This is a genomic window from Pantoea sp. K16 (assembly GCF_048452805.1).
GTDB classification, from domain to species: Bacteria; Pseudomonadota; Gammaproteobacteria; order Enterobacterales; family Enterobacteriaceae; genus Pantoea; species Pantoea agglomerans.
In genome coordinates, this window is sequence record NZ_JBLWNV010000012.1 from 51,526 (window position 1) to 108,219 (window position 56,694).

Here is a 56,694-nt window from a genome sequence, read left to right on the forward strand (position 1 = left end):
AGAAGCTGGTCGAACAGAGCCACGCCGAAGCGGTGATCCGCTGGAATGCCAAAACCATCTCGGCCCGGTTGCGGGTGCTGGCGGATAACATTCTCTATCACCAGCTACCCGATCGCTTTGCGATGGATAAACAGCTCGGCGCGCTGGAGAAAATCGCCCATCAGCATCCCGACAATCCGGTGGGTAACTTCTGTCTTTACCACTTCAACCGCATCGCGCGGGTCCTGCGCACCCAGAAACCCCTTTATCAGCGCGATCTGATGGCTGACCGCCAGCGCCGTCTGCCGCTGTTACCGGCGCTGCGCAGTTATCTCTCTTTTCGTTCATCGGCCCTGCGCACTGCCGGCCGCTTTGCGGTAATGCTGATGCTGGGCAGCGCGCTGGCGCTGTTCTTCAACATCCCCAAACCCTACTGGATCCTGATGACCATCATGTTCGTCAGCCAGAACGGCTACAGCGCTACCCGTGTCCGCATTCAGCACCGGGCGCTGGGCACTTTTGCCGGTCTGGTGATCGCGGCCGCCACGCTGCGCATGGCGGTGCCGGAGTCGCTGGTGCTGCTGATCATGCTGGCAATTACTTTTATCAGCTATCGCTTTACCCGCCAGTTCTATGGCTGGTCGATGATTGGCTTTACGGTCACGGCGGTTTACTCGCTGCAATTGCTGTCGCTGAATGGCGCGCAGTTTCTGCTGCCGCGACTCATGGATACGCTGATGGGTTGTCTGATCGCCTTTGGCGGGATGCTGTGGCTGTGGCCGCAGTGGCAGAGCGGCTTACTGCGGCAGAACGCCCATGACGCACTGGAAACCTATCAGGATGCGCTGCGGCTGTTGCTGGGTGACGAACAGTCACCAGAGAAACTGGCTTATCAGCGGGTGAAGGTCAATCAGGCACACAATGCGCTGTTTAACTCACTGAATCAGGCGATGCAGGAACCCGCGTTCAACTCCCGCTATCTGAGTGATATGCGGCTTTGGGTCACGCACAGTCAGTTTATCGTCGAGCATATCAACGCCATGACGATTCTGGCGCGTGAGCACACCATGCTCACTGCCTCGCTGGCTGAGCGTTACCTGCAATCCTGTGAAATCGCGCTGCAGCGGTGTCAGCAGCGGCTGGAATATGATGGTGAAAGCTCACAGGTTAACCTGCTGGATGAGCTGGAGAACATCAGTGAGGGACCGATCACGGTGGTGGAGCAGCATGTGCGGCGCATTCTCGATCATCTGAGCGTGATGTACACCATTTCATCGCTGGCGTGGAACCAGCGGCCGCAACATGGCCGCTGGCTGATCAGACGCTTACGTAAAAACTAAGCTAGCCGTTGAGCACGTTGCCGACGGCCGTGGCGAAGCGGCTCATGCCCTCTTCGATGTCGGCAGGCTCAATGATCAGTGACGGGGCAAAACGCATCACGTCGGTGCCGGCAACCAGCACCATCACGCCTTCTGCGGCCGCGGCATTCAGGATATCGCGTGCTTTACCGGCATGCTGCGGTTTCAGCGCCGCGCCAATCAGCAGACCCTTGCCGCGAATATCGCTGAAGAGATCATACTTCGCATCGATGGCCTGCAGCGCCGTGACAAAGTGCTGACGACGTGTCTCAACGCCTGCCAGCACATCCGGCGTATTGATAATATCGAGCGCGGTTTCAGCGATGGCGCAGGCGAGTGGATTGCCGCCATAGGTGGTGCCATGCACGCCCGGCGTCATGGTCGAGGCGATCTCGTTAGTGGTCAGCATGGCGCTGACCGGGAAACCGCCGCCCAGCGCTTTGGCTGAGGTCAGAATATCGGGCTGGATGCCATAATGCTCATAGGCGAACAGCTTGCCGCTGCGCCCCATGCCGCTCTGCACTTCATCCAGCACCAGCAGCGCCTGATGCTGATCGCAAAGCTCACGCAGTCCCTGCATAAACTCCTGCGTTGCGGGCACGACGCCGCCCTCACCCTGAATCGGTTCAACCACAATGGCGCAGGTATGATCGTCAATCACTGCTTTCACTGCGTTCAGATCATTGAACGGCACATGAACGATATCCGCCGGTTTAGGCCCGAACCCATCAGAATATTTTGGCTGTCCGCCGACCGTGACGGTAAACAGCGTCCGGCCATGAAAGGCGTTATGAAAGGCGATAATCTTACTTTTGAATGGGCTGTGACGTTTGCAGGCGTAGTAGCGCGCCAGCTTAAAGGCGGCCTCGTTGGCTTCGGCCCCGGAGTTAGCGAAGAAGACCCGCTCGGCAAAGGTCGCCTGAATTAACTTACTGGCAAGACGCAGCGCCGGTTCGTTGGTGAAGACGTTGCTGGTGTGCCACAGCGTCTCGCCCTGACTTTTCAGCGTCTCCACCAGCGCAGGATGGCAGTGTCCAAGTGCGGTGACGGCGATACCACCTGAGAAATCGATATACTCTTTGCCCTGCTGATCCCATACACGACTGCCCTTGCCTTTTACCGGCACGAACTGCGCAGGTGCATAAACAGGCAAAATAACGTTATCGAACGTCTCCCGCGTGACCGCAATTTTTTCGGCTGCCATTGATGACCCCATTTAGATGATTGATGTGCAACTTTGAAATAATAATCACAAAATATGCATAAAAAATCACTCAAAGGCAACTTATTGCTCAAGGAAATTGCGCAGCAGCTGATGTCCCTGCTCGCTGAGAATGCTTTCGGGATGGAACTGCACGCCTTCCAGCGCCAGGGTTTTATGGCGGAATCCCATAATTTCGTCAGGCTCGCCGTCACGCACCGTCCAGGCAGTCACCTCGAAGGCATCTGGCAGGGAGTCGCGCTGTACAATCAGCGAATGGTAGCGGGTCACGGTCAGTGGATTATTCAGAGTGCGGAACACGCCCTGTCCGGTGTGCTGAATCGCAGAGGTTTTGCCGTGCATCACCTGACGCGCACGCACGACCTGCGCGCCATACGCCTGCGCAATTGCCTGATGGCCCAGGCAGACGCCCAGCACCGGCAGCTGACCGGCGAAATGCCGGATCGCCGCCAGCGAAATGCCTGACTCCGACGGCGTGCAGGGACCAGGGGAGATCACCAGATGAGTCAGCGGTAACGCCGCCATCTGCTCCAGCGTGATGGCATCATTGCGCACCACCTGAACCTGCGCGCCCAGCTCGCAGAAATATTGATAAAGATTCCAGGTAAAGGAGTCGTAATTGTCGATAAGCAGCAGCATGGCCAGTCCAGAATAATTACCCGCGCCGCTATTCTACGCGGTTAAGCCGCCTCGCTCACCACTTTCGCAAATACCTGCTCCAGCAGAGTCAGGTCTCCGGCCACACCGGCCTGATTCGCCGCTTTCCAGCTTTCAGCGTCAGTCTCTTCCCAGGAGAGCAGATAACCGGCATGCAGCGCCAGCTGTTCAAAGAAAATCCGCTGCGCCCGACCGTTGCCGTGGCGGAAAGGATGCAACATATTGATTTCGCAGTAGTAGTGGGCAACACGCTCAATAAACGCGTCACGTGGCAGGTCAGCAAGGCCCTTCTCCTCCTCCAGCGCGGCCATCAGGGCGTTACCTTCCTTTTCGATATATTCGAAATGACAGAACGGCGTCTCATCGCGCCAGATATCGATAGTGCGCAGTTCACCAGCCCAGCTGTAGACGTCCTGAAACAGCGTACGGTGGATCTGGCGCAGGTAAGGCAGTCCAGGATTACGTGGGCCCAGCTCCAGCGTGGCGGCACGCGCCGCACTAAAACTCAGCTCCGCCTTACGCAGCTGCGCGGCATCGTGAATATCGGGCAGGTTTTTCAGCACATTGTCATGCTGCCACAGGTAGGGATCCTGGCTGACGGCGGTATTAGAGTCCATATTGCCTCCTCAGTGACGCCAGACGTGCGGCCGCATCATCGCTGTTTACGCTGGTTTCATTTGGCGAGAAGCCTTCCAGCCGACAGCTGGCCTGATAGCTGGCGCTACGCCGCTGTCGCCACAGGGTGACCTTCTGTTTTTCGGTGAGTTTGTTCGCCATGCCGCCTCCTGCTCAGGTTTTTGCCCTAAGTATAAGAGCAAATTCTGGCTTTGCCGGATGCGGCAGGCGGTCGCCATCCGCAGATGGCGACGAACGGACTTAAGGCAGGACTTTGGCGGAGAGGATAACTACCGGTTTGGATGGAACATTCTGGTAAGGACCCACATCTTTGGTCGGTACCTGAGAAATTTTTTCAACCACATCCTGACCTTTCACAATCTTACCAAATACGGCATAGCCAAAATCGCGCTGTCCGTGATCGAGGAATGCATTATCCGCGACGTTGAGGAAGAACTGGCTGGTCGCACTGTCTTTATCGGCGGTACGCGCCATGGAAATCGTGCCACGCAGGTTACGCAGGCCGTTATCCGCTTCATTCTTGATCGGCGCGTTAGTCTGCTTCTGCTGCATGTCCGTAGTGAAGCCCCCACCCTGCACCATAAAGCCCGGGATCACGCGGTGAAAAATGGTGTTGTTGTAAAAACCGTTGTTGACGTAATCAACGAAGTTTTTCACAGAAACCGGCGCTTTCTGGTTATTCAGTTCGAGTTCGATATTGCCGGCGGAGGTGGTGAGCAGAACGTGGGTGTCACCTTTTGCAGCCAGCGCCTGGGCGGAAACGGAAGAGAGCGCTAACAGGGTGATGGCCGCTGTTAAAGTACGTTTAAACATGAAAGATTCCTTACCTGGGAGAGCGGGCACAAAAACGTGATTGATTGTAAAGAGACTCTATTCCAGGAGCCAGCGTTTTACCTATATTTACGCTGTGGCAGCAAATGGGGGGAGCAAACGTTAAACCCCGGCAATTACGTGATTAAAATCACACAACACATGAAATATGGATCTCTGGTTTCACTGGTTGTTTATTAAGATCACGGTTCCGTTTACACTTTCTGACACTTTTTGGCACCCGGTTCTCAACAGGTTCAGAACATGACAAACCGTAATCGTATTGGCCTCACCTGGATAAGCTTCTTCTCCTACGCGCTTACCGGCGCGCTGGTGATTGTTACCGGCATGGTAATGGGCGATATCGCAAAAGATTTCCAGATCCCCATCTCCAGCATGAGTAATACCTTCACCTTCCTCAACAGCGGCATCCTGGCGGCGGTTTTCCTGAACGCCTGGCTGATGGTGATTGTGCCACTGAAGCGTCAGCTGATTTTCGGCTTCGTCCTGATGGTACTGGCGATAATCGGGTTGATGACCAGCCGCGATCTGACCGTCTTCTCGCTCTGTATGTTTGTGCTGGGCGTGGTCAGCGGCATTACTATGTCGATCGGCACCTTCCTGATCACCCATATGTATGAAGGCCGCCAGCGCGGTTCGCGCCTGCTGTTTACCGACTCCTTCTTCAGCATGGCGGGCACGCTGTTTCCGGTGCTGGCGGGGATTCTGCTGGCGCGTCAGCTGCCGTGGTACTGGGTCTACGTCTGCATCGGCTTTATCTACGTCGCGATCTTCATCATGACGCTGTTTGTCGAGTTCCCGGTGCTGCGTAAGCCCGAAAACAGCCCGACAGTTGAGAAAGAAAAATGGGGTGTGGGCGTGCTGCTGCTGGCAGTGGCGGCGCTCTGCTACATTCTGGGCCAGCTTGGCTTTATCTCCTGGGTGCCGGAATATGCCACCAAAGTCATGGGCATGAATATTAATGATGCCGGACAACTGGTGGGCAGCTTCTGGACCGCTTATATGGTGGGGATGTGGGCCTTCAGCTTCCTGCTGCGCTTCTTCGATCTGCAACGCATTCTGATGGTGCTGGCGGGACTGGCTACCGTGCTGATGTACTGGTTCGTCAGCAGCCAGGATGCCAGCATGCTGAAGTGGATCATTATGGTGTTGGGCTTCAGCTCCAGCGCGATTTACACCACTATCATCACGCTCGGTTCGCTGCAGACCAAAGTGGCGTCACCGAAGCTGGTGAACTTCATTCTGACCTGCGGTACCGTCGGCACCATGCTGACCTTCGTGGTGACCGCGCCGATTGTTGAGAAGAGCGGCGTGCACACGGCGCTGGCCACCGCCAACGGCCTCTACGCGGTGGTGTTTGTGATGTGTGTCCTGCTGGGGCTGGTCACTAAACATCGCTCGCACGGTCACGTTACGCATTAATCATTCAGGGCGGCGATAGATCGCCGCCCTGCTGTTTAACGCCGGAAGTCTATCCGCTCCCGCTCCCGCCAGTAAATCTCGCTTTCTGCAGGCTTTGTCTCTGCCACCACAGTGCCGCGACGCAGCGAGTAGCGCACCGGAACCTGTCTTCTTACTGCATCAAAACCACTCTCTGCCGGCAGAATAATCAGGCTGGCATCGTTGCCGGTCTGAATGCCATAGCCTGACAGCTGCAGCGTCTTCGCGCTGTTATGCGTAATCAGATCCAGACCCGCATCAATCTGCTCATAGCCCATCAACTGACAGACGTGTAAGCCCATATGCAGCACCTGCAGCATGCTGGCGGTGCCCAGCGGATACCAGGGATCGAACACATCGTCGTGGCCGAAACAGACGTTAATCTCCGCCTCCAGCATCTCTTTCACCCGCGTAATGCCGCGCCGCTTAGGGTAGGTATCAAAGCGGCCCTGCAGGTGAATATTGACCAGCGGATTCGCGACAAAATTAATGCCCGACAGCTTAAGCAGTCGAAACAGTCGTGAGGTATACGCGCCATTGTAAGAGTGCATCGCGGTGGTATGACTGGCCGTCACGCGCGCGCCGTTGCCATCGCGATGCGCCAGCGCCGCCACGGTTTCCACAAAGCGCGACTGTTCATCATCGATCTCATCGCAGTGAACATCGATCAGCCGATCGTAGCGGTTAGCCAGCGCAAAGGTTTTATGCAGCGACTCAACGCCATATTCACGGGTGAATTCGTAATGCGGGATCGCGCCGACCACATCCGCGCCCAGCCGCAATGCCTCCTCCAGCAGCGCTTCACCGTTGGGATAAGAGAGAATACCCTCCTGGGGAAAAGCAACAATCTGGATAGTGATCCACGGCGCCATCTCCGCCTTCAACTCCAGCATCGCTTTAAGCGCCGTCAGTGACGGGTCAGAAACGTCAACATGAGTACGGACAAACTGAATGCCGTTGGCAATCTGCCACTTCAGCGTCTGCATCGCCCGCCGCTTAACATCTTCATGACTGAGCATGGCTTTGCGTTCAGCCCAGCGCTCAATGCCTTCAAACAGCGTACCGGACTGGTTCCAGGCGGGTTCGCCAGCGGTCTGAGTCGTATCCAGATGAATATGCGGCTCAATAAAAGGCGCGCAGGCTAAGCCACCCTCGCCGTCCAGCGATTCATCCGCCGGTGAAGCGTGCTGCGGCTGGGCTGAGAGCCGGGCAATTTTGCCATCGGCGATGGCGATCTGCCATAACCCATCCCGCCAGGGTAAACGCACGTTATTGATCCACTTAGGTGACATCATTGCCGACTCCTTTTCCGGTTTTGTGTTTTAAAACTAACACGATTCAGGTGACCCGCCGCAAGCCCGAATAATCAGCAGGTTATCCGCACCAGAAAAAATTATTTCAAATCAACCATATACCTCTTAATGGGTATATGGCGTCGTGGTTGATGTATATCAATAAGTGCCAGAAACGGCGCGCTATTGTAGCCGCAGATATCGCAAATTTGAGGCAAAAATGAGCAAGCACAATGTCGTCGTTATCGGTAACGGCATGGTCGGCCACCGCTTCATAGAAGAATTACTAGAGAAAGCGGAACCTGACCAGTTTTCGCTGACCGTCTTTTGTGAAGAACCCCGCGTCGCCTATGATCGTGTCCACCTGTCCGCCTACTTTTCCCATCACACCGCTGAAGAATTGTCGCTGGTTCGTGAAGGCTATTACGACAAACATCAGGTCAATCTGCTGCTGGGTGAACGCGCCATCACCATTAACCGTGATGAGAAGCTCATCCACTCCAGTACCGGTCGCGCGGTGCATTACGATACGCTGATTTTTGCCACCGGCTCTTATCCGTGGATCCCGCCAATTAACGGTGCCGAAGGCAGCGACTGCTTTGTCTATCGCACCATCGAAGATCTCAACGCCATCGAAGCCTGTTCGCGCCGCAGTAAATGCGGTGCGGTGATTGGCGGCGGCCTGCTGGGGCTGGAAGCGGCGGGCGCACTGAAAAATCTGGGCATTGAAACCCACGTTATTGAATTTGCGCCGGTGCTGATGGCGGAGCAGTTAGATCAGCAAGGCGGTGAGCAGCTACGTCGCAAGATTGAGCAGATGGGCGTGCGGGTCCACACCGGTAAAAACACCCAACAGATTGTGCATCACGAGCACGGCGGCAAAACGCTGCAGTTTGCTGATGGCAGCGCGCTGGAGGTCGATTTCATCGTCTTCTCCACCGGCATTCGCCCGCAGGACAAACTGGCGAAGCAGTGTGGATTAGCACTGGGGCCGCGCGGCGGCATCGCCATTGATGACCAGTGCCGGACCAGCGATCCCACTATCTACGCCATCGGTGAGTGCGCTGCCTGGCAGAATCGCGTCTATGGCCTGGTGGCGCCGGGATACAAAATGGCCCAGGTCGCCAGCGACCATCTGCTGGGCCGCGACAATGCGTTTACCGGCGCGGACATGAGCGCCAAACTGAAGCTGCTGGGTGTTGATGTTGGCGGCATTGGCGATGCGCGCGGCACCACGCCAGGCGCTCGCAGCGTGGTCTGGCTGGATGAGAGCAAATCGATCTACAAGCGCCTGATTATCAGCGAAGATCAGAAAACCCTGCTGGGTGCCGTCCTGGTGGGCGACACCAGCGACTATGGCAACCTGCTGCAGCTGGTGCTGAATGCTATTCCGCTGCCTGCTAATCCGGAAGCGCTGATTCTGCCAGCCGGCAGCGGGGATAAACCGGCCATCGGCGTCGATTCTCTGCCTGATACCGCACAAATCTGCTCCTGCTTTGACGTCAGTAAAGGCGACATCATTAAGGCGGTTCAGGGTGGCTGTCATACCGTGGCAGCACTGAAAAGCAGCACCCGTGCCGGCACCGGTTGCGGCGGCTGTATCCCACTGATCACCCAGGTTCTCAACAGTGAACTCAGCCGTCAGGGCATTGAGGTCAATAACCATCTTTGCGCCCACTTCGCCTGGTCACGTCAGGAGCTTTATCACCTGATTCAGGTAGAGGAGATTAAAACCTTTGACGAACTGCTGGCCCGCTATGGTCAGGGTTACGGCTGTGAAGTGTGCAAGCCGGTGGTTGGCTCACTGCTCGCCTCCTGCTGGAATGAGTATGTGCTCAAACCCCAGCACGCGCCGTTACAGGACAGCAACGACCTCTACCTTGGCAACATCCAGAAAGATGGCACCTACTCGGTGATCCCGCGCTCGCCCGGCGGTGAAATCACGCCCCAGGGACTGAAAGTAATTGGCGAGATCGCCGAGCGCTATCAGCTCTACACCAAAATTACCGGCTCTCAGCGCATCGGTCTGTTTGGCGCGCAGAAAGACGATCTGCCCGCTATCTGGTCACAGCTGATCGACGCCGGATTTGAAACCGGCCAGGCCTACGCCAAGGCGCTGCGGATGGCGAAAACCTGCGTTGGCAGCGCCTGGTGCCGTTATGGCGTGGGTGACAGCCTCGGCTTCGGCGTGATGCTGGAGAACCGCTACAAAGGCATCCGCACGCCGCACAAGATGAAGTTTGGTGTCTCTGGCTGCACCCGCGAATGTGCGGAAGCACAGGGCAAAGATGTCGGCATTATCGCGACCGAAAAAGGGTGGAACCTCTACGTCTGCGGCAACGGCGGCATGAAACCGCGCCATGGCGATCTGCTGGCGGCCGATCTCGATCAGCAGGCGCTGATCACCTATCTCGACCGTTTCATGATGTTCTATATCCGCACCGCCGACAAACTGCAGCGCACCTCGCTGTGGCTGGAGAGTCTGGAAGGCGGCATCGACTATCTGCGTAAGGTGATCGTGGATGACAAACTTGGCCTCAACAGCCAGATGGAGCAGCAGCTGGCCGCACTGCGCGGCAGCGTCAGCTGTGAATGGAAAGCGACGCTGGAAGATAAGGATCACCTGACGCGCTTTGCCCACTTTATCAACTCGCCGCAACGCGATCCTGGCGTGCAGCGGGTCGCGGAGCGCGACCAGCACCGCCCGGCACGCGCCGATGAACGCATTGCCGTGACCCTGATTGAGGAGACCGAATCATGAGCCAGTGGAATCCGGTGTGCCCGCTGACGCAGATCCTGCCCGCCACGGGCGTCTGCGCGCTGGTCAAAGGCCAGCAGGTTGCTATCTTCCGTCCCCGCAACGATGAGCAGCTCTATGCCATCAGCAATATCGACCCGTTTGCCGATGCCAGCGTGCTGTCACGCGGCATTATTGCTGAACATCAGGATGCGCTCTGGGTTGCCAGCCCGCTGAAAAAGCAGCGTTTCCGTCTTAGCGATGGCTACTGCATGGAGGATGAAACGCGCTCCGTAGCGGCCTGGCCGGTGCGGGTCAATGCCGGACAGGTTGAAGTCTGCCTGTAACTCCCGTCAACAGCCCGCCTCCGCGGGCTTTTTTAAGGACGTCTGATGGACTACTTCCCCTTGTTCTGCCGCCTGCAGGGCCGACGCTGCCTGCTGGTCGGCGCAGGTGACGTAGCTGAGCGGAAAGCCCGCCTGCTGCTGGAGGCCGGCGCCGAACTGCTGGTCGGTGCCCTTGATTTCTCCCCCGCCTTCCGGCAATGGGCGCAGCAGGAAACCATCACGCTGCTGCCAGGGGCGTTTGATCCGCACTGGCTCACCGGCTGCTGGCTGGTGGTCGCCGCGACCAGCGATGATGCGGTTAATCAGCAGGTGGCTGAAGCCGCCGAAAAACAGCAGATCTTCTGCAATCTGGTGGATGCGCCGCAGCAGGCCAGCGCCATTATGCCGTCGATTATCGATCGTTCCCCGCTGATGGTCGCCGTCTCTTCCGGTGGACGCGCGCCGGTACTGGCGCGCCTGTTGCGGGAGAAGCTGGAGGCGATGCTGCCGCAACACCTTGGCCAGCTGGCTCAGCTGGCAGGCACTCTGCGCGCGCGGGTGAAACAGCAGTTCAGCGCTGTCAGTGCCCGCCGCCACTTCTGGGAACGCTTCTTTAACAGCGAGCGGCTGGCCCAGACGCTGGCCAACGGCGACAGTGAACGCGCGGAGCAGATTACCGACCAGCTCTTTAACGCTGACCTTCGCCAACAGGGTGAAGTGGCACTGGTTGGTGCCGGTCCGGGTGATGCCGGATTACTGACCCTGAAAGGCTTACAGCTGATCCAGCAGGCAGACGTCATCGTTTATGACCGGCTGGTCTCTGATGAGATCCTGAATCTGGTGCGCCGCGATGCCGAGCGCATTTTTGTCGGGAAACGCGCCGGACATCACTGCGTGCCGCAGGATGAGATCAACCAGCTGCTCTGCGAACAGGCGCAGCGGGGAAAACGGGTCGTGCGGCTGAAAGGCGGCGATCCCTTTATCTTTGGTCGCGGCGGTGAAGAGCTGGAAGCGCTGGCGCAGCGGCAGATTCCGTTCAGCGTGGTGCCGGGGATCACCGCCGCATCGGGCTGTGCGGCTTACAGCGGTATTCCCCTGACCCACCGCGATCATGCGCAGAGCGTCAGACTGGTTACCGGGCATCTGCAGAAAGAGGGCACGCTCGCCTGGCAGACGCTGGCGGCGGAACAGCAGACGCTGGTCTTTTATATGGGGCTCACGCAGGCCGGAGAAATTCAGCAGCAGCTGATAAAGCACGGTATGCGCAGCGATATGCCGGTAGCGCTGGTGGAAAACGGCACCACTACGCGTCAACGCGTGGTCACCGGGACACTGAGCGAGCTGGAAGCGTTAGCCGGTCAGGTGACCAGTCCCAGCCTGATGATCATCGGCAGCGTGGTAAGTCTGCGCGACAGTCTGCGCTGGTTCTGAGTCCGGCAAATAAAAACGGCGGGCACAATGCCCGCCGTCCTGGTTGTCTGCTCAGCCATTACGGCATCGCGACAAAGCCTACCGCCTGATACACCTTCTTCAGCGTTTCCTGCGCCTGTGCGCGTGCTTTGGCCGCGCCATCACGCATCACCTGCTCCAGCAGTGCTTCATCGTTGCGGAAGCTGTGATAACGCTCCTGCAGCTCAGAGAGCATACCCGACACAGCATCGGCTACTGCGCCCTTCAGGTGACCATACATCTTGCCTTCGAACTCCTGCTCCAGCTCGGCGATAGTTTTACCGGTCACGCCCGACAGAATATCCAGCAGGTTAGAGACGCCCGCTTTCTCTTTGATATCGTAGCGCACCACTGGCGGCTCTTCAGAATCGGTGACGGCGCGTTTAATCTTCTTCACGACCGCTTTCGGATCTTCCAGCAGGCCGATCACGTTATTGCGGTTATCGTCAGACTTGGACATCTTCTTCGTCGGTTCCAGCAGCGACATCACGCGCGCGCCAGACTTCGGAATCAACGGCTCTGGTACTTTGAAGATATCGCCGTAGATCGCATTGAAGCGATGCGCGATATCGCGGCTCAGCTCCAGATGCTGCTTCTGATCTTCACCCACCGGCACCTGATGGGTCTGATAGAGCAGAATGTCAGCCGCCATCAGCACCGGATAGTCGAACAGACCGGCGTTAATGTTCTCTTCGTAACGCGCTGATTTATCCTTAAACTGCGTCATGCGGCTCAGTTCACCGAAGTAGGCATAGCAATTCAGGATCCAGCTCAGCTGCGTGTGCTCTGGCACATGCGACTGAACGAAGATGGTGCTTTTTTGCGGGTCTATACCACAGGCCAGATAGAGCGCCAGCGTGTCCAGCGTCGCTTTACGCAGTGCAACAGGATCCTGACGCACGGTGATAGCGTGCAGATCAACGATGCAATAAATGCAGTGGAAATCATCCTGCATCTGCACCCACTGACGCAGCGCTCCCATATAGTTGCCAATGGTCAGTTCGCCGGACGGCTGTGCGCCGCTGAAAACGATGGGTTTCATACTTATGTCCTGATATTTACAGCCCCAGAGCGGGCAAAAGTTCGTCGAAAGAGTCGAGGGTTAAATCGGGCTGGCTGGTGGCAATCGGCTCGCCATAGTTATAGCCAAAGGTCATGCCGATATTGGGTACGCCCGCCGCCTGTGCCGCCTGGATATCATTGCGTGAGTCGCCGACAAACAGCAACTCATTCGGCAACACACCAAAGGTGCCCAGCACCATAAAAATTGCCGCAGGATGCGGTTTTTTAACCGGCACATCGTCGCCACCGATAATCAGCGAAAACGCATCAGCAATGCCAAGCGACTCCAGCAGCGGTGCCACAAACGGCGTCGGCTTGTTGGTGACTATCGCCATCGGCAGCCCGGCAGCCTTTAATGCGGCCAGCGTCTGCTTTACCTGTGGAAACAGCGTACTGCCCGCATCCACGGTATCGGCATAATGCCGGTCAAACAGTGCCCGCGCATCACGCTGCTCTTCCGGCTGCGGCTCACGGCCCAGCGCGAAGGTCAGCGCGCGGGCCATCATGATATCCGCGCCGTTGCCAATCCAGGTTGAGACACGCTCAAGGCCCGCCTGCGGCAGACGGAGGTCGTTCAGCGTGCGGTCAATCGCATCGGCCAGGCCGGGTGCGCTATCCACCAGTGTCCCATCGAGATCAAACGCCAGCGCACGAATATCAGTGAAATGAGCCATTGGCCTTCTCCAGTTCGTTGCGCATATCATCGATCACTTTTTTATAGTCAGGGTGACCGAAGATCGCGGAACCGGCGACAAACATGTCGGCACCGGCGGCAGCGATCTGGCCAATATTGTCGATCTTCACGCCACCATCCACTTCAAGACGAATGCTGTAACCGCTCTGATCGATACGTCTGCGCGCTTCACGCAGTTTATCCAGTGTACCAGGAATAAATGACTGACCGCCAAAGCCAGGGTTCACTGACATCAGCAGAATGATATCCAGCTTATCCATGACGTAATCGAGGTAGCTCAGCGGGGTCGCCGGGTTAAACACCAGACCCGCTTTGCAGCCATGCTCTTTGATGATTTGCAGGGTGCGGTCAACGTGTTCGCTGGCTTCGGGATGAAAGGTGATGTAGGTGGCACCCGCTTTGGCGAAATCAGGGATTAGCGCATCTACCGGCTTCACCATCAGATGCACATCGATGGGGGCAGTGATGCCATAGTCGCGCAGTGCTTTCAGCACCATCGGACCCATGGTCAGATTAGGCACGTAGTGGTTGTCCATCACGTCGAAGTGAACCACGTCACCTCCGGCCGCCAGCGCTTTGGCTGTGTCTTCGCCCAGGCGAGCAAAGTCCGCCGAAAGGATTGAAGGGGCCAGCAAATATTGTTTCATCCGATTCTCCCACTGTTGTGCGCCAGCACGCAGGCTGGCGTAATGCGTTGGTCGCGGACGAAACAGACTAGCTATAAAGTGCCAGCAGTTCGTCGACCTTGGTGCGACCCGTTATGCTTCGGCTGATAGAACGCCGGGCTTTGACCACATGTAACTCTGCATCCTGATACCATAAACGCGTCAGTGCAGTGTCGTGGTTAGAAATCAGTACCGGTATCCGGTTCTCCGACGAAGCCAGCTTTGCCGCTAACGCCGCCAGGTTCTCCTGCTCACGCAGGCTGAAGCTGTTGGTGTGATAAGCCGTGAAATTGGCCGTTGCCGACAGCGGCGCATAAGGCGGATCGCAATAGACTACCGAGCCTTTACCGGCATTGGTCAGGGTAACATCGTACGATTCACAGACAAACGTCGCTTTTTGCGCACGCTCGGCAAACCATAACAGTTCTGCTTCAGGAAAGTAGGGTTTGCGATAGCGGCCAAACGGCACGTTGAACTCGCCACGCAGGTTATAGCGACAGAGGCCGTTGTAACAGTGACGGTTCAGATAGAGGAACAACAGCGCGCGCAGGTAGGCGTCGGTGCTGGTGTTAAATTCGGTGCGACGCTGGTAATAACAGATCTCGTTGTTACTTTCCGGCGTAAACAGCAGCTGCGCGTCACGGATGAAATCCGCCGTGCGCGTTTTAACAATGTTATAGAGATTAATCAGGTCACTGTTGATATCAGCCAGATGGTAGCGATCAAATTCAGTGTTCAGAAACACCGAACCCGCGCCAACAAAGGGTTCTACCAGACAGTCGCCTTGCGGCAGATGGCGATGGATCTCTTCTACTAAGGGAAATTTTCCCCCTGCCCATTTCAGGAAAGCGCGATTTTTTTTCATGCTGTCGTGGTTATTACATCTTATTGTGAGGCTGTGGCTGGACCGACAGCAGATCTGCGCTTAAAACGGGGCCAGAAACTGGCCCCACATCCGCTATTGGCTGGCTTCTTTCTTCACCTGGCTTACTGGTTTAACCCACGGGTTCTTCGCACGCACTTCGGCAGGCAGTGAGGCTACCGCGCGTTTGGCATCAGCCGGTGTGGCATAGGAACCACTCACCAGCACGTACCACGACTGACCGTTACGGGTGGTTTTGTAGACGTGATACCCACTCAGATTCTGCTGCTTAGCCCAGGCATTCAGGCTTTCCGCCTTCGATGCACCGCTCAGCTGCAGGGTATAGCTGCCGCCTGGTAATGATTTGCTGGCTGAACTGCTGCCTGCTGCCGCAGTGGCCGGAGCAGAAGGGGCTGGCGTACGTGCTGGCGTGGTATGTGTTTTGCTGTCACGGGTTGCAGGCTTCGAAGCAGTTTTATGCGATGAATCGTGCGCCGGACGGGCAGAAGCGTTTGATTTGTTTGGCGTCTGACGGCCTGCAGGGGCCGTAACCGGATTCGCAGCCGTTCCGGCATTGCCGCTGACCGTGGCAGGGGCTGTTGGCAGTGAACTGCCACCCTGCGTGCCCATCGCGGCACTGTCGACCTGCTGCTGCTGATTACTCAGCGCGCTGTTCAGATCGCCCGGCAGCGTGACACGCTGCTGATTTGCTGGCGTCTCAACAGGGGCTGCCTGCGTAGGCGTTGAAGCCACAGGCGGCATTGAGACGTCGCGCTGCGGGTCAGACGCAGCATTACCGCTGGTCGCCGCGTTATTTTCGCTGGTAGCTGGCGTGGTCTGCCCGCCGGTTGGCGTCGTCTGTCCACCTGACATGGAAGAGGAGCCGGCCAGGTCGATATTCTTCTCACTGCCGGAACCGCCGCCAGCGGCAGGCGTGTTGCCCGCAGTCGCAGGTTTTTTCTCATCCGGGCCATTCAGCGCCGAACCAATACCCAGTACCAGTAACAGCAGAACCAGGATCCCGACACCCATCATGATGCGCTGGCGCGAAACCGGTATTTTGGCTGCGGGAGACGACTTACGAGGGCGCGAGGGACGGCGATCGCTGGCGTCAGGTTTTAACTCATCTTCCGGTTTAAACTCATCCATTTTGCCTCCTCCGTAAAGCGGCATTCCGCACTGCGCACCCTGCGCGCCGCGTCACCACTCAACTGCTTAATCTCAGGATTGCTGACAATCATTAATTGCAGCCAGCACCATATCATGTGCCACGCCACCACGCACTTCAGAGCGGCCAATCGACAGCGGGAGTACCAGCCGCAATTCGCCCGCCAGAACTTTCTTATCGCGCATCATGTGCGGCAGATACATCTCCGCACTCATCGCCTCCGGCCCATGTACCGGCAAACCGGCACGCAGGAACAGGGCAATAATGCGGTCCGTCTCCTGCGCCTGGAACTGCCCCAGGCGTTCAGCCGTGCGTGCCGCCATCACCATGCCCGCTGCAATCGCTTCACCGTGCAGCCAGTTGCCATAGCCCATGTGTGCTTCAATCGCATGACCAAAAGTATGGCCCAGATTCAGCAACGCCCGCTGACCGTTTTCACGTTCATCGGCGGCCACGACTTCGGCTTTCAGTTCACAGCAGCGACGAATGCAGTACGCCAGCGCCTGTTCATCCAGCGCCAGCAGGGCATCAAGATTCTGCTCCAGCCACTGGAAAAACGCACCGTCGAGGATGATGCCGTACTTAATCACTTCCGCCAGACCCGACGCCAGTTCGCGCGCGGGCAACGTCTGCAGACAGGCAGTATCAATCACCACCGACGCGGGTTGATAAAACGCGCCGATCATGTTTTTGCCCAGCGGATGGTTAACGGCCGTTTTGCCGCCAACCGAAGAGTCGACCTGCGACAGTAAGGTGGTCGGTACCTGAATAAAGCGTACGCCACGCTGATAACTGGCCGCAGCAAAACCGGTAAGATCGCCAATGACGCCGCCGCCTAAGGCGATAAGCGTCGTATCACGACCGTGCGGCTTTTGCAGGAGCGCGGTAAAAACCTGATCCATCACGGCCAGCGTCTTATATTGCTCGCCGTCGGGTAAGATCACCTGATCCACTTTTACACCTGCCGCCGTCAGCAGCGCCGTCAGCTGGTCAAGATAAAGCGGAGCCAGCGTCTGGTTTGTCACCACCATGGCGTTTTCGCCCGCGGTTAGCGGCCAAAAAGAAGCCGGATCGTTAAACAGTCCGGCAGCGATAGTGATGGGGTAACTGCGTTCCCCCAGTGAGACGGTGATCTTCTCCATGATGCCCGATACCTGTTAAGGAGCCTTCGAACGTTGGATCAACTTTTTTCCAACATGTGGATAATCTGATTCGCCACCACTTTCGCACTCTGATCATCTGTGCGAATGGTTACATCGGCGATCTCTTCGTAGAGCGGGTTACGTTCGCCAGCCAGCGCTTCGAGCACTTCACGCGGCGGTGAATCCACCTGCAGCAACGGACGTTTTTTGTCACGTTGGGTGCGCGCCAGTTGCTTCTCGATGGTGGTTTCAAGATAAACCACAACACCGCGGGCGGAGAGACGATTACGCGTTTCCCGGGATTTGACGGAACCACCGCCTGTCGCCAGGACGATGCCTTGCTTCTCGGTCAGTTCGTTAATGATTTTTTCTTCGCGATCGCGAAAGCCAGCTTCGCCTTCGACATCAAAAACCCAGCCCACATCCGCTCCGGTGCGTCGCTCAATTTCCTGATCGGAATCGAAGAACTCCATGTTGAGTTGCTGAGCCAACTGACGGCCAATAGTGCTTTTGCCGGCACCCATCGGCCCAACCAGAAAGATATTGCGTTTCTCTGCCATTTTGTCGGTATTACTAAGAATTCGTTAATGATACCCCGCGTTCAGCATTTGCTGGCGGGACAGGAACTGAGACCTCATGAGCGTTAGCAAGAGTCAGATGAAAAATTATCTCAACACTCAAGGCTGTTTGGCAACCGATTATATTGCCTTCAGCACATCCATTTCTGAATTGGCCTGTGTTCGCGAAACTGTAACGCGCCAGCGCTGCGTCTTTACAACGCTGCGTACAGAGGAGTTTTCTGATCTGTTTGCCGGGATTTACCCAGCATAGACGGTTACACCGTATTGAAAATCGCTAAACCTTGTAAGCTAATTCCTCTCCTGCGTCAACGCAGATGGCCTTAAGGGACGCATTTTCCGTTTTATCCAGCCGTAAGCGCTGCTTCCCTGACCAATCGCGGCGTAATGAAGATCACCAGCTCTCTTTTTTTGCGCTGATCAGATTGCTGGCGAAACAACCCGCCAATCAGCGGCACATTTCCCAGTAGCGGCACCTGATTCTGTCCGCGGGTGCGCTGCTGCTGAAAGATACCGCCTAACGCCAGTGTTTGCCCGTCACTGACCGTGACCTGAGTCTCAATTTCCTGTTTATCGATGGATAATATGTCGCTATCGCCGGTTCTGATGCTGCGACCCGGCATATTCTGACTGATATGGATCTTCAGCTGGATGCGGCCATTGCCGGAAATCGTCGGTGTCACCTCCATACCCAGTACCGCTTCTTTAAACTCAATACTGGTGGCCCCGCTGTTTCCTGCCGACACCTCATAAGGAATTTCTGTGCCCTGCTTAATCGAAGCGGTCTGCTGATGTGAGGTAAAGAGGCGCGGACTGGCGATAATTTCAATCTGGTTCTCCTGCTCCAGCGCACTTAACTCCAGATCCAGAAGCTGCCCTCCAATGCGCGCCAGCGCCATACCCACGCTGATGCCGGGTGAACTCACCGCCAGCGGAACATCCAGCCGCGGATGATGCAGGATATCCGTTACGGCGGCGTCCCCCGCCTGCAATCCCCACTTCACGCCCAGCTCCTGCAGATGCTCCTCGCTGATAGTGACGATGTGGGCTGACAGCTCAATCTGTTCCAGTGGCAGATCCAGCGCCCGTATCCATCGCTCCGTCTCTTTTAAAGCCGCCGCAGTATCGCGCAGTAACAATGCATTGGTGCGTTTGTCGACCGTCACGCTACCGCGCGGTGTCATCAGCGACTGACGCTCACTCAGCAGGCTGGCATACACCTCGCTGGCGCTGGCATAACGCAATATCACAGCGCGCTGTTGCAAAGGAACCTGCTGCAACTGCGACTGCTGCTCAGCCTCACGTGCCTGCTGCTGAGCCTGCTGCCAGCTTTCCGGATAGACCAGCAGGACATTATCCTGTTCAACCAGCGTCAGCTTTGCCATGCGCGCCACCAGGTTGAGCGCCTGATGCCAGGGCAGGTTATCCAGCCGCAGCGATAACGAACCTTCAACCTCTGGCGCAATCATCAGATTGATCTGCTGATAGTCAGCCAGCGCCTGCAAAATACGCTCTACCGGGGCGTTATCAAAAGTCAGACTGAGAGGTTCCTCATCAGCGGCGTGAACCGGCGGCAGGCAGCTTAGTAGCAGCAGCAGAGTGGTTATCCTTATCATGCGAACGTCCTTTTAAATAAAATGCGGTCTGTTGTGCGTTGCAGCTATTCGGCACCGCTAAGGTGAGGCTGCGGCGGGTCATATCCGCCAGTTGCCAGGGTGCGAATGGAAATGGCTTGCCGGTGCGGGCCGTAATACTCTCTCCCTGCGGGGTCAGCAGCCAGGCATGGAAATGCGCCTCCCGGCCAATGATCCCCTGCAGACGCCAGCCGGTGAGCGGTTCCACTGACGCCTCACAGACGGAACCGGCTACAGGCCGGAACGGATCGCGCGCCAGTACGCCGCCACAGCACAACAGTAAAATCAGCAGACTATGGCGCATCGTCAGGTTCCAGCCAGAGTTGAGCCACCAGGTACTGCGGCTGCGCCAGCAGCTGGAAATGCACCGGAAACGGTGCGGAGGCCTGGGCAAGCTCGGCAAAAAGCGACTGGAACGCCGGCCACTGCAGATGCAGCGTCAGCATGCGTGAGGGGGCGTCCGGCTGCCACTCTTCAAGCTGGCTACGGCGTGCCGCCAGGATCTCTTCCACTGCACGGCCCGATGCAGATGCTGATCTCGCGATCTGCATCGACTGCAGCTGCGCCTGCAACTGCGCATTATCAGGGTTCTGACGCCACTGGTGCTGGCGCAGCTGCAGAGTGCGGGTCAACTGCAACAGCGTCTGCTGTTCAGCAATGAGCGCCTGCTGCTGTGGCCGTAACCACAGGATCCAGAAGAGCAGCAGCAGACCGGATAAGAGTGCGGCGAGCAAGCCATAGCGCGCAATAGCGGCCATCTGCCACCAGCGCTCCCACCATTCACTCACTGTTCACCTCCTGCATCTCTGCCCGCAGTGAAAACCGATAATGGCCATCAGCCTGACGCTTAACCCCGCCCTGCTTCACCAGACCAAACAGGGCCACAGTGGTTAATTGCTGGCGGAACTGTCGGACTGCCGCCATATCCTGTGCCTGCCCCTCCAGTGTCAGACGGTTGTCGCGCTTTTCCAGCCGGGTCAGCCAGGCGGTGTCGGGCAGCAACGCGGGTAAATCGAGCCAGAACTGCTGCCAGGCGGCCAGTTGTGCAGCCTGCTGGCGATGCTTCACCTGCTGTTTTTGCACGACTGCGAGCTGCTCCAGTAACTGCTTCTGTTGCGCTAACTGCTGCCCAAGGCTTTCCAGCGCCTGCTGCTGCGTCCTGCTCGCCTGCGCCACCTGCTGACGCGTCTGCTGTATCCGCCAGGTTTGCTGCATCACCACCAGTAACAGGGCGCCAGTCGCCAGTGACAGCACGACCAGGCTCTGTCGCCGCTGCTGTTGCCGACGGCGCTGCCGCCAGGGCAGCAGATTAACCGCGACCATCACTCATCTCCGTCGCGCAGCGCCAGCCCGGCCGCCAGCGCAAAAGCGCCCGGATTCTCCGGCAAAGGTGGCTGCTTATAACGAAACAGATCAAAAGGGGAAAACGCGCTAACGTCTGCGGGCAACGGCGTCTGCTCTGCGGTACACCAGGCGACAGAACGCGCCCCGGGAAAGGCCTGCCGTTGCAGTGCCTCCAGCGTGGCGGCTTCGCCTGTGTCAGCAGCGGTGTGCGCATCGCTCCAGAGCCAGCGGTTATCCTGCTGCAGAACCAGCACCGCGTCGTCCTGCAGCGCTGCCTGCCGGGCTAACCGCTTCAGCGCCTCGGTGGTCAGTTCGAACACCTGCGGCTTTAAACCCGCCTGCAACAGGGGTGCCGCCCACTGGTCGATAATCTCCAGCCGCGCTGCCGTGACGCAGAGCTGCCCGCTCTGCACATCCGGCCGGTAATCCAGCGCCAGCGCAGCGGGCTCCAGCGGAAAGAGACGGCGCGCGGCCGCCTGCACGTAGTGCCCCAGCGCGGGCTCCTTCAGCGACTGCGCAGGCAGGGGAAGCTGGCGCTGCAGCACCAGCTGGGCAGGCAATCCGACCCGCAGCGAATAACGGCGTGGTAACCGCTGACGCCAGGTCGTTAAGGCCGCCAGTAATTCAGGCGAAGATTGCAGCACGCCGTTTCTTAACGTATCTTGCGGCAGCCGCTGCTGCCACCAGTGGCGTAGCTGCCAGCCATCACGACGAGGCTGGAGGGCCAGGGCGCAAATCTGCCTATTCTGAATATCCAGCCCAATTTGCCAGGTATGAAAAGCCATACGCGCGATCTCCTTATCGTCCGGGAAAATGGACATATCAAAGCGTCTGGCTTGCCTTTATACTACCGCGCGGTTGTTTATAAACTGCTCAAACGACAACAGATGGGAAATTCCAGGTGAAGTTCGTAAAGTATTTATTGATCCTTGCAGTGTGTTGCATCCTGTTGGGAGCTGGCTCGATTTATGGTTTATACAAATACATAGAGCCGCAGCTGCCCGACGTAAACACACTGAAAGATGTGCGTCTGCAAACCCCTATGCAGGTTTACAGCGCCGATGGCGATCTGATCGCCCAGTATGGCGAAATGCGCCGTATTCCTTTGACTCTGCAGCAAGTGCCACCTGTGATGGTGAAAGCGTTTATTGCGACCGAAGATAGCCGTTTTTATGAGCACCATGGTGTTGATCCGGTGGGTATTTTCCGTGCGGCCAGCGTTGCGCTGGTCTCCGGTCACGCCTCGCAGGGTGCCAGTACTATCACTCAGCAGCTGGCCCGTAACTTCTTCCTGAGCCCGGAACGCACCCTGATGCGTAAAATAAAGGAAGCGTTCCTGGCGATCCGCATTGAGCAGTTGCTGAACAAAGATGAAATCCTTGAGCTCTACCTGAATAAGATCTACCTCGGCTACCGTGCTTATGGCGTCGGCGCAGCCTCACAGGTCTATTTTGGTAAGCCGGTTGACCAGCTGTCGCTGAGTGAGATGGCGATGATTGCCGGTCTGCCGAAAGCCCCTTCCACCTTTAACCCGCTTTACTCGCCGAGTCGTGCCCTGTCGCGCCGCAACGTGGTGCTGGCGCGTATGCTGGATCAGCATTACATCACGCAGCAGCAGTATGATGAGGCGCGTAATACGCCGCTGGTCGCGAAGTATCACGGTCCGGAAATCGCTTTCTCTGCCCCCTATCTCAGCGAGATGGTGCGTCAGGAGATGGTGAAACGCTACGGTGAGAATGCCTACACCGATGGTTACAAGGTCTACACCACCGTGACCCGTCGCCTGCAGGAAGCCGCGCAGACCTCCGTTCGCAATAACGTCATGGCCTACGATATGCGTCATGGCTATCGCGGCCCGACCAGCGTGCTGTGGAAAGTGGGTGAACCGGCATGGGATCAGACGAAGATTGAGAAAGCGCTGAAGACGCTGCCGGTCTATGGTCCGCTCAATCCGGCAGTCGTAACCGAAGCGCGCAGCGATGAAGCGACGGTGATGCTGAAAGATGGCAGCAATGTGTCGCTGGCATTAGCCGGTGTGCGCTGGGCGCGTCCTTATAAGTCTGACACCGTGCAGGGCCCGACGCCGAAAAGCGTGACGCAGGTATTGCAGGCCGGCCAGCAGATCTGGGTGCGCAAGGTGGGTGATGAGTGGTGGCTGGGCCAGGTGCCGGATGTGAACTCGGCGCTGGTCTCGCTGGATCCGAATGATGGTGCGGTGCGCGCGCTGGTAGGCGGCTTTGCCTTTAACCAGAGCATGTTTAACCGTGCGACCCAGGCGCTGCGTCAGGTCGGCTCTAACATCAAGCCTTTCCTCTATACCGCCGCAATGGATCGCGGGCTGACGCTCGCCTCAATCCTTAACGATGTGCCGATTTCACGCTGGGATGCGGGTGCGGGTGCTGACTGGCGTCCCAAGAACTCACCGCCAACTTACGATGGTCCGATTCGTCTGCGTCAGGGTTTAGGCCAGTCGAAAAACGTGGTGATGGTGCGTGCGATGCGTGCGATGGGCGTGGATTACGCTGCTGAGTATCTGCAGCGCTTTGGTTTCCCGGCTCAGAACATTGTTCATACCGAATCGCTGGCATTAGGTGCGGCCTCGTTTACCCCGTTACAGGTGGTGCGCGGCTACTCCGTGATGGCGAATGGCGGCTTCCTGGTCGATCCTTACTTCATCACCCGGATTGAGAACGAACAGGGCGGCCTCGTATTTGAAGAGAAACCGAAGATCGCATGCCCGCAGTGCAATCTGCCGGTGATCTACGGCGAGACCAAAAAAGCGCTGGCCCTGAATGAAGAGAGCGTCGAGAACGTTGCAGCCTCTAATAACAACCAGAATCAGGCCGTTCCTCAGCCTGAACTGGAGCAGGTTCCCGCTCAGGCACAACAGGGTGAGCAGCAATATGCACCGCACGTGATCAACACCCCGCTCACCTTCCTGATCAAGAGCGCGCTGAACAGTAACATCTTTGGCGAACCGGGCTGGATGGGAACAGGCTGGCGTGCCGGGCGTGACCTCAAGCGTAATGATATCGGCGGTAAAACCGGTACCACTAACAGCTCGAAAGATGCCTGGTTCTCGGGTTACGGCCCTGGCGTGGTCACCTCAGTCTGGATCGGCTTTGATGATGCGCGCCGCAATCTGGGCCGCAGCACGCTCTCCGGCGCCATTCCCGATCAGATTTCGGGCTATGAAGGCGGTGCCAAGAGCGCGCAACCGGCATGGGATGAGTACATGAAGAGTGCGCTGGATGGTGTACCGGTGCAGCCGTTAACACCGCCGGATGGCGTGGTCACGGTGACGATCGATCGCAGCACCGGCAAGCTGGCAAATGGAGGGGGTAACACCCGTCAGGAGTACTTCATCAATGGCACCCAGCCAACCGAATATTCGGTTCATGATGTGGGTACCACCATTATGGATAACGGTGAGAGTCACGAGCTGTTCTGATGTGACCCACGAAACCGCACTGTAAAAAAGGCCGACGTCAGTCGGCCTTTTTTATTCAGTCACAGATGATATTCAGTAACTCAGCCGTCCCTGCTTCACCAGCCATTCGCGCGCCATAAACAGCGCACTGACATTACGTGCCTCGCGGAAATCGGGTTCATCCAGCAGCGACATCATATCGCTCAGCGGCCAGCGGTGGACAATCAGCGGCTCCGGCTCATCGCCTTCCAGCTTTTCAGCGTAGAGACCTTCCGCCACCACAATGTTCATTTTGCTGGAAAAGTAGGAGGGCGCCATGGTGAGTTTGCCCAGCGTTGTCAGCTGTTCGGCACCAAAACCGACCTCTTCTTTCAGTTCGCGAACTGCCGCTTCATTCACGGTTTCACCTGAATCGATCAGCCCCTTGGGGAAACCAAGCTCATAGGTTTCCAGTCCGACGGCATACTCCTGAATCAGGATCAGATGGTCATCAATAATCGGCACAATCATCACCGCTTCACGCTCTGAGGGCTTCATCCGCTCATAAACGCGATGCGCACCATTGCTGAAAGTCAGATCGACCGATTCAATGGTGAATAACCGTGAACGTGCCACGGCGGTGATATTGAGGATGTCAGGTTTTTTTGGAATTTTCATATCAGCCTCAAATTATTTTGCGCCGGCTATCTGGAGCGAATTAGCATACCTAACCACAGGCAATTGTGCGACAGTCAGACAATCACGTTATCGTTACACAGATTACATCGATTGAATAACAGCCTTTGGTTATCAGTTAAGACTAAATTTGCATTAGTCAATATGCTGCGATAAGTTTCAGATAATACCGATATTTAATCCAGTCTGAGCCGGTTACCATTCGGACAAGGCAGGGTTTAACAAATGCTAATCAGATATACGCTGGCACTATTTCATCGGGTGTCTGACTCCTCAGGGTTATATAATCTTCCGGAATGCCTCTTTTATAGTGAGCATAACCGAAAGCGAAAGTTTAAAGTGAAGGCAGCATTTTGGCTGAATTGAGCAGAGCATGAGCACAATCTTGATGATCCTGGCCATAGTGCTGACCTGTTCAATCCTGGCAGGCATTGGGTTCTGGTACGCTATGCGGCATCGTCCGCCGTTGGCGAAACCTCTGCCATTTATCAGTCCGCCCTGCCGTAAACTCTCTGCTCAGGAGCGTGAGGCGGTTGATAAGTATGTCGCCGCGCTGGAAAAGCAGCCCCGTACCACGGTGACGACCGATAAGCGCAGCGCGTCCGAACGACTGACGCTGACGGCACAAAGCAACAATGTCTACCCCGTTACCCGTGCGATTACCCGCTACGGACTCTCCACGGACGATCCCCATAAATGGCGCTACTACCTTGATGAAGTTGAAGTTCATCTGCCGCCGCTGTGGGAGCAGTACATCGCCGACGAAAACTACGTTGAGTTAATCCGCACCCAATCTATTCCGCTGGTGATCTCGCTGAACGGCCACTCGCTGGTGGATTACGCCGTGGATCAGCAATCGCTGCCGACGCTGATGCGTCCGGTGTCGACCAACGCCTCTATCCGCAAAGCGGAAACGGAAAACGTCGAACTGCTGCAGGTGCGCAAAGAGACGCCGGAAGAGTATCGTCTGTCGCGGCCAGATGGTACGCGTGAAGCGGTGATCATCTCTCTTGCCTTCTTACTCTTCTTCTTCAGCCTGTTAGTCCCCGCAACGCTGATGATCTGGCTGGTGCTGACGGGTGCAGTCATGATTGCCGCCAGCCTGTGGCTGCTCTACCGCATTCCGGGTGAGCGCGGCCTGCGTGACATACACTGCCTGCGCGGCGCGCCAAAGCGCTGGGGCCTGTTCAGCGAATCGAACCAGGAGCAGAGCAATATCACACTGGGGATTATTGACCTCGCCTATCCACCACACTGGCAGCCTTATGTCGCGCACGATCTGGGACAGGTGACGGATGTGGAGATCTACCTTAACCGTCAGGTGGTGCGTCAGGGTCGCTTCCTGTCGCTGCAGGATGAAGTCAAAAACTTCCCTATTCAGCGCTGGCGGAAAAACGTGGTGCTGGCCTGTGGTTCACTGATGGTGCTGACCATGCTGGTCACCTGGATCCCGCTCGGCATGCCGATCAAGCTCAGTCTGGCCTGGGCCAGGGGCACCGACAGCCTGGAGGTCAGCAGCGTCGATAAACTCAGCAGCGTGCCCCTGAATATTGGCGACAACCTCAAAGTGAGCGGTACTGGCATGTGTTCGGTGCCGGACAACTATCAGAGCAACCGAAGTTACGCCTTCATGCCGTTCGACTGCTCGGCGGTCTACTGGAATAACGCCACGCCGTTGCCGCAGCCACAATCGGACATTATTGATAAAGCCGCTGCTCTGCTGGAGACCACCACAAAGCAGCTGCATCCGGAAACCAATACCGATCCTAAACTGAATCCGCAGCTGGCCTCCGCGATTCAGAAGTCCGGCATGATCCTGCTGGATGACTTCTCCGATCTGGTGATGAAAACGCAGGATCTCTGTAATCAGCCACAGGATTGTATGCGCCTGAAAAATGCGCTGGTGAACCTGGGCAATGCCAAAGACTGGGAAGCGCTGATGCGTCGCGCAGATTCCGGCCAGCTAAACGGCATGAATGTGCTGCTGCGGCCGGTCAGTGCTGAAGCCCTGGAAAACCTGGTCAATACCGCCACCTCGACCTTCTTTTTCCGCGAAACCCGTCGTGCAGCAGAAAATCTTAACAGCCCGCCGCCAGGGGGTTTTCTGATCGTCAGCGACGAGGGCCGCCAGCTGGTGAATCAGCCTCAGCCAACCGTGTCGCTGTTTGATCTCGATCCGCCCTCTCAGTGGCGTGAACTGCAACGTATCTCCGCCATGCTGCTGCATACGCCTTTCAGCGCCAGCGGCATCATCACCAGCATTTCAACGGATGCAAACGGCACGCGTCATATCGTGCTGCACAATGAACCGGATGCCATGGCGCAATGGCGCTATCTCGGCAGCGTATTGCTGCTGCTGGTGCTGTTAACCTGCGGTGTGATCAATGGGTTACTGGCGCTGCGCCGTATGCACCTTAATCGCCAGCGCATGATCGATATCCAGCACTACTACGACAAGTGCTTCAATCATAACCTCGGCACTTTGCAGAGCGTGCGCCCGATATTCTGAGCCCTGCCCTTCTGTGCTACCCTGTCGCCCGGTTTTTTTACAGGGTGAAACATCCGCATGCTCAACTGGTCTGAGATTGATACCGTGCTGCTCGACATGGATGGCACGCTGCTGGATTTGGCGTTTGATCGCCACTTCTGGCTGGAGCATGTGCCTGAACAACTCAGTCAGCAACGCGGCATCACCCGGGCGGAAGCCGAAGCGATCATCGCGGAAAAGTATCAGGCCGTCGCCCATACGCTAAACTGGTATTGTCTGGATTACTGGGCAGAAGCGCTGGCGCTGGACATCCGTGCCATGACCTGGGCGATGCGCAGCCGGATTGCGCTGCGTGACGATACGCTGCCTTTTTTGCAGGCTCTGCGCCGTGCCGGCAAGTCCACTATCCTGCTGACCAACGCGCATCCTTACAATCTGGACGTCAAACTGGCGCAGACAGGTTTAGCGCCGCACCTTGATTTATTACTTTCCACCCATACCTTTGGGTATCCGAAAGAAGACCAACGTTTATGGCAGGCGGTACAACAGCACACCGGCTTTTCTGCGCCGCGCACGCTGTTTATCGATGATAGCGAAGTGATTCTGGATGCTGCGGCGTCATGGGGCATCGGCGAGTGCTTAGGCGTAAAGAACCCCGATTCGGGTCGTCCTGAGCAAATCTTTCAGCGTCATCGCGCCACCGGCGATTACCGGACGCTGATCTGAGTCAGGAGCAGCAATGAAGAAAGAGAAAAGCAGCGAAGAGGTACGCCTCGACAAGTGGCTGTGGGCCGCGCGCTTTTACAAAACCCGGGCAATTGCGCGGGAGATGATTGAAGGCGGCAAAGTGCATTACAACGGCCAGCGCAGCAAACCTGGCAAAGTGGTGGAGCTGAATGCGGAACTGACACTGCGTCAGGGCAACGATGAACGCACCGTGGTGGTGGCGGACATCAGCGCTCAGCGCCGTCCCGCCAGCGAGGCCCAGCAGCTCTATCGCGAAACCGATGCCAGCATTGAAAAACGCGAAAAAATGGCGCAGGCGCGCAAAATGAATGCGCTGACTATGCCCCATCCCGATCGGCGACCTGACAAAAAAGAGCGTCGCGATTTGATGAAGTTTAAATTATCGGGCGATGAATAACGCCGTCTTAGCTGACGCGCCATCGCCCCGTACCAGTGAGAGAAAAAATATGTCAGCCCAGGATCAACTGCACCGTTATCTGTTTGAAAATGCCGCCGTGCGCGGCGAGCTGGTGAACGTCTCTGACACCTGGCGTGAAACCGTAAAGAACCATGATTATCCGGCACCGGTTAAAACGCTGCTGGGTGAGATGCTGGTCGCCACCAGCCTGCTGACTGCCACGCTGAAGTTTGATGGCGAAATCACCGTGCAATTGCAGGGTGACGGTCCGCTGTCGCTGGCGGTGATCAACGGCAACAACAACCAGGAACTGCGCGGCGTAGCGCGTATCAAAGGCGACATCCCGGACGACAGTACTCTGAAAAGCATGGTGGGCAATGGCTATCTGGTAATCACCATTTCCCCTGAAAAGGGCGAACGTTATCAGGGTGTAGTGGGACTGGAAGGTGAAACCCTGGCGGAGTGCCTGGAAGATTACTTCATGCGCTCAGAGCAGCTGCCAACGCGGCTTTTTATCCGCACCAGCGACAAAGGCGCCGCGGGTATTCTGCTGCAGGTGATGCCTGCGCAGGATACGGAGAAAGAGGTTTTCGACCATCTGGCAACGCTGACCGAAACCATTAAAATGGAAGAGCTGATCGATCTGCCTGCGAATGAAGCGCTGTGGCGCCTCTACCATCAGGAAGAGGTCACCCTCTACGATCCGCAGCCGGTGATCTACAAATGCACCTGCTCGCGTGAGCGCTGTGGCGAAGTACTGACCACGCTGCCGCAGGAAGAGGTGGATGAGATCATCGCGGAAGATGGCAAAATCGACATGCACTGCGACTATTGCGGCTCAAACTACGTGTTTGACGCCGTCGATATCGCCGGTATTCGCAGCCACTCCCTTGAGAATAATAACCAGCTTCACTGATTTATCGGGCGGCTTCTGCCGCCCCTTCCCCGCCGCCCATGCCTATCCCCATAATTTTTCAGACAAATTATCTTTTTTTACTTTCATAACATCTTTTAAACGTTCGAAACATAGCCTTAACGCGCCCTGAGTCGCATTTTTAGATCACTGCCCTTTTTCCCTTAACGCAGAAGAGTAAACTGCGCGCGATCGTGCAAACGCCCGGAAGTCAGAGGCAGATGCCCTGAATTGCCCGGTGATCTTTGCAGGCTGTCGTGACGAAGCGCAGTCGACTGTCAGTGATTTGCCGCACCCGATACAACAGCCGGTGGCACGATCCCAACCTATCTCTGCTTTGCAGAACAGACACCGATTTAAGGAGCAGTAAAATGCGCGTTAACGGCCTGACCTCGCAAGACCTTGCCGCTTTGGGCATCGTGGATACCACGGAAGTGGTTTACAACCCTGATTACGACACGCTTTTTCAGGAAGAGACGCGCCCGGACCTCGAAGGTTTTGCTCGTGGCACCCTGACGCAGAGCGGCGCGATTGCAGTAGACACCGGGATTTTCACCGGGCGATCGCCAAAGGATAAGTACATTGTGCGTGACGACACCACGCGCGATACCCTGTGGTGGAACGACCAGGGCACCGGCAAAAACGACAATCAGCCCCTGTCGCAGGAGACCTGGAACGCGCTGAAAAGCTGCGTCACCCGCCAGCTTTCCGGCAAGCGCCTGTTTGTGGTGGATGCGTTCTGTGGTGCCAATGCCGATTCCCGTCTGAGCGTACGTTTTGTCACCGAAGTGGCCTGGCAGGCACACTTCGTGAAGAACATGTTCATCCAGCCTGACGACGCTGAACTGGCCGAATTCACTCCCGACTTTGTGGTGATGAACGGCGCCAAATGCACCAATCCAGACTGGCAGGCGCAGGGTCTTCACTCTGAAAACTTTGTCGCCTTCAATCTGACTGAACGCATGCAGCTGATTGGCGGAACCTGGTACGGCGGCGAGATGAAGAAAGGTCTGTTCGCCATCATGAACTACCTGCTGCCGCTGAAAGGCATCGCCTCAATGCACTGCTCAGCAAACGTGGGTAAAGCGGGCGATGTGGCGGTCTTCTTTGGCCTCTCGGGCACCGGTAAAACCACACTTTCTACCGATCCTGACCGCCAGCTGATCGGTGACGATGAGCACGGCTGGGACGATGATGGCGTGTTTAACTTCGAGGGCGGTTGTTACGCCAAAACCATCAACCTCTCTGAGCAGGCTGAGCCGGAGATCTACCGCGCCATTCGCCGCAATGCGCTGCTGGAAAATGTGGTGGTCCGCGAAGATGGCAGCGTCGATTACGACGACGGCAGCAAAACCGAAAACACCCGCGTCTCCTATCCGATCAATCACATCGACAATATCGTGCAGCCGGTCTCAAAAGCGGGCCACGCGAAGAAAGTGATTTTCCTGACCGCCGATGCGTTTGGCGTGCTGCCGCCGGTTTCACGTCTGACGCCGGAGCAGACGCAGTATCATTTCCTGTCAGGTTTCACCGCCAAGCTGGCGGGGACCGAGCGTGGCGTCACTGAGCCGACCCCCACCTTCTCCGCCTGTTTCGGCGCGGCGTTCCTGATGCTGCATCCGACGCAGTATGCGGAAGTGCTGGTGAAACGGATGGAGGCGTCCGGTGCGCAGGCTTATCTGGTCAATACCGGCTGGAACGGCAGCGGCAAACGCATCTCACTGAAGAATACCCGCGCCATTATCAATGCCATTCTGGCGGGTGAGCTGGATGATGCGCCGATGGAAACGCTGCCGATCTTTAATCTGCAGATGCCGGTTACGCTGGGCGAACTGGATAGTGATACGCTCGATCCGCGTCGTAGCTGGGAGAGTGAGGAGAAGTGGACCGCCGCCGCCGAAGGTCTGGCGCAGCGCTTTATTGATAACTTCGACAAGTACACGGATAACGCTGCAGGTGCTGCGCTGGTGAAAGCTGGCCCGCAACGCTAAAAGAAGCGGCGCGGCAATGAAACTGCCGCGCCGTTTTTATCATCCCGACACGCTGTTGCTGCCGTTGTTGTGGCTCAGCGCCATGCTTTCCACTAACGGCAACCAGGCACGAATGCGTAAACCGCCGCGTTCGCTCTCGCCAATCTCCAGCGAGCCCTGATGAGCATCAATAATACGCTGCACGATCGCCAGGCCCAGACCGGTACCGCTGGTGCTGCGGGCGCTGTCGCCGCGCACAAAGGGCTGGAACAGATGCGCCAGCTGATCCGGCTTAATGCCAGGTCCATCATCTTCCACCTGGAACCAGGCACGATGCAGTTCCCGTCCGCTGCTGACCCTGATCCAGCCATTACCGTATCGCGCGGCGTTGACCACCAGGTTAGCCAGTGCCCGTTTAATCGACAGCGGGTTGATATCCAGCATTAACTCTTCCGGCATCACCGCATTTTCGATCTCACGTTCATAGCCGCTTTCAGCGGCCACCACTTCGCCCAGCACACTGTTAAGGTCGGCGCGCTCAGTCTGCATCTCCTGACCGGTACGCAGGTAGTCGATGAACTGTTCGATAATGGCGTTGCACTCTTCGATATCTTTATTAATCGATTCGGCCAGGTAGCCATCCTGCTCGCTCATCATCTCGGTGGCGAGACGAATACGGGTCAGCGGCGTTCGCAAATCGTGGCTGACGCCCGCCATTAACAGCGTGCGGTCATCCGCCAGCTGCTTCACCCCGGCCGCCATCTGGTTAAAGGCGCGGGTCACCGATCGCACTTCTGACGCGCCATACTCGCGCAGCGGCGGCGGAATAATCCCGCGCCCGACCTGCAGAGCGGCGTGCTCCAGATCCACCAGCGGGCGGTTCTGGATGCGGATAAACAGCCAGGCACCGCCAATCGCCAGCAGCATAATCGCCAGGGTGTAGCGGAACAGCGGCGAGAAGTCGCCCTGATGAATCTCAGTCAGCGGCACCCGCACCCAGATATCGGGCGACAGCCAGGTTTTCAGCCAGACGACGGGCGAGTTTTTGTTAACCTCAACCCGCACATCGGTGGGACCGCCAAGCTGCTGGCCCATCTGCTCGCTCAGGAATTCATAGTGCTGCGCCCATCGCAATCCGCTCTCCTCTGCTGCTGCATTGGTGTAGAGCGAGATCCCCAGTTCGCGGTAGATTTCCCGGCGAAACGCCGGTGGCACTTCCAGCTGCGTGCCATCCTCCAGCTGCAACCGGTCGGTCATCAGCATACGAACTTCGTAAGCGAGCACCTTATTGAACTGTTGCAGGCTGGGAAGAATGGCGAAGTTCAGCACCACCAGATAGGTCGTTACCAGGCTGACAAACAGCAGGGTAACGATCAGCAGCAGGGTGCGGGCAAACGAACTGCGAGGCGAGAAGCGCAGCCGCTTCATGCTTTACTGCCGTCCGGCACAAAGACGTAGCCCAGACCCCAGACGGTCTGGATATAACGCGGATGCGCAGGATCCTCTTCCACCATGCGACGCAGGCGGGAGATCTGGACGTCAATCGAACGTTCCATGGCGCTGTATTCACGGCCACGCGCCAGGTTCATCAGCTTATCGCGAGACAGCGGCTCACGTGGATGGCTGACCAGTGCTTTCAGCACCGCAAACTCACCGCTGGTCAGCGGCATCGGCTCATCTTCACGGAACATCTCGCGGGTGCCGAGGTTAAGTTTGAACTTACCAAAGGCGATGATCGCCTCTTCCTGCGAAGGTGCGCCTGGCAGTTCATTGGCCTGACGGCGCAGCACCGCACGGATGCGCGCCAGCAGCTCACGCGGGTTAAAGGGTTTAGGAATATAGTCGTCAGCGCCGATCTCCAGCCCCACGATACGATCCACCTCTTCGCCCTTGGCGGTCACCATAATAATCGGCATCGGGTTGCTCTGACTGCGCAGACGACGGCAGATAGAGAGACCATCCTCGCCTGGCAACATCAGGTCGAGCACCATCAGATGAAAGGATTCACGGGTTAACAGACGATCCATCTGCTCGGCATTAGCGACACTGCGCACCTGAAAGCCCTGCTCGGTGAGATAGCGTTCAAGCAGTGCACGCAGACGCATATCATCATCGACGACCAGAATTTTGTAGTTCTCTTGCATTTTCAACTCCCAAAGGCGCTATTGCCTGAGCCAACATTGTTAAAAAAAGATGCCTTATAGTGACAGTCATTAATGGTTTATATTCTAGCCAAAATTGTTACAAAGCATATTAAACAGGAGCTTATATTTGATTTAAGGCGATTTCGGGTCAGTTTTAACGCGTCTGGCGCTGCCCGGCCCCTGTTACGGCAAATCTGAAAAAACGGCTCTGTTTCTCTGAATCGCTGGCGTCAGAAGCGGGCCAGTTTTTATTCGATGAACGAATTCAGCAAGTTAGCAGACAATTTGACTTAATGATCAGCCATCACTGTGGATAAGCTCCAGATAATCTACCTCAACAGTAGCCAGGCAGCATAATATTCCAGCAAACCTGCGTAACGCCCCACTCTCCTCTCGGATTAGTTTCAGCGGTGCCACCAGCAAGACCAGTTGAAATTAAAGTCCGTTAAATCAATCAGTAAAGCCAACTTTTCGCCTTCTCCGTTTTCAACCAGACTGCTCAGGCAACATTCGATGTCTCAACGGGGATTACACACAATGAAAAAAACAATTTTACTGCTGAGCGCGCTGGCATTAAGCAGCGTCACTCCAGCTTATGCTGCCACAGCCACTGGTGAAGCAGCTGGCGCAGCGGCAACCACCACAGCACAAGGTAACTCTAACGCCATCGGTGTTGGCGCAGTCGCAGCCCTGCTGGGCGTTGCGCTGGCCACCATGGGCGGCGGCGGCGGTGACGGTCACAGCACCGGTACATCGACCACCACGGCGACTCACGCCGGTAAATAAGTATCACGACTTCTTTTACAGCTTCAGATTACTGGCTTCAGATTGTTTTTCAGCACCAACCCTTTCGCCGCCGGGGAAGTCAACGTGGGTTTTTAGCCTTTAAAAACCCTTTCCCCGCCCTTTTTTGCCGCGCCCCCTTTGTCTTACACTGTTCCTCTTTGGATCTCTCTGGCCGGTATAGCATGAAAACCCGACTCATTACCCGCGAAGGCTTCGATAAGCTGAAAGCAGAACTCGACTATCTCTGGCGTGAAGAGCGACCGGAAGTGACAAAAAAAGTCACCTGGGCTGCCAGTCTTGGCGATCGCAGTGAAAATGCCGATTATCAGTACAACAAAAAACGGCTGCGTGAAATCGACCGTCGCGTTCGCTATCTGACCAAAAGTCTTGAACAGCTGCGTATCGTTGACTATTCACCCCAGCAGGATGGCAAAGTCTTCTTTGGCGCCTGGGTGGAAATTGAAAACGATGAGGGCGACCTCAAACGCTTCCGCATTGTGGGCTACGATGAGATTTTTGGCCGCAAAGATTACATCTCCATCGACTCGCCCATGGCGCGGGCGCTGCTGAAAAAAGAGGTCGGCGATGCCGCCACCGTCGAGACGCCAGTGGGGCCGGCGCTGTGGTATATCAACGCGATTGACTACCCGCAATAACCCTTCAGATTATCGCTGAAAGCCGCCCGCGTCTCTGGCAATTTTAACCATCAATCCGTATAACTGTCGGCTATTTCTCAACCCGGAAAGCAAGACAATCCTGATGATGAAAGTTCTGAGCCAGATAATTGCCAGTGAGCTCAAGGCGCGTCCAGAGCAAGTTGACGCCGCCGTTCGCCTGCTGGATGAAGGGAATACCGTGCCGTTTATCGCACGCTATCGTAAAGAGGTCACCGGCGGGCTGGATGATACCCAGTTGCGCCAGCTGGAAACCCGCCTCAGCTATCTGCGTGAACTTGAAGAGCGACGCCAGTCGATTCTGAAGTCGATTGACGATCAGGGGAAACTCACTGACGACCTCGCCCGCGCGATCAACACCACCCTCAGCAAAACCGAGCTTGAAGACCTCTACCTGCCCTACAAACAGAAACGCCGGACGCGTGGACAGATCGCTATCGAAGCGGGTCTGGAGCCGCTGGCGGAGACGCTGTGGCAGGAGCCGTCTCACATTCCTGAGCAGCTTGCCGAACAGTATGTCGATGCCGACAAAGGCGTCGCCGACGTCCGTGCCGCGCTGGATGGTGCCCGCTACATTCTGATGGAGCGTTTCGCTGAAGATGCCGCGCTGCTGGCGAAGGTGCGTAATTACCTGTGGAAAAATGCCCATCTGGTGTCACGCGTGGTGGAAGGCAAAGAGGAAGCAGGCGCGAAGTTCCGCGACTACTTTGATCACCATGAAGCGCTGAGCGGCGTGCCGTCGCACCGTGCGCTGGCGATGCTGCGTGGCCGCAACGAAGGCGTGCTGCAACTGTCGCTGAATGCCGATCCACAGTTTGATGAAGCACCGCGTGAAAGCCATGGTGAAACGCTGATTGCTGAGCACCTGAACCTGCGCCTGAATAACGCTCCTGCCGACAGCTGGCGTAAAGCGGTGGTGAGCTGGACGTGGCGCATCAAGGTGATGCTGCATCTGGAAACGGAGCTGATGGGCACGGTGCGCGAACGCGCAGAAGATGAAGCGATTAACGTCTTTGCCCGCAACCTGCACGATCTGCTGATGGCCGCTCCCGCCGGTATGCGCGCCACCATGGGGCTGGACCCAGGCCTGCGCACTGGTGTCAAAGTGGCGGTGGTCGATGCCACCGGCAAGGTCGTCGCGACCGATACCGTCTATCCGCATACCGGCCAGACCGCGAAAGCCGCGGCCGCCGTAGCGGCACTCTGCATTAAGCATCAGGTTGAGCTGGTGGCGATTGGCAACGGCACCGCTTCACGTGAAACTGAGCGCTTCTTCCTGGATCTGCAGCAGCAGTTCCCGCAGGTCACGGCGCAAAAAGTGATTGTCAGTGAAGCTGGCGCATCTGTCTATTCGGCCTCTGAACTGGCGGCGCTGGAGTTCCCGGATCTCGATGTTTCGCTGCGCGGCGCGGTGTCGATTGCCCGACGTTTGCAGGATCCGCTGGCTGAGCTGGTGAAAATCGACCCGAAATCGATCGGTGTGGGTCAGTATCAGCATGACGTCAGTCAGAGCCAGCTGGCGAAGAAACTCGACGCGGTAGTGGAAGATTGCGTGAACGCCGTCGGCGTTGACCTCAACACCGCCTCGGTGCCGCTGCTGACCCGCGTGGCGGGCCTGACGCGCATGATGGCGCAGAATATTGTCGGCTGGCGTGATGAGCATGGCCGCTTCCAGAACCGTCAGCAGTTGCTGAAAGTGAGCCGTCTTGGGCCAAAAGCCTTTGAGCAGTGTGCGGGCTTCCTGCGCATCAACCATGGCGATAACCCGCTGGATGCCTCGACTGTGCATCCGGAAGCCTACCCGGTGGTGGAGCGCATCCTGGCCGCCACCGAGCAGGCACTGAGCGATCTGATGGGCAACGCAGGCAGCCTGCGTAATCTCAGCGCCCGCGATTTCATTGATGAACGTTTTGGTCTGCCGACCGTTACCGACATCATGAAAGAGCTTGAGAAGCCGGGCCGCGATCCGCGTCCTGAGTTTAAAACTGCACAGTTCGCTGAAGGCGTAGAGACGCTGAACGATCTGACGCCGGGCATGATCCTCGAAGGTGCCGTCACTAACGTGACCAACTTCGGTGCATTTGTGGATATCGGCGTGCATCAGGATGGCCTGGTGCATATCTCTTCGCTCTCCGATCGCTTCGTGGAAGATCCGCATCAGGTGGTGAAAGCGGGCGATATCGTCAAAGTGAAAGTGATGGAGGTCGATCTCCAGCGCAAGCGTATTGCCCTGACCATGCGTCTTGATGAGCAGCCAGGCGAAGGCAATGCCCGTGGTGGCGCGAAAAACGCGGCTCCGCGCGAGGAGAAACGTCAGAACAACGCGAAAGGTCGTCCGCGTCCGGTCAGCTCGTCAGCAGGTAACAGTGCGATGGGTGATGCGCTGGCTGCGGCTTTCGGTAAAAAACGCTAAGCTTTTCAGGGGGCCACTGCCTGGCCCCCTCTTCACACCCTTCTCCCCGGTTGAAAATCCCCGCCATCGCGCTACGCTAAAAAGACGCCTGTCATAAAAACAACACCTGCTGTGGCACCCAATTCACGATGGAAACGATCACCGATCTGATTGATAAGATTTATGCTGGCACATTTCCGGAGGCGACCTTTGCGCGCCTGCTGGCTGACATCGCCACCGCCCGCGAGGCAATTAAGCTGCCGCGCAAGGCACACTGGGATGAGCAGGATGTGGTGCTGATCACCTATGCCGATCAGTTTCGCGAAGCCGATAAACCCACGCTCAGCACCTTTTCCCGGTTCTATCAGCAGCACCTGCAATCCACGTTTCCGCTGGTTCACCTGCTGCCCTTTTTCCCCTGGTCGTCCGATGACGGCTTTTCGGTGATTGATTACCATCAGGTCGATCCGCTGTGCGGCGACTGGCAGGACATTGCGCGGCTGCATCAGGAAACCCGGCTGATGTTCGATTTTGTCTGCAACCATATGTCGGCACACAGCGCCTGGTTCAGCCACTTCCTGGCGCAGGATCCCGGCTGGGACGATTTCTTTATCAGTATGCCGCCCGCCACCGATCTCAGCGCCGTGACGCGTCCGCGCACCTCGCCGCTGCTGACGCCGTTTAAAATGGCGGATGGCGAAACCCGCTTTATCTGGACCACCTTCAGCGCCGACCAGATCGACCTCAACTTTGCCAATCCTGAGGTGCTGCTGCGCATGGTCAATGTGCTGCTCGACTACCTGAAACGCGGCGCTGACTATGTGCGTCTCGATGCGGTCGGCTACATGTGGAAAACGCCCGGCACGCGCTGTATTCATCTGGAAAAGACCCATCAGCTGGTGAAGCTGTTTCGCGCTATTGCCGACCAGGTTGCGCCTGGCACGGTGATTATCACCGAGACCAACGTGCCGCATCAGGACAACATCAGCTATCTGGGCAACGGGCACGATGAGGCGCAGATGGTCTATCAGTTTTCGTTGCCGCCACTGGTGCTGCATGCGATTCACACCGGCTCGGCGCGCGCACTGCGGCAGTGGGCGAGCGCTCTGGATCTCAGCAGCAACGACACCACCTTTTTCAACTTTCTGGCGTCACACGACGGCATCGGCCTTAATCCGGCGCGCGGCATTTTGTCTGAAGTGGAGATTGTGGCGCTGGTGCGCGATCTGGCGCTGGAAGGCGCGCTGGTCTCCTATAAAAACAACCCTGACGGCACCACCAGCCCCTATGAAATCAACGTCACCTATCTGGATGCGCTCAACCGTGAAGATGACGATGACGCCACGCGGCTGAAACGTTTTTTGCTGGCCCATGCGATTCTGCTGGTCTTTCCCGGCGTGCCTGCCATCTATATCCAGAGCATTCTGGGTGGTCGTAACCATTACGATGGCGTGCGCGCCGCCGGACACAACCGGGCGATTAATCGGCAGAAGTATGATTTACAGCAGATTGAGGGAGATCTGGCGGGCGGTAACTGGCTGCGCCAGCAGGTCTATACCCGGCTCGGACAACTGATTCAGCTGCGTCGTCGCCAGCCTGCGTTTCACCCGGATAATCCGATGACGCTTTATGAGAGCGAAAACGCCGTGCTGGTGCTCAGACGTCATCAGCCAGAAAGCGGCGACGGGCTGCTGTGCGTGTTTAATCTCAGTGGACGGTCAGTGGAGACGCAATTACCGGTGGCGCATACGTTGCAGGATGTGGTGAGCGGAGAGAAAATTGATGGCACCCAGCCGGTTAAGCTGGATGCCTGGCAGTTCATGTGGCTACGTTAATTACTTGTAGACTTCAGCCGTTGCGCTGAATTTGCCGTGTTCGCGGCCTGCGATCACGCGGTAGTATTTACCGCCCTTTTCGTCAGCGAGCTTCGACAACACTTTCTTAGCATCCATTGGCGAGGTGGTTTCCGCCGTGGTGTTAACGTTGCCGATCTTTTGCAGGTTCATTGTTTTAACTTCTTCCTGGGTGACTTCTTTCGCTGCCATCGCAGAAAATGAAATCGCGCCCATCATCATTGAAGCCACAACCCATTTAAAAACCTTCATTATGTTTACCCTCATTCATGATCCATTGTGAGATGTAAGCAGCCGCTAAACGCGTAAGGCAGTATGGAACGGCATAGTCATTTCCATGACTAATCACATAAAATTGCAACGGCCTCGCTCACAGAGAGAAGTATTGCTGCTGTCTGCGATTTTGCCAGTTCAAAGCGTCATTATCACGGCAGATTACTGATAAAATTAACAATATGCTGGCAAAAGCGCTCAGGATGGGAAATAAAAGGCGCATGTGCGGCTTTTTCGATAACCACTGAGGGCGATGCTGGCAACATTTCATCTATCTCCGCCGCAATCCGGCGCGGCACCAGTCCATCTAACGCTCCATAGAGTCGCAGGAACGGCAGCGTAATTTGCGGTAACGCGTCGCGCAGATCGACCTGGCGCAGAATCTCCAGCCCGCCATCCAGCACCGCCACCTCCGGCATCGGCTGCGACAGCACCACCTCTTTCAGCTGCCGCGCATCGGCGCGAGCCGTTTCGGTACCCAGCGTCTGCAGCGCCAGAAAGCGCTCCACCGTGCGCTGGAAATCGTTGCTGAGCATCTGCTGAAAGTTCTGCAGCGTCTCCGGTTTAATGCCGGGCCAGCTCTCTGTGGCGGTGAAACAGGGCGACGAGGCAACGGTGATCAATGCAGCCAGTTTTTCTGGCGCACTCAGCGCCAGCTGCGTCGCCACCAGTCCGCCCAGCGACCAGCCCACCACAATCGACTGCGGTGGCAGCGCAGGCAGCAATTGCGCTGCCATCTGCTCCAGCGTCAGCGCACCGAAATGCTGGCTGCGGCCATAGCCGGGCAGATCGACCAGATGCAGGCGATAGTGCGCGCTGAGTCGCGGAATGATGCTTTGCCAGACTTCGGCATTCAGTCCCCATCCGTGCAGCAGCACAAGATCGCGTTTTCCTTCTCCGCAGGTGTGCCAGTAGAGCGACGTCATCAGTTACTATCCCGAAAATGATAAGGAGGTCGCTATGCTAGCAATGCCCGCCCTGTGTTGGCTATGCCGGATGCCGTTGCGGTTAGCCCGGCACGGCATCTGCAGCTTATGTCTGCGCGGATTACCGCCGTTACCGCTGCTCTGTCCACGCTGCGGATTGCCGGCAGGTTCAGCAAAGGTCGCCTGCGGCCGCTGCCAGCTTAAACCGCCCGCCTGGCAGGCGCTGGTCTGCGTCAATGACTATTGTCCGCCGTTCAGCCAGTGGGTTAACCAGCTTAAATTTTCTCACATAACCGCACTCAGGGTGATGCTGGCGCGGCTGCTTTTGCTAAGCTGGCTTAATGTTTACCGGCATGGCAGTGTGCCGCGTCCCGATCTGCTGCTGCCGGTTCCGCTGCATCGGCGACGACGCTGGCAGCGTGGCTTTAATCAGACGGTACTGCTGGCCGCACCGCTGGCGCACTGGCTGGGATGTGAATGGCGCGAAGGTCTTTCCCGCAAGCGCGGTGGCGCATTACAGCATCAGCTCAGCGCCCGCCAGCGCCGCACCAACTTACGGGGTGCTTTCTGCCTTGAAATGGTGGTGCAGGGACGCCATATCGTTCTGCTGGATGACGTCATTACCACCGGCAGTACGGTAGATGAAATCAGCCGCCTGTTAATGGCCCAGGGTGCCGCCAGCGTGCAGGTCTGGTGCCTGTGCCGTACCTTGTAGAGCGTCTTTGATGGGCGTATTATAACCAACTAAATTAGTCAACTATTGAGCAATCGACATGATCCGAATTACTGACTCTGCCCAGGAACATTTTTCTAAACTGCTATCCAAACAAGAAGATGGCACCCAGATTCGCGTATTCGTGATTAACCCGGGTACGCCAACAGCCGAGTGTGGCGTCTCTTACTGTCCGCCCGATGCCGTTGAAGCTACTGACACCGAACTGAAGTTCGAAAAGCTCTCTGCTTACGTTGATGAACTGAGCAAGCCGTATCTGGAAGATGCTGAAATTGACTTCGTTACCGACAACCTCGGTTCGCAGCTGACGCTGAAAGCGCCGAATGCCAAAATGCGTAAAGTCTCTGATGATGCGCCAATGGTTGAGCGCGTTGAGTATCTGCTTCAGGCGCAGATCAACCCACAGCTGGCCGGCCATGGCGGTCGCGTGTCGCTGATGGAGATCACCGATGAGGGCTACGCCATTCTGCAGTTTGGCGGCGGCTGTAACGGCTGTTCGATGATCGACGTGACCCTGAAAGATGGTATCGAGAAAGAGCTGCTGGCCGCCTTCCCGGAACTCAAAGGCGTGCGGGATATTACTGAGCATCAGCGCGGTGAACACTCGTTCTACTGATGATTAAGCGCGGCAGCCTGGCTGCCGCGCTTCTGTTATTGCCCTTTCTGTCCTGACTGACGCTGCTGGCTGACCACCTTCAGCAGTGCATTCACTTCCTTGTCCGCAAAGATCTCCTCCAGCGTTTTGCTCAGCTTGCGTCGCCAGTTAGGGTACTGATCCACCGTGCCCGGGACGTTGACCGGCGTGGTCATGCCAAGCCAGTCCTCAGGCTGCAGGCCAAGCAGCGCACTGTCGGTATCCGCCAGGAAGCGATGTATTGCCCGATTCAGCGCAGGCGTCATGGTGAGCTTCTCTGCCTTCTTCTGGCTGCGTGCCGGTAAGGCGCCCGCCTGATGAAGCGCATCCAGCAGCGCCTGCTTCTGCGCGGCGCGCTGCTGATGTAACGCTTTCACCGCATCGCCCGGATAGAGGCCAATCTTCTCACCCAGCGCCAGGTCGCCCTGCTCCCAGAAGCCGGTCAGCGTAGGCAGATCGTGCGTGCTGGCGCTGGCGATAGACTGGCGCGGATAGTCCTGCGGCGCGCGATAGCGCTCATCCTTCTCCTGCTCAAACCAGAGCACCTTCCATGAAAAGACGCCACTTTTACGCAGCAGGCTGACAATCTCCTGGGGCACAGTGCCAAGGTCTTCACCAATCACCATGCAGCGCAGCCGGTGGCTCTCCAGCGCCAGGATGCCCAGCAGATCGTTGACCGGATAGGCCACATAGGCGCCTTTATCCGCCGTCTCCCCGGCAGGCACCCACCACAGACGCAGCAGCGACATCACGTGATCGATGCGCAACGCGCCGCAGTCGCGCATATTGGCGCGCAGCATGTCGATAAATGGCTGGTAGCCGCGCGCCTTCATTACATGCGGGTCCATCGGCGGTAAGCCCCAGTTTTGTCCCAGCGGACCGAGACGGTCAGGCGGCGCACCCACCGAGGCCTTGAGGCGGTAAAGCTCCGGGTCGTGCCAGGTTTCCGCGCTGCCTTCCGCCACGCCCACTGCCAGGTCACGATAGAGTCCGACGCTCATGCCCAGCGCCTGACTGTGCGTCCAGCAGCCAGAGAACTGCTGCTGCGCCAGCCATTGCAGCCATTGCCAGAAGGCGATCTCCTCTTCATGCTGTGCACACCACTGCTGCACCTCCGGCAACTGGCTGTTGCGCCACCCTTCCGGCCACGCAGGCCAGCCGCCCTGCTGCGCCTTATCTGCCCGTCGCTCCAGCTGTATGCCGTCGTAGGCGGCCTGATAACGCAGGCTGTCGCCGCCTTCATGCACAAAGGCCGCCCAGGATTGATGCTCTTCGCTCTGGCTGTCTCGCGCCTGAAAGTGTGCCCAGGCGTGCCGCAGCGCAGCGAGCTTAAGCGCCATTACCGCCTCGTAGTCAACCAGCTCCGCCTCACGCGCTTTGGTCAGCGCCTTCCGGGTTCTGGCGCTGTTCCACCACTTCTGTGCCGCCGCGCTTTGCTGAAAATCGGCCACCTGACTGACGTCGATATAGATTACGTTCAGCCAGCGGCGCGACGACGGGCTGTACGGACTGGCGAAACCGGCGCTGGCGGGATAGAGCGCATGCAGCGGATTCAGCCCGACGAAATCGCCACCGCGTTCAGCCAGCTGCACCAGCAGCTGGTCGAGATCGCCGAAGTCGCCGATGCCCCAGTTCTGTTCAGAGCGCACGGTGTAGAGCTGCACCAGCGCACCCCAGCGTTTTTCCCCCGCTTCCAGCGCCGGAGGCAGATAGCAGCGGCGCGGCGCTACGATAAGCCGCGTCTGCCAGCTTTTTTTGCCCTTACTGAGTGTGAGCTGGTGGTACCCCTGCGCCAGCGGGCCAGGCAGCGTAAAAGGCTCACCGGCGGTTAACTCGCCGCTGTGCTGTTTGCCCTTTTCAGTCTGCAACTGCCAGCGGTAAACGCCGCTGCCCTGTGGCGTCAGCTGTCGCTTGCCACTGCCGCTGAACACCGCGACCGGCGGCAGCGGCGATTTTTTTGCGTCCTGCGGATCGTCCATCACCGCCAGCAGCGCCTGCAGGGTCTCATCGCTGATCGCCTCTTTCTCGCCATTGACGTTGATGTAGTCAAGTGAAATTCCCGCGGCACGGGCGGCCTGACCGAGTGAATGTTGCTTCATTGCTGCTCCTTAGCGCGGTGCCTGCCAGATACGTTGCTGATAGTCACGAATTGACCGGTCCGAACTGAACATGCCGGTTCGTGCCGTATTGAGGATGGCGGCGCGGGTCCAGCCTTCCGGGTCGCGCCACAGGGCTTCCACCCGTTGCTGCGCCTCGATGTAGGCCTGGAAATCGGCCAGCACCAGCCAGGGATCGCCATGTTTCGTCAGGCTCTCCAGCATCAGGTCAAACGCATGTTTATCCCCGTTGCTGAATTTGCCCTTCTCCAGCGATTTCAGTAGATCGTCCAGCGGCTTGTTCTGCTTACGCACCTTTTTCGGGTTATAGCCTTTCGCCTTGAGCGCTTTGACCTCATCCACGGTGTGACCAAAGATAAAGATATTCTCCTCACCCACCTGTTCGGCAATCTCGACATTGGCGCCATCCAGCGTGCCAATCGTCAGCGCACCGTTCAGTGCCAGCTTCATGTTGCCGGTGCCGGAAGCTTCATATCCGGCGGTGGAGATCTGCTCTGAGAGATCGGCCGCCGGGATCATCAGTTCGGCCACGGTGATGCGGTAGTCCGGGATAAACACCACTTTAAGTCGGTCACCGACGCGTGGATCGTTGTTCACCACCTCCGCCACCTTGTTAATGGCGTAAATGATATTTTTGGCGAGGTAATAACCCGGCGCGGCTTTGGCACCGAACAGGAACACCCGTGGCGTAAAGGTGACATCCTCCGGGTTATGACAGATTTTCTGATAGCAGTAGAGGATATGCAGCAGGCTGAGGTGCTGGCGCTTGTACTCATGCAGCCGTTTGATCTGCACATCGAACAGCGCGGCCGGGTTCACGATAATCCCCGTGTGGCGGGCGATATACTCCGTAAGCTGCGCTTTGTTCTGCTGTTTGATGCTGCGATAGCGCTGACGAAACGCCTGATCGTCGGCATAGGCCTCCAGACCGCTTAACGCCTCAAGGTTATTGGCCCACTCGGTTTTCAGCGTCTCATCAATCAGCCCGGCCAGCGCCGGATTACACTGCTTCAGCCAGCGGCGCGGTGTGATGCCGTTGGTGACATTGTGGAATTTCTGCGGCCAGAGCTGGTGATATTCCGGGAAAAGATCGCTGACCACCAGGCTTGAGTGCAGCGCCGCCACGCCGTTGACCGCAAAGCCGCTGACGACGCAGAGATTCGCCATCCGCACCTGACCGTCAGCGACCACCGCCAGCTTGTGCCACATCGCTTTGTCATCCGGCCAGCGCTGCTTCACCTGCTTTTTCAGCCGCTGGTTGATCTCTTTGATGACCAGAATATGGCGCGGCAGCAGACTGCGCATCAGCTTCTCATCCCAGCGCTCCAGCGCCTCCGGCATCAGCGTGTGGTTGGTGTAGGCAAACAACCGGCTGGTGATCTGCCACGCCTCATCCCAGCTCAGCTGATGCTCATCCAGCAGCACGCGCAGCATCTCCGGGATGGCGATGGTGGGATGTGTATCGTTAAGCTGAATCACTTCGAAGTCAGGCAGGCTGTGAATACTGCGTCCCGCCAGATGGTGACGACGCAGGATATCCGCCACCGCACAGGCGCACTGGAAATATTGCTGCATCAGGCGCAGCCGCTTGCCGGCCTGATGGTTGTCATTGGGATAGAGCACTTTGGTCAGTTTTGCCGCCTCGATGCCCGGCTGCTCCGCCTGCAGAAAATTGCCGTCATTGAACGCCGTAAGATTAAACGGATGTGCACTCACTGCCTGCCACAGACGCAGCGGCAGCGTCACGCCGTTGCGGTAGCCGGTCACCGGCAAATCCCAGGCCTCGCCGCGCAGCGTAAAATCGGGCAGCCAGCGTACACTGCCGTTTTCCTGCTTTTCTACCCGGCCCCCCATCGCGACTTCCACATCCAGCGCCGCGTTGTGGCGGAACCAGGGATAGCGCTCACGCTGCCAGTCATCGGGCGCTTCAATCTGCTGACCATCATCGAAAGACTGGCGGAACAGGCCATACTGGTAGTTCAGTCCGTGGCCGGTGGCGGACTGCCCCACCGTTGCCATCGAATCCATGTAGCAGGCGGCCAGTCGTCCCAGCCCGCCGTTGCCCAGCGCCGGATCGACCTCCTGCTCCAGCAGTTCCGTTAAATCGAACTCGTGCTCAGCCAGCGCCGCTTTGACGTCGTTATACCAGCCGAGATTGAGCAGGTTGTTGCCGGTCAGACGGCCAATCAGAAACTCCATCGAGAGGTAATTAACGTGACGCTGCTGCACAGCCGGACGCGGTGCCGGTTGTGCGTCCAGTAGCTCCGCCAGCGCCGCGCTGACCGCCTGCCACGCCTGGTGCGGGGTCATCTGCTGGGCGGAACGGAGACTTAACTGTTGCCACTGGCGGGTAAAGGCGGCATTAAAACGGGCTTTATTAAATTTTTGCTGCGGCATATCACTCCCTTCTGTTACGCAATGAGGTGAAGCAAAAATAGAAAGCGCACGGGCTGGCAACCGGGTGCCAGCAACCGTTAAGTAAAGACGGGAGTGAGGAAAAAAGCGACAGCAATCAAAGAAAAACGCCAGCCGGGAGGCTGGCGTGGCAGGAATCAGCAGAGTTCGAGGTGAACCTCATGCTGCTCAATCACCTTCATTACGCTGGCAGGCGGCGTTTTGTCCGTGTAGAGGTAGTCAAGCAGACTCATGTTGCCGAGGTTGACCATGGCGTTACGGCCAAACTTCGAGTGATCCACCACCAGCATCACGCAGCGTGAATTTTCAATGATGGCACGCTTGGTGCGGACTTCGTGATAGTCAAACTCGAGCAGCGAACCATCCATATCGATGCCGCTGATCCCCAGAATGCCGTAGTCGAGCCGGAACTGAGAAATAAAGTCGAGCGTCGCTTCACCCATTACCGCGCCATCGCGGGTCCGCACTTCACCACCCGCGATAATGACCCGGAAATCGGGTTTATCCATTAGCAGCATGGCGACGTTAAGGTTATTGGTGACCACGCGCAAATCGCTGTGGTTGAGCAGCGCATGCGCCACCGCTTCCGGCGTGGTGCCGATATCGATAAACAGCGTGGCACCATCCGGGATCTGGCTGGCCACGCGCTGGGCAATCCGCGCTTTTTCCGCTGACCACATCATTTTACGGTCGTGCCAGGCGGTATTCTCAGAGCTGGAGGGAAGCGCCGCGCCGCCGTGGTGACGCTGAATTTTGTTCTGATCGGCCAGATCGTTGAGATCGCGACGAATGGTTTGCGGGCTGACCTCAAAATGATCCACCAGCTCCTCAGTACTGACATATCCCTGACGACGGACTAAATCGATAATCGCGTCATGACGTTGCGTCTGCTTCACGTTCCTCTCCTGTTAACCCGCATAATCCTGTCTAACGACGCGTGACTTTACGCGTATCCACCAGCGCCATCGCCAGTCCGACCACCAGACCGGCGACGTGCGCCGCGTTGGCAATAGCCAGACCAAAGACGCCAAACCAGCCAATCACCAGCCAGACCAGCGCAAAACCGATCAATCCCCGTTCAAGATAGACGCCGCTGTCGGGATCGCGCTCCCCGCGCAGCCAGCAGTAACCCATCAGGGCATAGACCACGCCCGACAGGCCACCAAACCAGATGCCGCTGAACTTCGCCTGCAGCCAGCCGCTGAGCAGAGCCGAAATCAGCAGGATGACAAAGAGTTTGCCGCTGCCAAGTCGCTTCTCAACCGCGCCGCCCAGATACCACCACCACATCAGATTAAACAGAATGTGCAGCAGTGAAAAGTGCAGCAGCGCATGGCTGAACCAGCGCCAGACCTGAAGATGCTGATCGGCATCCGGCCAGGAGAGCCAGGCCATCACGGTGCGATCGCCCATGACCTGCATCAGAATAAATATCGCGATACAGAGCACCATCAGCGTCATGGTCAGCGGACCGGCACGCTCACGGATATTCGCCCAGATATTGCTGCGCTCATAGCGCAGGCCACTGTCAGTTTTTCCGCTATGCCAGCTGGCGGCCTGATAACGCGGATGGTTAGGGTCGTGCAAAAACTGCTGAAGTTCGTTTTCGACCAGTGAAATCTTGCTCTCATCATCCAGCATGATGACGTAGTGATTTTCATGCTCAATACGCAGCGTGATGCCCCGCGTCGCCATGTAGTCAACAAAGGCCTGCGCCATGCGGGGCTGATTAAATTGAGTAATGCGCATCAGTAACTCTCCATGTGACGAGCGGCAATCTATTCGCTGCCGAGGGCAACCTGCTGAGGAAAGGCAGCACGCCAGGCATCAAAGCCGCCATCAATGCTGTACGCCGCGCTGAAGCCCTGTCCCAGCAGATATTGTGCCGCGCTTTTGCTGCTGTTGCCGTGATAGCACATCACCAGCACCGGCAGGCTGTGATCGGCGCCGCTGACAAAATCGCTGAGGTTGGTGTTGGTCAGATGCAACGCACCCGCCGCATGACCCAGGGCATAACTTTGCGGATCGCGGATATCTACCAGCAGCGCACCCTGCGCCAGACGCGCCTGCGCCTGCTGCACATCAATACATTCGAACGTTTCCATGGGATCTCTCATAACAGCGTCACAATAGCGCGTAGTGTAACCCGAGAATCCACGCCGATAACCTGACAATCGTTACGGCTATCGGTTTTTTTGGTGGGCAGAATGTTAGCTATATCACGCAAAAATGTTTTTACCTGGTTAAAAGCTGGCGTCAATGTTGGTTTGCGATTATGATTATGCTCGAAAACGAACATTAGTGAACTATTCCGAACATCGGAGGAGATGACGTGGAAACCAAAGACCTGATCGTGATCGGCGGCGGCATCAACGGTGCCGGCATTGCAGCAGATGCTGCAGGACGCGGACTGTCGGTGTTAATGCTGGAGGCGCGGGATCTGGCTTGCGCGACCTCCTCTGCCAGTTCAAAACTGATTCACGGCGGCTTGCGCTACCTTGAACATTACGAATTCCGTCTGGTCAGTGAAGCACTGGCCGAGCGTGAAGTGCTGCTGAAAATGGCTCCGCATCTGGCGTTCCCGATGCGCTTCCGTCTGCCGCATCGTCCGCATCTGCGTCCGGCGTGGATGATTCGCACCGGCCTGTTTATGTATGACCATCTTGGCAAGCGTACCAGTCTGCCAGGCAGTAAAAGTTTGCGATTTGGCACGGATTCGGCCCTGAAGCCGGAAATTACGCGCGGATTCGAATATTCTGACTGCTGGGTCGATGATGCCCGCATGGTGGTACTGAACGCACAGGAAGTCGTGAAGCGTGGCGGCGAAGTCCGTACCCGCACCCGCGTGACCCGTGCCTGGCGTGAAGGCGGCCTGTGGAAGGTCGAAGCGGAAGATGTCGACAGCGGTAAAACCTTTACCTGGCAGGCGAAAGGCCTGGTCAATGCTGCCGGCCCGTGGGTCAAACAGCTGTTCGACGACAGCCTGAAGCTGAAATCACCTTACGGTATTCGCCTGATCAAGGGCAGCCACATCGTGGTGCCACGCGTCCATACCGAAAAGCAGGCTTACATTCTGCAGAACGAAGATAACCGCATCGTGTTTGTCATCCCGTGGATGGATGAGTTCTCTATCATCGGTACCACCGACGTCGAGTACAAAGGCGATCCGAAAAACGTCAATATTGATGACAGCGAGACCGACTATCTGCTGAAAGTGTTCAACGGACACTTTAAAAAGCAGCTGACCGCTGACGATATCGTCTGGTCCTATTCCGGTGTCCGTCCGCTGTGTGATGACGAATCCGATTCGCCACAGGCGATAACTCGTGATTACACCCTGGATGTGCGCGACGATAATGGTCAGGCTCCGCTGCTGTCGGTGTTTGGCGGCAAGCTGACCACCTACCGTAAGCTGGCAGAACATGCGCTGGAGAAACTGGCGAAGTACTACCCGAACGCGGGCCCGGCATGGACGAAGAACTGCGTGTTGCCAGGCGGAAATATCTCCGGCACCCGTGAAGATTATGCGGCCAGCCTGCGTCGTCGCTATCCGTTTATCAGTGAAAATATGGCGCGCCACTTCTCGCGCACCTACGGCAGCAGCACTGAAACCCTGCTGGCTGGCGCGAAAAGCCTGGACGATCTGGGCGAGAACTTCGGTCACGAGTTTTACGAAGCAGAATTACGCTACCTGGTGCAGCATGAGTGGGTTCGTGAGCTGGATGATGCTATCTGGCGTCGTACCAAACAGGGCATGTGGCTGACCAAAGAGCAGCAGGCGCGAGTCACCGAGTGGCTGGCAGCGAAAGCTAAACCCGCCCTGTCGCTGGCATCATAAACGGACAGTAACTAACTAAAGAATCAGAAAGCAGGCTTCGGCCTGCTTTTTTTATGTCTGCGATAGCGGGTCGGTGAATCCGGGTGCTGATCCAACAGGTTGCGCTTTTCAGCGTGTAGCAGAGTTTATTTTTGTACAACGTACTTTTTATTAAAAATGCCAGGCTCAAACCATTTTTTATACAGAAATCCGTTTATGCGATCACATTTTTGGTCAGCGCCTAAACTCAACTCTTTCTGCTTCGCATATCAAAACGTTCACATCCTATTGTTACTGTAAATATAACGTTCAGGCTTTTTGCTTAATTGAACGACGTCATCAGAAAGCACAAACTTTCCTCAGTAAAAACGAAACAACCGTTATTTTAATCAGGAGGTTGAAATGAACACAGGCCAAACGCCTGCCCGGGAATGGAACACACGCCGCAGTGAAAAAGCGCGTCGTCTGGCATCCTTCCCTGTTGATGGCAAAGTCATTCCTACTGAAAGAGCTGTAGAAGCATTTGAAAAACTGATTGCACCGGGCGACCGGGTGGTACTGGAAGGGAATAACCAGAAGCAGGCCGATTTTTTATCACGTACCCTGGCTGAGGTTAATCCGGCGATAGTACACGACCTGCATATGATTATGCCGAGCGTGGGTCGCAGTGAGCATCTGGATATTTTCGAAAAAGGCATTGCGCGTAAACTCGACTTCTCTTTTTCCGGTCCGCAAAGTCTGCGTATTTCTCAGTTGTTAGAAGATGGTCAGCTGGAAATAGGCGCAATCCACACCTATATCGAACTCTATTCCCGCCTTTATGTCGATCTGAGTCCAAACGTCGCGCTGATTGCCGGTTATAAAGCTGACCGCAAAGGCAACCTTTACACCGGCCCGAGTACTGAAGATACGCCTGCCCTGGTGGAAGCCGCCGCGTTCCGTGACGGTATCGTGATTGCCCAGGTAAATGAGCTGGTCGATGACGAGACCGACCTGCCCCGCGTCGATATTCCCGGCTCCTGGATCGATTACATCGTCGTAGCCGATAAACCTTTCTTTATCGAACCGCTGTTTACCCGCGATCCGCGCCTGATTAAACAGGAACATATCCTGATGGCGATGATGGCGATTAAAGGCATTTACGCCGAACATCAGGTGCAGTCACTTAACCACGGTATCGGTTTTAACACCGCCGCGATCGAACTGCTGCTGCCTACCTACGGCGAACAACTCGGCCTGAAAGGCAAAATCTGTAAGCACTGGACCCTTAACCCGCATCCGACGCTGATCCCGGCGATTGAGAGCGGCTGGGTTGAAAGCGTGCACTGCTTCGGTGGCGAACTGGGCATGGAAGAGTACATTCGCGCCCGTCCCGATATCTTCTTCACCGGCAGCGACGGCTCTATGCGCTCTAACCGCGCCTTCTGTCAGCTGGCAGGTCAGTATGCGGTGGATATGTTTATCGGTGCCACCCTGCAGGTCGATGGCCTGGCAAACTCCTCAACCGTGACCCGCGGTCGCCTTTCTGGGTTCGGCGGTGCGCCTAACATGGGCCACGATCCACACGGCCGACGCCATGCCACGCCTGCATGGCTCAATATGATCACCGAACCGGATCCGATGCAGCGCGGTAAAAAACTGGTGGTTCAGATGGTGGAAACCTTCCAGGCCGGTGCCAAACCGACCTTTGTTGAAACGCTAGATGCCGTTGAAGTGGCGAAATCGACCGGTATGCCGCTGGCACCGGTGATGATTTATGGCGATGACGTCACCCATGTGCTGACCGAAGAGGGTATTGCCTATCTCTATCGCGCGGAAAGCCTTGAAGAGCGCCGTGCGATGGTCGCTGCGGTAGCCGGTATCACCGATATCGGCCTTGGCGTCGATGCGGCGCGCGTGGCGGCCCTGCGTAAAAGCGGCAAAGTGGTCTATCCGGAAGATATGGGCATTCGTCGTTCAGATGCGACCCGCTCACTGCTCGCCGCCAGCAGCGTCTCTGACCTGGTGGAATGGTCGGGTGGTCTTTATAACCCACCGGCAAAATTCCGGAGCTGGTAATGAAACTTCTGTCGCAGACTCAAACCGAGGCGCAGGCCAGCCAGCTGGCGATGATTGCGCGCGATTGTCTGACCGATGAAGCGCGGCTAAGCCCCAAGCCGGGTCTGGTAGACAGTCGGGGAAACGGCGCGCATCAGGACCTGACGCTGGCGCTGATGGAGCGTTCCGCTCACAGCCTTGTGCCGACCTTTCTGGCGCTGGCCCGTCACAGCTGGCTGCGCCCTGCTGATATTGCCCTGCGCGAAACGGTGGGTCGGCTGGGCCGTGACGGTGAACAGCAGATGATGGCGGCAACCGGCGGCGTCAACACCCATCGGGGTGCGATCTGGGCGCTGGGACTGCTGGTCAGTGCTGCAGCCATGCACGGTGGCGCGGCCAGTGCCGACCAGCTGACCCGCACAGCAGCCGCGCTGGCCAGCCTGCCCGACCGCGCCGCACCAAAACTGTTCAGCAAAGGGTTAAAAGCGACGCATCGCTATCAGGTGCCCGGCGCACGCGAAGAGGCGCAACAGGCGTTTCCTCACGTGATGAAGCTGGCGCTGCCGCAGCTGCTGACCAGTCGTGCAACGGGTGCCAGTGAAAATGAAGCCCGCCTTGATGCGCTGATGGCGATCATGACCTCGCTCAGCGATACCTGCGTGCTGTCACGGGCCGGTATGACCGGACTGAAAGCGATGCAGCAGGGAGCACGCGCCGTGCTGCTGTCTGGCGGCTGTCGCACAGCAGGCGGCCAGAAGGCGCTGGCGCAGCTCGATCAGCGCATGCTGTCGCTCAACGCTTCGCCTGGCGGGGCCGCCGATTTGCTGGCCGCGACGCTGTTCATTGATCGGGTCTGTTCACCTGAACATTCTTATTTCTAGAGGCCATTATGGAACACATCACATTATCTTTACCTGCTAACCGCTCACTCAGCGGTAAAGCTCTGGCAGGGGTCGTTGGTTCCGGTGATATGGAAGTGCTGTACACCGCAACTGAAGGACAAACGCTTAGCATTGATATCACCACCTCACTGGATAACAGCGACGCCCGCTGGAAGGCGCTGTTTGACCGCCTGAATTTAACCAACGGTCTGCCTGCCGGAAAGCTGATTATTCACGATTTCGGCGCGACACCCGGCGTGGCGCGTATCCGTATTGAACAGGTTTTTGAGGAGGTGAGCCATGCGTAACGATGCCAGTTTTATTGAATTACGCGCCCGTGAGCGCGCCCGTGCACTGCTGGACGACGGCAGCTATCGCGAACTGCTGGATCCTTTCGAAGGCATCATGTCGCCGTGGCTGGCCCCGCAGGGTGTGGTGCCGCAGTCAGATGACGGCATGGTGGTGGCACGCGGCACGCTGAACGGTCAGCCTGCGGTCGTTATCGCCATTGAAGGCACCTTCCAGGGTGGCAGCATGGGCGAAGTCTCCGGTGCCAAAATGGCGGCGGCGCTGGAACTGGCAGCCGAAGACAACCGCAATGGAATACCCACTCAGGCGGTGCTCTGCCTGGAAACCGGCGGCGTGCGTTTACAGGAAGCCAATCTGGGGCTGGCGGCGATTGCCGATATTCATGCCGCGATTGTCGATCTGCGCCGCTATACCCCGGTTATCGGCATTATTGCCGGTACCGTCGGCTGCTTTGGCGGGATGTCCATCGCCGCTGCGCTGTGCAGCTACCTGATTGTGACGCGTGAAGCGCGCCTGGGGCTGAACGGTCCACAGGTGATTGAGCAGGAAGCGGGCATTGAAGAGTATGACTCGCGCGATCGTCCGTTTATCTGGAGCATGACCGGCGGTGAAATCCGCTACGCCAGCGGCCTGGTCGATGCGCTGGTCGGTGATGGCGTCAATGCGGTTAAGAGTGCGATGAATGACTTCATCGCCAAAGGCGTTCCGGCGCAGCACCGCAGCGATAAATATGCCGATTTCCTGCCACGTCTGACGCAGTTCGACACCCGTCAGCAGGCGGACACGGCGCAGATTAAACAGCTTTTCGCCCGGGAGGATAAATAATGACCCAGACAAACAGCCGCGGTGCAATCTGGCTGGAAAAACTTGCACCTGATGCGCAGCGCCTCAGCGGCCTGTGCGCCTCTGTCCAGGTGGCGGACGGTGAACTTAATGGCGAAAGCGTGCGCTTTATCGCCGTGGTGCCCGATGCACAAAACCACTATCCACGTGCCGCGAGGGGCGAAGTCGGTCTGCTGGAAGGCTGGACGCTGGCGAAAGTGGTGAATGAAACGCTGGAAGAGGACAAGAACAGCGACGTGAAACGCCCGATTGTGGCGGTGATCGACGTGCCAAGTCAGGCCTATGGCCGTCGCGAAGAGGCGTTCGGTATTCATCAGGCGCTGGCCGGGGCTGCAGGCGCTTATGCCAAAGCACGCCTTGCGGGTCATCCGGTGATTGGGCTGATTGTTGGCAAAGCAATGTCTGGTGCCTTCCTGGCGCACGGTTATCAGGCCAACCGCCTGATTGCGCTCAACGATCAGGGTGTACTGGTGCACGCGATGGGTAAAGAGTCCGCCGCGCGTATCACGCTGCGTTCGGTGGAGGCGCTGGAGAAACTGGCGGCGACCATTCCGCCGATGGCCTATGACGTGAATAACTTCGCCACGCTGGGTCTGCTCTCCGATCTGCTGAACGTGGCCAATCCCGATGCGCCTTCTGACGCCGATGTGGCGATGGTCGAGATCGCGTTGCAGAAAGCCATTAGCGATGCGCGTCAGGATCCGAGCCTGAAAAACCGGCTGGGCGCATCCAATCGCCACAGCTCCTCCCTGGTTCGCGAGCGGATGCGCGCAACCTGGTAATTAAATAAAAAAATAAACCTGCCGAAACCGGTCTGACGGGGCGCATTGCTAAGTGCGCCCCGGGGCAGTGGCCGTGTTCAGAATTATAAACATCGCTGTTAACAGAAAATTCTTTCTTAAATACAGGTGATTTATGATTTATATAATTGTTCATGCCCTTGCTCCGATTTTTGTCATCATGCTTCTGGGTTTCTGGGCCGGTAAGGCCGGAATGGTCAACAACAAAGACGTCTCTCTGCTGAATATTTTTGTCATGGATTTTGCACTGCCCGCCGCGCTGTTCAGTGCCACGGTACAAACGCCCTGGCCGGGCATCGTGGCGCAATGGCCGCTGATTGTGGTTATTACCGGCGCAATGTGGATTACCTATGGGGCTGTCTATTTCGCGGCTACAAAAGTTTTCAAAAAGTCACCGCAGGATGCGGCTGTGCTGACACTGACTGTGGCGCTGCCAAATTACGCCGCGCTGGGCCTGCCCATTCTGGCCAGCGTACTGGGTGAAAATGGCGCCACCTCGCTCTCGGTAGCGGTCTCCATCGCCTGTGGTTCAGTGCTGCTTACACCGCTTTGCCTGCTGATTCTGGAACGTGAAAAAGCGTTTGCCGACGGCACCGAACACGGTTCAACCCTGACCATGCTGCCGATTCTGATGTGGCGTTCAGTGAAAAAACCGATCGTACTGGGACCGTTGATTGGCGTGGTGTTATCAGCGCTGGGCGTTAAAATGCCTGATCTGGTGCTGGCCGCCATCAAACCGCTGGGTCTGGCTGCCACGGCCGCTGCACTCTTCCTGACCGGTGTCATCCTGTCGGCACGCAAACTGAAACTCAACGCGGTGGTGGGCGTCGGCACGGTGACTAAACTGCTGATTCAGCCCTTTATCGCCTGGGGTCTGGTGCTGGCATTGGGTCTCAGCGGTCCGGTGGCAATTACCGCCATTCTGATGATTGCGCTCTCCGCCGGTTTCTTCGGAGTGGTGTTTGGCAACCGCTTTGGCGTGCAGTCGCCGGATGCAGAGGCTGTGCTGCTGCTCAGCTCTATTCTCTGTATTTTGTCATTACCGCTGTTCATTACGCTGACATCAGGAATGTAATATGAGCTCTGTACCGCGCCCCCACGATCTTCTCTGGCTGCGAGACGGCAACGCCTTAGCCGCCATCAGTGAGAGCTGGGTCAGTCAGTTCTGGCATCCCGGCCTTCCGGTCGTGGTGCGGCGCGACAGAAGCGAAACCGGGCTGATACCGGTGGGTGTGCGCGGCAAGCGTCGCGAACAGCGCGCCGCCGGATGGGTCAATGCAGCGGACATCGTTCGCGTTGTCACACCGGAGATGCTGGCGGCGCGTGCGCAGTTGCTTGCCTCGCCGTTCACCGCTTATGCGCCG

Annotated in this window: 54 protein-coding genes (2 of these 54 cut by a window edge); 26 read left to right on the plus strand and 28 right to left on the minus strand. The window is 57.1% G+C overall.

Going from position 1 to position 56,694, the window contains the following annotated elements:
- Window positions 1-1,319: the 3' portion of a YccS/YhfK family putative transporter gene (locus ACK13D_RS16330; protein WP_010253083.1), read on the plus strand. Its footprint begins 757 nt before the window's first position; 1,319 of the gene's 2,076 nt are visible here — the last part of the coding sequence; the start codon falls outside the window, past its left edge; it ends in the stop codon at window positions 1,317-1,319.
- Window position 1,320: 1 nt separating this feature from the next.
- Here the strand turns inward: ACK13D_RS16330 and argD are convergent, their stop codons facing one another.
- The 5 genes from argD to ppiA all read right to left on the minus strand — a co-directional run bounded on the left by argD (window position 1,321) and on the right by ppiA (window position 4,665).
- Window positions 1,321-2,541 (minus strand): bifunctional acetylornithine/succinyldiaminopimelate transaminase, encoded by a 1,221-nt coding sequence (gene argD, locus ACK13D_RS16335; RefSeq protein WP_320503702.1) that lies wholly within the window; start codon window positions 2,539-2,541, stop codon window positions 1,321-1,323.
- An 81-nt stretch (window positions 2,542-2,622) separates the two neighbouring features.
- Window positions 2,623-3,198 (minus strand): aminodeoxychorismate/anthranilate synthase component II, encoded by a 576-nt coding sequence (locus ACK13D_RS16340; protein WP_033758980.1) that lies wholly within the window; start codon window positions 3,196-3,198, stop codon window positions 2,623-2,625.
- A gap of 41 nt (window positions 3,199-3,239) precedes the next feature.
- Window positions 3,240-3,833, minus strand: a complete 594-nt coding sequence (locus ACK13D_RS16345) for a putative adenosine monophosphate-protein transferase Fic (RefSeq protein ID WP_022624052.1) — start codon at window positions 3,831-3,833, stop codon at window positions 3,240-3,242.
- Window positions 3,823-3,993, minus strand: a complete 171-nt coding sequence (locus ACK13D_RS16350) for a YhfG family protein (RefSeq protein ID WP_010253095.1) — start codon at window positions 3,991-3,993, stop codon at window positions 3,823-3,825. The genes ACK13D_RS16345 and ACK13D_RS16350 overlap by 11 nt, the downstream gene beginning before the upstream one ends.
- Window positions 3,994-4,092: 99 nt before the next feature.
- Window positions 4,093-4,665 carry a peptidylprolyl isomerase A gene (gene ppiA / locus ACK13D_RS16355; protein ID WP_003852970.1) on the minus strand — a complete coding sequence of 191 codons (573 nt, stop codon included), beginning with the start codon at window positions 4,663-4,665 and terminating at the stop codon, window positions 4,093-4,095.
- A gap of 261 nt (window positions 4,666-4,926) precedes the next feature.
- Between ppiA and tsgA the strand changes: the two genes are divergently transcribed.
- Window positions 4,927-6,105, plus strand: coding sequence for an MFS transporter TsgA (tsgA, locus tag ACK13D_RS16360; RefSeq protein ID WP_031593897.1), 1,179 nt, complete (start codon window positions 4,927-4,929; stop codon window positions 6,103-6,105).
- Between the two features lie 35 nt (window positions 6,106-6,140).
- On the opposite strand, the gene ACK13D_RS16365 is transcribed toward tsgA, so the two are convergent.
- Entirely contained in the window at window positions 6,141-7,418 is a 1,278-nt protein-coding gene (locus tag ACK13D_RS16365; protein ID WP_029519456.1) for a cytosine deaminase, read from the minus strand.
- A 217-nt stretch (window positions 7,419-7,635) separates the two neighbouring features.
- Here ACK13D_RS16365 and nirB point away from each other — a divergent pair, with 217 nt between their 5' ends.
- From nirB to cysG, 3 genes are read left to right on the plus strand one after another with little or no spacing between them, the layout of a single operon-like run.
- On the plus strand, window positions 7,636-10,176 hold the full coding sequence (nirB, locus tag ACK13D_RS16370; protein WP_418796873.1) for a nitrite reductase large subunit NirB: 2,541 nt from the start codon (window positions 7,636-7,638) through the stop codon (window positions 10,174-10,176).
- Complete coding sequence (gene nirD / locus ACK13D_RS16375; protein WP_010253107.1) at window positions 10,173-10,499, plus strand: nitrite reductase small subunit NirD; 327 nt, start codon at window positions 10,173-10,175, stop codon at window positions 10,497-10,499. The genes nirB and nirD overlap by 4 nt, the downstream gene beginning before the upstream one ends.
- Before the next feature lie 45 nt (window positions 10,500-10,544).
- Window positions 10,545-11,909, plus strand: coding sequence for a siroheme synthase CysG (gene cysG, locus ACK13D_RS16380; protein ID WP_418796875.1), 1,365 nt, complete (start codon window positions 10,545-10,547; stop codon window positions 11,907-11,909).
- Between the two features lie 58 nt (window positions 11,910-11,967).
- Here the strand turns inward: cysG and trpS are convergent, their stop codons facing one another.
- From trpS to aroK, 7 genes are all read right to left on the minus strand, one after another.
- Window positions 11,968-12,969 (minus strand): tryptophan--tRNA ligase, encoded by a 1,002-nt coding sequence (trpS, locus tag ACK13D_RS16385; protein ID WP_010253111.1) that lies wholly within the window; start codon window positions 12,967-12,969, stop codon window positions 11,968-11,970.
- A 16-nt stretch (window positions 12,970-12,985) separates the two neighbouring features.
- Window positions 12,986-13,663, minus strand: a complete 678-nt coding sequence (locus ACK13D_RS16390) for a phosphoglycolate phosphatase (protein WP_010253114.1) — start codon at window positions 13,661-13,663, stop codon at window positions 12,986-12,988.
- Window positions 13,647-14,330, minus strand: coding sequence for a ribulose-phosphate 3-epimerase (rpe, locus tag ACK13D_RS16395; RefSeq protein ID WP_010253116.1), 684 nt, complete (start codon window positions 14,328-14,330; stop codon window positions 13,647-13,649). Before rpe ends, ACK13D_RS16390 begins: the two co-directional genes overlap by 17 nt.
- A gap of 67 nt (window positions 14,331-14,397) precedes the next feature.
- A complete protein-coding gene (gene dam / locus ACK13D_RS16400) occupies window positions 14,398-15,213 on the minus strand; it encodes an adenine-specific DNA-methyltransferase (protein WP_022624047.1) in 816 nt (271 codons plus the stop codon).
- Window positions 15,214-15,306: 93 nt separating this feature from the next.
- Window positions 15,307-16,359 carry an SPOR domain-containing protein gene (locus tag ACK13D_RS16405; protein WP_022624046.1) on the minus strand — a complete coding sequence of 351 codons (1,053 nt, stop codon included), beginning with the start codon at window positions 16,357-16,359 and terminating at the stop codon, window positions 15,307-15,309.
- Between the two features lie 72 nt (window positions 16,360-16,431).
- Window positions 16,432-17,520, minus strand: a complete 1,089-nt coding sequence (aroB, locus tag ACK13D_RS16410; protein WP_010253124.1) for a 3-dehydroquinate synthase — start codon at window positions 17,518-17,520, stop codon at window positions 16,432-16,434.
- 38 nt (window positions 17,521-17,558) lie between these two features.
- Window positions 17,559-18,080: a shikimate kinase AroK gene (aroK, locus tag ACK13D_RS16415; protein WP_003852989.1), complete on the minus strand. Its 522-nt coding sequence runs from the start codon at window positions 18,078-18,080 to the stop codon at window positions 17,559-17,561.
- A gap of 97 nt (window positions 18,081-18,177) precedes the next feature.
- Here aroK and ACK13D_RS16420 point away from each other — a divergent pair, with 97 nt between their 5' ends.
- Window positions 18,178-18,351 (plus strand): hypothetical protein, encoded by a 174-nt coding sequence (locus tag ACK13D_RS16420; RefSeq protein WP_223265993.1) that lies wholly within the window; start codon window positions 18,178-18,180, stop codon window positions 18,349-18,351.
- Between the two features lie 91 nt (window positions 18,352-18,442).
- Here ACK13D_RS16420 and hofQ read toward each other — a convergent pair whose 3' ends face one another.
- From hofQ to pilM, 5 genes are read right to left on the minus strand one after another with little or no spacing between them, the layout of a single operon-like run.
- Window positions 18,443-19,714: a DNA uptake porin HofQ gene (gene hofQ / locus ACK13D_RS16425; protein WP_418796879.1), complete on the minus strand. Its 1,272-nt coding sequence runs from the start codon at window positions 19,712-19,714 to the stop codon at window positions 18,443-18,445.
- Entirely contained in the window at window positions 19,653-20,036 is a 384-nt protein-coding gene (locus ACK13D_RS16430; RefSeq protein ID WP_022624044.1) for a DNA utilization family protein, read from the minus strand. Before ACK13D_RS16430 ends, hofQ begins: the two co-directional genes overlap by 62 nt.
- Window positions 20,026-20,520 carry a HofO family protein gene (locus ACK13D_RS16435; RefSeq protein ID WP_022624043.1) on the minus strand — a complete coding sequence of 165 codons (495 nt, stop codon included), beginning with the start codon at window positions 20,518-20,520 and terminating at the stop codon, window positions 20,026-20,028. The genes ACK13D_RS16430 and ACK13D_RS16435 overlap by 11 nt, the downstream gene beginning before the upstream one ends.
- Window positions 20,513-21,055, minus strand: coding sequence for a PilN domain-containing protein (locus ACK13D_RS16440; RefSeq protein WP_187505971.1), 543 nt, complete (start codon window positions 21,053-21,055; stop codon window positions 20,513-20,515). The genes ACK13D_RS16435 and ACK13D_RS16440 overlap by 8 nt, the downstream gene beginning before the upstream one ends.
- Window positions 21,055-21,861 carry a type IV pilus biogenesis protein PilM gene (pilM, locus tag ACK13D_RS16445; RefSeq protein WP_132499652.1) on the minus strand — a complete coding sequence of 269 codons (807 nt, stop codon included), beginning with the start codon at window positions 21,859-21,861 and terminating at the stop codon, window positions 21,055-21,057. Before pilM ends, ACK13D_RS16440 begins: the two co-directional genes overlap by 1 nt.
- Window positions 21,862-21,977: 116 nt before the next feature.
- On the opposite strand from pilM, the gene mrcA reads away from it, so the two are divergent.
- A complete protein-coding gene (gene mrcA / locus ACK13D_RS16450) occupies window positions 21,978-24,527 on the plus strand; it encodes a peptidoglycan glycosyltransferase/peptidoglycan DD-transpeptidase MrcA (RefSeq protein ID WP_022624040.1) in 2,550 nt (849 codons plus the stop codon).
- A gap of 72 nt (window positions 24,528-24,599) precedes the next feature.
- Here mrcA and nudE read toward each other — a convergent pair whose 3' ends face one another.
- Window positions 24,600-25,163, minus strand: a complete 564-nt coding sequence (gene nudE, locus ACK13D_RS16455; RefSeq protein ID WP_010671562.1) for an ADP compounds hydrolase NudE — start codon at window positions 25,161-25,163, stop codon at window positions 24,600-24,602.
- A gap of 391 nt (window positions 25,164-25,554) precedes the next feature.
- Here nudE and ACK13D_RS16460 point away from each other — a divergent pair, with 391 nt between their 5' ends.
- From ACK13D_RS16460 to pckA, 5 genes are all read left to right on the plus strand, one after another.
- Window positions 25,555-27,690, plus strand: a complete 2,136-nt coding sequence (locus tag ACK13D_RS16460; RefSeq protein ID WP_418796883.1) for an intracellular growth attenuator family protein — start codon at window positions 25,555-25,557, stop codon at window positions 27,688-27,690.
- Window positions 27,691-27,747: 57 nt separating this feature from the next.
- Window positions 27,748-28,395 carry a GMP/IMP nucleotidase gene (gene yrfG / locus ACK13D_RS16465; RefSeq protein ID WP_022624036.1) on the plus strand — a complete coding sequence of 216 codons (648 nt, stop codon included), beginning with the start codon at window positions 27,748-27,750 and terminating at the stop codon, window positions 28,393-28,395.
- A 13-nt stretch (window positions 28,396-28,408) separates the two neighbouring features.
- Window positions 28,409-28,813 (plus strand): ribosome-associated heat shock protein Hsp15, encoded by a 405-nt coding sequence (gene hslR, locus ACK13D_RS16470; RefSeq protein ID WP_010253159.1) that lies wholly within the window; start codon window positions 28,409-28,411, stop codon window positions 28,811-28,813.
- 49 nt (window positions 28,814-28,862) lie between these two features.
- Window positions 28,863-29,729 carry an Hsp33 family molecular chaperone HslO gene (gene hslO, locus ACK13D_RS16475; RefSeq protein WP_418796886.1) on the plus strand — a complete coding sequence of 289 codons (867 nt, stop codon included), beginning with the start codon at window positions 28,863-28,865 and terminating at the stop codon, window positions 29,727-29,729.
- Between the two features lie 368 nt (window positions 29,730-30,097).
- Window positions 30,098-31,717, plus strand: a complete 1,620-nt coding sequence (gene pckA, locus ACK13D_RS16480; RefSeq protein ID WP_010253165.1) for a phosphoenolpyruvate carboxykinase (ATP) — start codon at window positions 30,098-30,100, stop codon at window positions 31,715-31,717.
- A gap of 39 nt (window positions 31,718-31,756) precedes the next feature.
- On the opposite strand, the gene envZ is transcribed toward pckA, so the two are convergent.
- Both envZ and ompR read right to left on the minus strand, forming a co-directional pair.
- Entirely contained in the window at window positions 31,757-33,124 is a 1,368-nt protein-coding gene (envZ, locus tag ACK13D_RS16485; protein WP_010253168.1) for a two-component system sensor histidine kinase EnvZ, read from the minus strand.
- Complete coding sequence (ompR, locus tag ACK13D_RS16490; protein WP_003853014.1) at window positions 33,121-33,840, minus strand: osmolarity response regulator transcription factor OmpR; 720 nt, start codon at window positions 33,838-33,840, stop codon at window positions 33,121-33,123. Before ompR ends, envZ begins: the two co-directional genes overlap by 4 nt.
- Before the next feature lie 537 nt (window positions 33,841-34,377).
- On the opposite strand from ompR, the gene yjbE reads away from it, so the two are divergent.
- From yjbE to ACK13D_RS16510, 4 genes are all read left to right on the plus strand, one after another.
- Window positions 34,378-34,626 carry an exopolysaccharide production protein YjbE gene (gene yjbE, locus ACK13D_RS16495; protein WP_010253177.1) on the plus strand — a complete coding sequence of 83 codons (249 nt, stop codon included), beginning with the start codon at window positions 34,378-34,380 and terminating at the stop codon, window positions 34,624-34,626.
- Window positions 34,627-34,808: 182 nt separating this feature from the next.
- Window positions 34,809-35,282 carry a transcription elongation factor GreB gene (gene greB / locus ACK13D_RS16500; RefSeq protein WP_010253180.1) on the plus strand — a complete coding sequence of 158 codons (474 nt, stop codon included), beginning with the start codon at window positions 34,809-34,811 and terminating at the stop codon, window positions 35,280-35,282.
- A 103-nt stretch (window positions 35,283-35,385) separates the two neighbouring features.
- Window positions 35,386-37,713 (plus strand): Tex family protein, encoded by a 2,328-nt coding sequence (locus ACK13D_RS16505; protein WP_033768072.1) that lies wholly within the window; start codon window positions 35,386-35,388, stop codon window positions 37,711-37,713.
- A 128-nt stretch (window positions 37,714-37,841) separates the two neighbouring features.
- Window positions 37,842-39,527 carry an alpha-amylase family glycosyl hydrolase gene (locus ACK13D_RS16510; RefSeq protein ID WP_010253185.1) on the plus strand — a complete coding sequence of 562 codons (1,686 nt, stop codon included), beginning with the start codon at window positions 37,842-37,844 and terminating at the stop codon, window positions 39,525-39,527.
- On the opposite strand, the gene ACK13D_RS16515 is transcribed toward ACK13D_RS16510, so the two are convergent.
- Complete coding sequence (locus tag ACK13D_RS16515) at window positions 39,528-39,797, minus strand: YdgH/BhsA/McbA-like domain containing protein (RefSeq protein ID WP_010671554.1); 270 nt, start codon at window positions 39,795-39,797, stop codon at window positions 39,528-39,530.
- 173 nt (window positions 39,798-39,970) lie between these two features.
- The gene (gene bioH / locus ACK13D_RS16520) at window positions 39,971-40,744 is read right to left on the minus strand and encodes a pimeloyl-ACP methyl ester esterase BioH (RefSeq protein ID WP_033768069.1); all 774 of its coding nucleotides are present in this window, start codon (window positions 40,742-40,744) and stop codon (window positions 39,971-39,973) included.
- A 34-nt stretch (window positions 40,745-40,778) separates the two neighbouring features.
- On the opposite strand from bioH, the gene gntX reads away from it, so the two are divergent.
- Together gntX and nfuA are read left to right on the plus strand one after the other, a co-directional pair.
- Window positions 40,779-41,459, plus strand: a complete 681-nt coding sequence (gene gntX, locus ACK13D_RS16525; RefSeq protein WP_418796890.1) for a DNA utilization protein GntX — start codon at window positions 40,779-40,781, stop codon at window positions 41,457-41,459.
- Between the two features lie 58 nt (window positions 41,460-41,517).
- A complete protein-coding gene (nfuA, locus tag ACK13D_RS16530; RefSeq protein ID WP_010253194.1) occupies window positions 41,518-42,093 on the plus strand; it encodes a Fe-S biogenesis protein NfuA in 576 nt (191 codons plus the stop codon).
- Between the two features lie 35 nt (window positions 42,094-42,128).
- Here the strand turns inward: nfuA and malQ are convergent, their stop codons facing one another.
- The 5 genes from malQ to glpE form a co-directional block, all read right to left on the minus strand.
- Window positions 42,129-44,210: a 4-alpha-glucanotransferase gene (gene malQ, locus ACK13D_RS16535; RefSeq protein ID WP_418796893.1), complete on the minus strand. Its 2,082-nt coding sequence runs from the start codon at window positions 44,208-44,210 to the stop codon at window positions 42,129-42,131.
- Window positions 44,211-44,219: 9 nt separating this feature from the next.
- Window positions 44,220-46,625, minus strand: coding sequence for a maltodextrin phosphorylase (gene malP / locus ACK13D_RS16540; RefSeq protein WP_418796895.1), 2,406 nt, complete (start codon window positions 46,623-46,625; stop codon window positions 44,220-44,222).
- A gap of 155 nt (window positions 46,626-46,780) precedes the next feature.
- Window positions 46,781-47,539, minus strand: a complete 759-nt coding sequence (locus tag ACK13D_RS16545; RefSeq protein ID WP_010253201.1) for a DeoR/GlpR family transcriptional regulator — start codon at window positions 47,537-47,539, stop codon at window positions 46,781-46,783.
- A 31-nt stretch (window positions 47,540-47,570) separates the two neighbouring features.
- The gene (glpG, locus tag ACK13D_RS16550) at window positions 47,571-48,392 is read right to left on the minus strand and encodes a rhomboid family intramembrane serine protease GlpG (RefSeq protein ID WP_010671549.1); all 822 of its coding nucleotides are present in this window, start codon (window positions 48,390-48,392) and stop codon (window positions 47,571-47,573) included.
- A gap of 29 nt (window positions 48,393-48,421) precedes the next feature.
- Window positions 48,422-48,748 carry a thiosulfate sulfurtransferase GlpE gene (gene glpE, locus ACK13D_RS16555; RefSeq protein ID WP_033759026.1) on the minus strand — a complete coding sequence of 109 codons (327 nt, stop codon included), beginning with the start codon at window positions 48,746-48,748 and terminating at the stop codon, window positions 48,422-48,424.
- Between the two features lie 227 nt (window positions 48,749-48,975).
- Here glpE and glpD point away from each other — a divergent pair, with 227 nt between their 5' ends.
- The 8 genes from glpD to ACK13D_RS16595 form a co-directional block, all read left to right on the plus strand.
- On the plus strand, window positions 48,976-50,481 hold the full coding sequence (glpD, locus tag ACK13D_RS16560; RefSeq protein WP_010253210.1) for a glycerol-3-phosphate dehydrogenase: 1,506 nt from the start codon (window positions 48,976-48,978) through the stop codon (window positions 50,479-50,481).
- 381 nt (window positions 50,482-50,862) lie between these two features.
- The gene (gene mdcA, locus ACK13D_RS16565) at window positions 50,863-52,518 is read left to right on the plus strand and encodes a malonate decarboxylase subunit alpha (RefSeq protein WP_010253213.1); all 1,656 of its coding nucleotides are present in this window, start codon (window positions 50,863-50,865) and stop codon (window positions 52,516-52,518) included.
- Window positions 52,518-53,378, plus strand: a complete 861-nt coding sequence (locus tag ACK13D_RS16570; RefSeq protein ID WP_050680525.1) for a triphosphoribosyl-dephospho-CoA synthase — start codon at window positions 52,518-52,520, stop codon at window positions 53,376-53,378. Before mdcA ends, ACK13D_RS16570 begins: the two co-directional genes overlap by 1 nt.
- Before the next feature lie 8 nt (window positions 53,379-53,386).
- Window positions 53,387-53,686, plus strand: coding sequence for a malonate decarboxylase acyl carrier protein (gene mdcC, locus ACK13D_RS16575; RefSeq protein WP_010253220.1), 300 nt, complete (start codon window positions 53,387-53,389; stop codon window positions 53,684-53,686).
- Window positions 53,679-54,512 carry a biotin-independent malonate decarboxylase subunit beta gene (locus ACK13D_RS16580; protein ID WP_010253223.1) on the plus strand — a complete coding sequence of 278 codons (834 nt, stop codon included), beginning with the start codon at window positions 53,679-53,681 and terminating at the stop codon, window positions 54,510-54,512. The genes mdcC and ACK13D_RS16580 overlap by 8 nt, the downstream gene beginning before the upstream one ends.
- The gene (gene mdcE / locus ACK13D_RS16585) at window positions 54,512-55,312 is read left to right on the plus strand and encodes a biotin-independent malonate decarboxylase subunit gamma (protein ID WP_033768059.1); all 801 of its coding nucleotides are present in this window, start codon (window positions 54,512-54,514) and stop codon (window positions 55,310-55,312) included. The genes ACK13D_RS16580 and mdcE overlap by 1 nt, the downstream gene beginning before the upstream one ends.
- A gap of 133 nt (window positions 55,313-55,445) precedes the next feature.
- A complete protein-coding gene (locus ACK13D_RS16590) occupies window positions 55,446-56,405 on the plus strand; it encodes an AEC family transporter (RefSeq protein WP_010253228.1) in 960 nt (319 codons plus the stop codon).
- Window position 56,406: 1 nt separating this feature from the next.
- On the plus strand, window positions 56,407-56,694 hold the beginning of the coding sequence (locus ACK13D_RS16595) for a malonate decarboxylase holo-ACP synthase (RefSeq protein WP_064691034.1). The gene runs 333 nt beyond the window's last position; 288 of the gene's 621 nt are visible here — the first part of the coding sequence; its start codon is at window positions 56,407-56,409; its stop codon lies beyond the right edge, outside the window.

Bases quoted from the DNA above. Each gene is read 5' to 3' on its own strand.
- ACK13D_RS16570 (WP_050680525.1), top strand. From the start codon at position 52,518: ATGAAACTTCTGTCGCAGACTCAAACCGAGGCGCAGGCCAGCCAGCTG.
- envZ (WP_010253168.1), bottom strand. From the start codon at position 33,124: ATGAAGCGGCTGCGCTTCTCGCCTCGCAGTTCGTTTGCCCGCACCCTG.
- ACK13D_RS16405 (WP_022624046.1), bottom strand. From the start codon at position 16,359: ATGGATGAGTTTAAACCGGAAGATGAGTTAAAACCTGACGCCAGCGAT.
- rpe (WP_010253116.1), bottom strand. From the start codon at position 14,330: ATGAAACAATATTTGCTGGCCCCTTCAATCCTTTCGGCGGACTTTGCT.
- ACK13D_RS16340 (WP_033758980.1), bottom strand. From the start codon at position 3,198: ATGCTGCTGCTTATCGACAATTACGACTCCTTTACCTGGAATCTTTAT.
- ACK13D_RS16420 (WP_223265993.1), top strand. From the start codon at position 18,178: ATGAAAAATTATCTCAACACTCAAGGCTGTTTGGCAACCGATTATATT.
- mdcE (WP_033768059.1), top strand. From the start codon at position 54,512: ATGACCCAGACAAACAGCCGCGGTGCAATCTGGCTGGAAAAACTTGCA.
- glpE (WP_033759026.1), bottom strand. From the start codon at position 48,748: ATGGAAACGTTCGAATGTATTGATGTGCAGCAGGCGCAGGCGCGTCTG.
- nudE (WP_010671562.1), bottom strand. From the start codon at position 25,163: ATGAAAATTCCAAAAAAACCTGACATCCTCAATATCACCGCCGTGGCA.
- yrfG (WP_022624036.1), top strand. From the start codon at position 27,748: ATGCTCAACTGGTCTGAGATTGATACCGTGCTGCTCGACATGGATGGC.
- mdcC (WP_010253220.1), top strand. From the start codon at position 53,387: ATGGAACACATCACATTATCTTTACCTGCTAACCGCTCACTCAGCGGT.
- ACK13D_RS16510 (WP_010253185.1), top strand. From the start codon at position 37,842: ATGGAAACGATCACCGATCTGATTGATAAGATTTATGCTGGCACATTT.
- ACK13D_RS16505 (WP_033768072.1), top strand. From the start codon at position 35,386: ATGATGAAAGTTCTGAGCCAGATAATTGCCAGTGAGCTCAAGGCGCGT.
- ppiA (WP_003852970.1), bottom strand. From the start codon at position 4,665: ATGTTTAAACGTACTTTAACAGCGGCCATCACCCTGTTAGCGCTCTCT.
- ompR (WP_003853014.1), bottom strand. From the start codon at position 33,840: ATGCAAGAGAACTACAAAATTCTGGTCGTCGATGATGATATGCGTCTG.
- ACK13D_RS16390 (WP_010253114.1), bottom strand. From the start codon at position 13,663: ATGGCTCATTTCACTGATATTCGTGCGCTGGCGTTTGATCTCGATGGG.
- glpG (WP_010671549.1), bottom strand. From the start codon at position 48,392: ATGCGCATTACTCAATTTAATCAGCCCCGCATGGCGCAGGCCTTTGTT.
- malQ (WP_418796893.1), bottom strand. From the start codon at position 44,210: ATGAAGCAACATTCACTCGGTCAGGCCGCCCGTGCCGCGGGAATTTCA.
- aroB (WP_010253124.1), bottom strand. From the start codon at position 17,520: ATGGAGAAGATCACCGTCTCACTGGGGGAACGCAGTTACCCCATCACT.
- malP (WP_418796895.1), bottom strand. From the start codon at position 46,625: ATGCCGCAGCAAAAATTTAATAAAGCCCGTTTTAATGCCGCCTTTACC.
- aroK (WP_003852989.1), bottom strand. From the start codon at position 18,080: ATGGCAGAGAAACGCAATATCTTTCTGGTTGGGCCGATGGGTGCCGGC.
- greB (WP_010253180.1), top strand. From the start codon at position 34,809: ATGAAAACCCGACTCATTACCCGCGAAGGCTTCGATAAGCTGAAAGCA.
- ACK13D_RS16460 (WP_418796883.1), top strand. From the start codon at position 25,555: ATGAGCACAATCTTGATGATCCTGGCCATAGTGCTGACCTGTTCAATC.
- ACK13D_RS16590 (WP_010253228.1), top strand. From the start codon at position 55,446: ATGATTTATATAATTGTTCATGCCCTTGCTCCGATTTTTGTCATCATG.
- dam (WP_022624047.1), bottom strand. From the start codon at position 15,213: ATGAAAAAAAATCGCGCTTTCCTGAAATGGGCAGGGGGAAAATTTCCC.
- ACK13D_RS16350 (WP_010253095.1), bottom strand. From the start codon at position 3,993: ATGGCGAACAAACTCACCGAAAAACAGAAGGTCACCCTGTGGCGACAG.
- pilM (WP_132499652.1), bottom strand. From the start codon at position 21,861: ATGGCTTTTCATACCTGGCAAATTGGGCTGGATATTCAGAATAGGCAG.
- argD (WP_320503702.1), bottom strand. From the start codon at position 2,541: ATGGCAGCCGAAAAAATTGCGGTCACGCGGGAGACGTTCGATAACGTT.
- trpS (WP_010253111.1), bottom strand. From the start codon at position 12,969: ATGAAACCCATCGTTTTCAGCGGCGCACAGCCGTCCGGCGAACTGACC.
- ACK13D_RS16515 (WP_010671554.1), bottom strand. From the start codon at position 39,797: ATGAAGGTTTTTAAATGGGTTGTGGCTTCAATGATGATGGGCGCGATT.
- hslO (WP_418796886.1), top strand. From the start codon at position 28,863: ATGTCAGCCCAGGATCAACTGCACCGTTATCTGTTTGAAAATGCCGCC.
- mdcA (WP_010253213.1), top strand. From the start codon at position 50,863: ATGAACACAGGCCAAACGCCTGCCCGGGAATGGAACACACGCCGCAGT.
- ACK13D_RS16365 (WP_029519456.1), bottom strand. From the start codon at position 7,418: ATGATGTCACCTAAGTGGATCAATAACGTGCGTTTACCCTGGCGGGAT.
- nfuA (WP_010253194.1), top strand. From the start codon at position 41,518: ATGATCCGAATTACTGACTCTGCCCAGGAACATTTTTCTAAACTGCTA.
- pckA (WP_010253165.1), top strand. From the start codon at position 30,098: ATGCGCGTTAACGGCCTGACCTCGCAAGACCTTGCCGCTTTGGGCATC.
- cysG (WP_418796875.1), top strand. From the start codon at position 10,545: ATGGACTACTTCCCCTTGTTCTGCCGCCTGCAGGGCCGACGCTGCCTG.
- ACK13D_RS16345 (WP_022624052.1), bottom strand. From the start codon at position 3,833: ATGGACTCTAATACCGCCGTCAGCCAGGATCCCTACCTGTGGCAGCAT.
- gntX (WP_418796890.1), top strand. From the start codon at position 40,779: ATGCTAGCAATGCCCGCCCTGTGTTGGCTATGCCGGATGCCGTTGCGG.
- ACK13D_RS16430 (WP_022624044.1), bottom strand. From the start codon at position 20,036: ATGCGCCATAGTCTGCTGATTTTACTGTTGTGCTGTGGCGGCGTACTG.
- bioH (WP_033768069.1), bottom strand. From the start codon at position 40,744: ATGACGTCGCTCTACTGGCACACCTGCGGAGAAGGAAAACGCGATCTT.
- ACK13D_RS16440 (WP_187505971.1), bottom strand. From the start codon at position 21,055: ATGGTCGCGGTTAATCTGCTGCCCTGGCGGCAGCGCCGTCGGCAACAG.
- nirB (WP_418796873.1), top strand. From the start codon at position 7,636: ATGAGCAAGCACAATGTCGTCGTTATCGGTAACGGCATGGTCGGCCAC.
- hofQ (WP_418796879.1), bottom strand. From the start codon at position 19,714: ATGATAAGGATAACCACTCTGCTGCTGCTACTAAGCTGCCTGCCGCCG.
- ACK13D_RS16580 (WP_010253223.1), top strand. From the start codon at position 53,679: ATGCGTAACGATGCCAGTTTTATTGAATTACGCGCCCGTGAGCGCGCC.
- hslR (WP_010253159.1), top strand. From the start codon at position 28,409: ATGAAGAAAGAGAAAAGCAGCGAAGAGGTACGCCTCGACAAGTGGCTG.
- yjbE (WP_010253177.1), top strand. From the start codon at position 34,378: ATGAAAAAAACAATTTTACTGCTGAGCGCGCTGGCATTAAGCAGCGTC.
- tsgA (WP_031593897.1), top strand. From the start codon at position 4,927: ATGACAAACCGTAATCGTATTGGCCTCACCTGGATAAGCTTCTTCTCC.
- nirD (WP_010253107.1), top strand. From the start codon at position 10,173: ATGAGCCAGTGGAATCCGGTGTGCCCGCTGACGCAGATCCTGCCCGCC.